The following is a 57384-nucleotide window of genomic DNA, read 5'->3' as shown; positions in this document are numbered from 1 at the left end:
TCTCTGGAAGTCTGCTTTTTACAGCAGTTCTGATCCTGATCCCGGTTTTGATTACCGGAGGGATCCATTTGGATGGTCTTCTGGATACAGCAGATGCACTCAGTTCTTATAAAACAAAAGAAGAAAAGCTTGAGATCTTGAAAGATTCGCATGCCGGAGCATTTGCGATTATCATAGGGATCTGCTGGTTTGTTCTGGATTTCGGGATTTATTCCGAGGCAGATGCCCATACAATAGGACTTCTGGCAATCGGTTTTGTCATTTCCAGGACATTGAGCGGACTTTCACTGGTATCTTTCCGTATGGCGAAAAATACAGGGCTTGCAGCGACGTTTTCAGACATGGCATTAAAGAGCAGAGTGCGGATCGTGATGATCTGTTATCTGATCGTATGTGCCGGACTTTTGCTGTATCTGGATCCACTGTACGGAACGGCAGAGCTGATCGGGGCATTGCTGGTATTTTTCTGGTACCGCCATTTATCTTATGAAAAATTTGGCGGGATCACCGGCGATCTGGCAGGATTCTTCCTTCAGAACTGCGAACTGTTTATGGCAGTCTGCGTGATCGGACTTCGTATTGTTTTACGTTAAGAGCTTGTCATACAAGGTCGACTGTGTATCTTGCGATAAGGATGTCAAAAGATAAAAATCATATGAGAAATGGAGATATCATATATGATATTGATCGTAGGAGGAACGTTTCAGGGGAAAAAGGCGTTTGCAGAGAAACTTCTGAACGAGAAAAGAGAAGATTTTACGGATGGCACAAGCTGTGCTTTTTCGGATATTTACCATGCAAAAGTGCTGTTTCATTTCCATGAGTATATCCGAAGAATGTTGGAGCAGGAAATGAGTGTGCAGGATCTGGCAGAACAGCTGTGGATGAAGAATCCGGATCTTGTCCTGATCAGCAACGAACTCGGATACGGCGTGGTTCCGATGGATGTGTTTGACCGGAACTACCGGGAGACAACCGGGCGTGTCTGCACGGAGATTGCTTCTTGGGCAGATGCAGTGTATCGTGTAGTCTGCGGTATCGGAACAAAAATCAAATGATGCAGCATCCTGGTGGATGGCAGAGGTGCACAGAAGAACCGGGCATTGCGATGCATGGTGTGCATCACTGTGAGCAGTGGACAGCAAACAAAAAAAGGGAACGATATAATATGGATATTTATCTGATACGACACGGAAAAACAAAAGGAAATCTGGAAGGGCGATATATCGGGACAACGGACGAACCGCTCTGCGAAGAAGGAAAGCAAAGTCTTATGCAGATGGCAGATGCGAAAAAGTATCCGGCAGTGGAGGCACTTTTTGTAAGTCCGATGCTGCGGTGCAGGGAAAGTGCGAAGATCCTGTTTCCAAAGCAGTCTATTTCTGTGGTTTCAGATCTGCGGGAATGCGATTTCGGCAGATATGAAAACAAAAATTTTCAGGAATTATCCGGTGATGCGGATTATCAAAGATGGCTTGACAGCAACGGGACACTGCCGTTTCCGGCGGGCGAAGAGCAGAGCCATTTCCGGAAACGCTGTGTGGAAGCTTTTAAAACGATTGTGGCGGAACTTTTGGAGCAAAAGAAATATTCTGCGGCGATCGTCGTCCATGGCGGAACAATTATGAGTATTCTGGAAGCACTGGCGGAAGAAAAAAAGGCATTTTATGACTGGCAGGTTGGAAATGCGATGGGATATCATCTGTATATATCAGATGAGACATGGAAAAAAAGACAGAGATTAACCGTTCTGGAAAAAATCACGTAACGGTTTGGAATATAAAACAGAACAACAGAGGGGAAAATATGATCGCGTATATCAAAGGGGAACTTGTGGAGACACTTCCGGGAAGTGTGATTTTGGATGTCCATGGAATCGGATATCGTATTTATATATCGGGAAGAGAGTCGGAGCAGCTGACGAAAATGAGCAGTCAGGTGAAGCTTCACACTTATTTTCACGTAAAAGAGGATGCGATGCAGCTCTATGGATTTCAGCACAAGGATGATCTGGAAGTTTTTTCACTGCTGCTTGGTGTCAGCGGGATCGGACCGAAGGCGGCACTTGGGATCCTGACTGCATTTTCAGCAGATGATTTGAGATTTGCCGTTTTGTCGGAAGATGCAAAAACCATCGCCAAAGCACCGGGGATCGGTGTGAAGACGGCGAAAAAAATGATCCTGGAACTGAAAGACAAGCTGGATCTGGAGGATGTATTTGAGAAGAAGCTTCTGCATGAACAGGAAGCAGAAGAGACGCTTCCGGATGCAAGAGGAGAAGCAGTGGAAGCCCTGACAGCTCTCGGCTACAGTCCGGCGGATGCTCTGCGTGCCGTGCAGAAGGTGGAGCCGGGAGATGATATGGACACCGAGGCAATACTGAAAGCAGCACTGAAAAGAATGATCTGATCTGAAATTGGAATGATGCCGGGGTTAAAAGTCTGAAATCGCAGGGCATCTTCTGACTTTAAGATCTTAGAATAAATAAAAAGAGGAAAAAAATGGCAAAGCGAATTATCACAACGGATATTCTGGAGGAAGATATATCTTCTGAAAAAAATCTGCGACCGCAGACATTAGAACAGTATATTGGACAGGAAAAAGCAAAAGAAAATTTAAAAGTTTATATCGAAGCGGCGAAGCAGAGAGGCGATACGCTGGATCATGTCCTTTTCTATGGACCTCCGGGACTTGGAAAGACGACGCTTGCCGGTATCATTGCCAATGAGATGGGGGTAAATATCAAGATCACCTCGGGACCGGCGATCGAAAAACCGGGGGAGATGGCGGCAATCCTTAATAATCTGCAGGAGGGCGATGTGCTTTTCGTAGATGAGATCCACCGTCTGAACCGTCAGGTGGAGGAGGTACTCTATCCGGCCATGGAAGACTATGCGATCGACATTGTGATCGGAAAAGGAGCTTCCGCCAGATCGATCCGCCTGGATCTGCCGAAATTTACACTGGTCGGGGCAACGACAAGGGCAGGCCTTCTGACGGCACCTTTGCGGGATCGTTTCGGAGTGGTACATCACCTGGAATTTTATACAGAAAAAGAGCTGCAGACGATCATCATGCGGTCGGCGGATGTACTGAATGTGGAGATCGATCCGCAGGGAGCCGCCGAGCTTGCCAAACGTTCCAGGGGAACGCCAAGGCTTGCAAACCGTCTTTTGAAACGTGTCCGCGATTTTGCACAGGTGCGTTACGATGGAAAGATCACAGGAGAAGTGGCATCCTTCGCCCTGGATCTTCTGGAGGTGGATTCCTGTGGACTTGATCAGACGGACCGCCGGATCCTCTATACGATGACAGAGAAATTTATGGGCCGTCCGGTCGGGCTGGATACCCTGGCAGCGGCAATCGGTGAGGATGCCGGAACGATCGAAGAAGTTTATGAGCCGTTTCTGATCAAAAACGGGTTTATCATGCGTACACCGAGGGGAAGAGTGGTCACAGATCTTACGTATCAGCACCTTGGAATTGAAAAAGAAGAAACGAAATGAAAAAGATTTGTAATATTCTCTTGTAAATAATTGCGATATGAGGTTATAATAGGGAAAGATCATGCGTCAAGTAATTACCGAAAGAGAGGAAGTACACAGGATGTCATCCAAAAACAAAACGGAAGTACTCATTGATGGGAAGATTTATACCCTGAGTGGATATGAGAGTGAAGAGTATCTGCAGCGGGTTGCCACATATATCAATAACAAACTGGCAGAATTAAAAAAACTGGATGGTTACGCAAGACTGTCCCAGGAGTTGAAAAGCATCCTGCTGGAGTTGAATGTTGCAGATGATTATTTTAAAGCCAAGAATCAGGTGGAGATGGTCGAAGAAGAGTTGGCACAGAAAGATCAGGAACTGTACGATTTGAAACATGAACTGATCTCCACTCAGATCAAGCTGGAAGATGCAGCAAAAGAGCTGGAAGCTTTAAAAGAACAGACAACAGAGTACCAGAAGCAGATTGTAAAACTGGAGACAGAGTTGGGCAAGTAATACAGACAGAGGTTGGAACGACACAAAGAGCCGGAGAAAAGGCAGTTCGGCATTGCGTCTGCCAACCTTTTTAAGTTTACATGAAAACAGGTGGCTTTTGCCATGAAAAGTACAGGAGGGATTTTGTGGAAACAGAAGTTCTGGCACCGGCAGGTTCGATCGAAGGATTAAAAGCTGCATTGTATGCAGGTGCAGATGCAGTCTATACAGGAGGCAGAATGTTTGGTGCGAGGGCGTATGCAAACAATCTGTCTGATGAGGAGTTGTCAGAATGCATCGATTACTGTCATCTGCACAATAAAAAATTATATCTGACAACCAATACGCTAATGAAACAGTCGGAGATTTATCAACTGGCAGACTGGCTGGTGCCGTTTTATGAGCAGGGTCTGGATGCCGTGATCGTGCAGGATTTCGGGGCATTTGCTTTTTTGAAAAGAGAATTTCCTAATCTGGATCTTCATGCCAGCACACAGATGTCGGTCCATTCCGTGCAAAGTGCAGCTTTATTGGAAAAACTGGGAGCATCCAGAGTTGTTCCGGCAAGAGAGATCAGCCTGGAGGAGATCGCAGCGATCCGGCAGAATACTTCTCTGGAAATCGAATGTTTTGTGCACGGGGCACTTTGTTACTGTTATTCCGGTCAGTGTCTGATGAGCAGTATGATCGGAGGACGCAGCGGGAACCGTGGACGCTGTGCACAGCCGTGCAGACTTCCTTATGTATATGAAGGAAAAGAGCAGTTCTGGCTAAGTCCGAAAGACATCTGTACTTTGCAGATTTTGCCGGAGATTTTGGAAGCGGGCGTGGATTCTTTGAAGATCGAAGGCAGGATGAAGCGAACGGAGTATGCGGCAGGTGTGGCAGCCATGTACCGCAAATATGTGGATCTTTATCGTAAAAAAGGAAAAGAAGGATATCATGTGGAGAAAAAAGATATCCAGGATTTGATGGATCTGTATAACCGGGGCGGTTTTTCCACAGGATATTATCAGAGATACCATGGTGTGTCGATGATGTCCATGAAGCGGCAGAATCACTACGGGACAGAAGGTGCCATGCTTATGGAACAGAGAAAAGGCGGACAGCTTACTTTTAAAGCACTGGAAAATCTGCAAAAAGGTGATATGCTGGAGTCCGCAACGGTAGCGGAAGATGTGAAAAAAGGCAGGATCTTTTCCATGAAAGTCCGCGATGCGGGCAGACTGCAGAAGGGAGGCATCTGGAATCGCACGTACAATGCAAAACTGATGGAAGGACTGAAAGAGAAGTATATCGGGAAGATCCTCTATGAAAAAATTAAGGGCAAGTTAATGATTTTTAAAGGGAAACCTGTTATACTGACGGTGACATATGACGGGCCGGAAGGCAGGATCACGGCCTCCCAGAGCGGATCGATTGTACAGGCGGCACAGAAACAGCCGATTGCGGAGGAACGTGTAAGAAAACAGATGATGCGTACCGGAAATTCGCCGTATCTGTTTGAACATCTTCAGGTTGTGATGGATGAGGACTGTTTTCTTCCGATGCAGAGTTTCAATGAACTTCGACGGGGGGCTCTGGAAGCATTACAGGAAAAACAGCTGCAGGCTTATCAGAGAAAATCTGACAAATCCGGGAAAACAGGAGAAAACAGCCCGGAGATGGAAAAAGTGGAAGCAGAAAAATCTGCCAATGACGGGAAGCAAGAAAAGAAAGCAAAGCTTTCTGTATCGATCGAACGGGCAGACCTGTTTGAAGAAATGCTGCAAATAGAAGGTGTCAAAAGGATTTATCTTGACAGCAAATGCTTTCTGGATTTCCGGATGTGTGAACAGATTCCGTCGATGGCACAGAGATGCCAGGGGCAGAAAAAGGAGCTCTGGTACATTTTTCCGTCTCTGTTCCGGACAAAAGATCAGGAACTGTGGGATCAGCAGATGAAGCAGTATATGACCTGTTTTGACGGAATGATGGTCAAAAATCCAGAGCAGATCGCATATCTGGAGCAGATCGGATATGACGGAACCTGGGCAGCAGATTACAATGTTTATGCTTATAATAAAGAAGCGAAAGCGTTTTTAAGAAATCTGGGCTGCAGTTTTTTTGTCTGCCCTGCAGAGCTTACGTTCAAAGAATTGAAAGAGCGTGACTGCGATGGCGATGAAATGCTGGTCTACGGAAGGATTCCGGTCATGACAAGCACACAGTGTCTGAAAAAAAGTGCCGGACACTGTCAGAAAACGCCGGATCTTTTTAAGGTACGTGATCGCAAGGGGAAAGAATTCCCGGTAAAAAACTGTTGCAGTTACTGTTATAATGTGATTTACAATTCTGTTCCGGTTTCGCTGCACGGATGGAGCGAAGAGGTGCGAAAATGCAGCCCGGCATCTGTACGGCTGGCGTTTACGACAGAAAGCAACAAAGAAGCGGCGGCAGTCGCGAAGCGATTTGTGAAAGAATATCTTTGGGGAGAAGAACTGGGAGAGCCGGGATATGAATTTACAAGAGGACACTACAAACGAGGAGTGGAGTAGGTGAAACGGTGGATAAACTGATCATAGAATTTTCAAAATATGTTCTGATCACTTTGATGGTGATCTATACGCTGCAAAGTATTCTGATCTTTGCTAAGCGGAGCGAGGAAGCGAGAGAATTCCTCTTTATCAGACAGAATGTGGTGATGTTCTGTCTCCATTTTGTGGCTTTTATGGTACTGTACCTTCAGATGAACCAGTCCCAGATTCTGTTTTTTTACGGGGAACAGGCATTGTATCTGGCAGCGACACTGATCTTTTTCAGGCATCTGTATCCGAAAGCTTCCAAACTTGCGATCAATAACATGTGTATGCTGATCACGATCGGTTTTATTATGGTTACAAGACTGTCTTATGATCAGTCGGTCAAACAGTTTCAGATCTGTGTGATCGGAACGGTGATCGCTCTGATCGTGCCGTGGCTGATCAGCAAGCTGAAATTTATCACGAAATTTGCTGTGGTTTATGCTATCCTTGGCATCGGACTTCTGGTAGCGGTTGCGGTCATGGCAACGGTGACAAATGGTGCAAAACTGTCACTGACGATTGCCGGCATTACCCTGCAGCCATCGGAGTTTGTCAAGATTATTTATGTATTCTGCATTGCCGGAATGTTATCAAAATCGACCGAATTTTCGCAGATTGTCAAAACTACCATTTTGGCGGCTGTCCATGTACTGATCCTTGTGATCTCCACAGACCTTGGAAGTGCACTGATCTATTTTATGACCTATCTGATCATGCTTTATGTGGCAACGCGTGACTGGAAATGGCTGGCTCTTGGATTCGGAGCGTTTGTGGTGGCAGCCGTGGCAGCGTATTTCCTGTTTGCCCATGTCCGTGTCCGCGTGGAGATCTGGAAAGATCCATTCAGTGTTTATGAAGGAAGCGGCTATCAGGTGGCACAGGCACTGTTTGCGATCGCGGCCGGCGGTTGGTTCGGTACCGGTCTGTATCAGGGATCACCGACCGAGATCCCTTATGTGGATCAGGACTTTATGTTTGCGGCGATCGCCGAAGAGATGGGAAGTATTTTCTGCATTTGCACGATTCTGATCTGTATGAGCTGCTTTATCATGTTTGTCAATATCGCAATGAAAATGACGAAGAATTTTTACCGTTATGTGGCACTTGGACTTGCCTGCACGTATGCGATCCAGGTATTTTTAACGATCGGCGGTTCCATGAAGATGATCCCGATGACCGGTGTCACGCTTCCGTTTGTCAGCTCCGGAGGAAGTTCCATGCTCAGTACACTGATCATGTTCTCTGTGATCCAGGGACTCTATATACTAAGAAAAGACGAGGATGATTCATTTGAAGATGAAGAATATTATGAAGAGCCGCAAAACTACCGATAGTACTAGGCGAAAAGGAAGAGATGCACAGGCTGATCCGGATGAGGATTATCTGGATCAGGATTATGATGACTATGATAACGAGGAAGAAGAACGCATCCGCCGTATCAAGAACAAGGGGCTGGTTCGTGTCAGTTATCTGATGGTGGCGTTGTTTCTCTCAATGGCAGGTTATCTGATCTATTTTAATGTGGTGCTGCGGGATGATATTAATAATAACCAGTACAATACAAAACAGTCTGCTTACCAGGAACAGATCATCCGAGGCAATATTTATTCTGCGGACGGCAACGTCCTGGCACAGACAGACATTGCAGAAGACGGGACAGAGAGCAGAAGCTATCCGTACAGCAATCTGTTTGCACATATTGTCGGTTATGCAACAAATGGTAAGTCCGGTATCGAGTCGGTCCATAATTATGATCTGCTGAGCAGTCATGCCTCCATCCTGGATCAGATCCGGGAAGAAAAGCTGGATACCAAAGTACAGGGGGACAGCCTTGTGCTGACACTGAACACACAGCTGCAGCAGGTATGTTATGATGCACTTGGTGACAACAAAGGTGCGATCGTGGTGCTGGAGCCCTCCACCGGAAAGGTACTGGCGATGGTTTCCAAACCGGATTTTGATCCGAATACGATCGAGCAGGACTGGGATGCACTGATCAATGACGACAGCAACAGTTCCCTTTTTAACCGTGCACTGCAGGGGCAGTATCCGCCGGGATCTACCTTTAAGATCCTCACAACGCTGGAATATATCCGGGAACATCCGGATGATTACCAGAATTTCAACTATACCTGTAACGGAAGCATTTCCAAAGAAGATGTGCGGATCACCTGCTACGAAGGAGAAGTCCATGGATATGAAAATCTGGAGCAGGCATTTGTCCACTCCTGCAACGGTGCCTTTGCACAGATCGGTATGGAAGTGAACAATGATTCGTACCGGAAACTCTGCGAGTCGTTCCTCTTTAACAAAGATCTGCCGATCGATCTTCCGTCCAGCCAGAGCCTTTTCCGTCTGTCATCCAATGCCTCCTACGGAGAAGAGATGATGACTGCGATTGGACAGGGAGAGACGGTCGTGTCACCGTTTGAGATGGCACTCGTGGCTGCAACCGTGGCAAACGGCGGCACTATGATGAATCCATACTACATCGATCACATCGAAACGTATGACGGAGACATTGTAAAGCAGTATGCACCGGTCAAATACAAAGAACTGATGTCAGAAGAAGAAGTCGATATCCTGTCCGGATTTATGAAGGAAGTAGTCACCGACGGAACGGCAAGAAAGATTTCCGGGGAAGAATATACGGCGGCAGGGAAGACCGGATCTGCAGAATACGGCAGCGAAGGAGGAGCAGAAGGAACTCACTCCTGGTTTGTAGGTTATCTGGATGCGGAAAATCCAAAACTGGCGATCAGTGTGATCATCGAAGACGGCGGTTCCGGAAGTTCTTCCGCAGTCCCGGCAGCCAAGATGGTATTTGACAAATGGTGGTACGAACTCCAGTATCAGCAGTAATGCAAAAGAGAATATTTTTATAGCTTGCGTTCAGCTGAAAAAAGGGGTATACTAAAAACAGTTTTAGACACAACGCATACAGGAGGAATTGCAATGATTGAGGCAACGAGCTGTGGCGGTGTGGTAATCTTTCGCGGGAAGATCCTGCTGTTGTACAAAAGCTATAAGAACAAGTATGAGGGCTGGGTCTTGCCGAAAGGAACTGTAGAAGCTGGCGAAGAGTATAAAGATACCGCTGCCAGGGAAGTGTTGGAGGAAACGGGTGTCGATGCTTCCATTATCAAGTATGTCGGAAAAAGTCAGTATACATTCAATGTCCCGGAGGACATCGTTTCCAAGGATGTACACTGGTATCTGATGATGGCGGACAGTTATTACAGCAAGCCACAGAGAGAAGAATATTTCGTGGATTCCGGATATTATAAGTACCATGAAGCATATCATCTGCTGAAGTTTTCAAATGAAAAAGCGATTTTGGAAAAAGCGTATAATGAATATCTGGAATTAAAGAGGCGGAATCTCTGGGGTAACAAAAAATATTTTTGACAAATTACTGCACCAGAAGGAGTGAAAGCTGGAGTCTCGGTTCGCCGCAGACTCCATTTTCATATCATGGACTTTGCAGACATTCTTATAGAAATGGGAGTCTTCTCCGACTAAGATAAAAATGCGTGTGGGTAGATCAAATAGGAGGTCTGGATATGCATACAAGAGAACATTTATTAGAACATCTGGATATTGAATATTCTTACAAACTGGCAAGACGCATGGAGCAGTTTCGCTCCAACGAGGTACTGGGATACCGCCCGGCAGGTTCGCAGGCAGAATTTAAGACCGGTGAGATGCTGAAAAAAGAAATGGAAAGCATCGGGCTTTCACAGGTTACAAAAGATGCCGTCACCGTGGATGGCTGGGAATTTAAAAAGGCAGTCCTTGCGGTGGAGACAAAAGGCAAACGCCGAGAATTTCAGCTTGGAGCATATCAGACAGACTTTAAGACTGATGGCTTTGAACCTTTTTCCCTGACTTATGTGGGAAAAGGAACGGAAAAGGATTATGAGGGCCGGGAAGTGCAGGGGAAACTGGTACTTGTCGATATCAACCAGAGAGATGAATGGTGGATCAATTACCCGGTTTATCAGGCACATTTAAAAGGGGCAAAAGCCCTGATCGCTGTCCAGGACGGCGGATATGGTGAGATTGACAACGAAGCCTTAAATGCACAGGATATTGCAGGACCTTCCGATGCGGCAGCTTTTTCAATCTCCAGAAAAGATGCAGAAGTGCTTAAAGAGCTGTTGAAAGAAAAAGAAGAGATCCAGGTCTTTTTTGACGCGGACAGCCAGGTGATGCCGTCGTGCACCACCTACAATATCTGCGGAAGGATTCCTGGAAAGCATCCGGAGCGTATGATCCTGCTCTCCGCACATTATGATTCTTATTTCAGCGGCTTTCAGGATGACAATACTGCGGTTGCCCTGATGTTCGGCATCGCAAAGTCTTTGCTGGAGAGTGGTTATCAGCCAAACAATACAATCGTATTCTGTGCAATGGCGGCAGAGGAATGGGGTGTGATCGATTCTGATTTTGACTGGTCAGCGGGTGCTTACGAGCAGATTTTTACAGCACATCCGGAGTGGGTCGGCAAAGTGATCGCAGATCTTAATTTTGAACTTCCTGCACTGGCACATGGAACAAGAGCCAGGATCCGCAGCTGTTATGAATATGTGCGTTATCTGGAAGAATTTCTTTCTAATCTGCCGCTTCTGACACAGGCCTATCCGGAGGAGACGAGGATTACGGCACCGATCGAGACCTGGTCGGATGACTTTTCCATGGCGATCGCCGGCATTCCGTCCATGGTCAATGATTTTACCGGTGGAAGTTTTATGGAGACGCACTACCATTCACAGTTTGATAACGATGATTATTACGATGAACAGGTATACCGCCTGCATCACGAACTGTTTCTGCTGCTGATCTGTGAACTGGATCAGACGGCGGTCGTTCCGTTGTGTTTTGCCCCGGTTATGAGCCGGGCAGGGAAGTTTCCCGGAGCGGAAGCTGCAAAAGGTGTACTTTCAAAGAAACTGGATGTTATGAAGCAATATCTGAAAGAAGCAGAAAAAAAAGCAGAGCAGGATTATCAGAAGGTACAGGAACAGAACCGTGCTTACCGCCGCCTTCTTAAGGAGGAACGCTTTGAAGAAGCAGAAGAGCTGTTTGAAAGCCTGCGTCCTCTGGAACAGAAACAGCTTGCAAACTTCAAAAAAGAACAGGATACGTTTGTACGCATCGACTGGTACGGAAACGTACTTTATCCACATGAGATCCTTCTGAAAAATATCAGGCTTTTAGAAGATGCGATAGAAGATCTTGAAAAAGCAGAAGTATCAAAGGCACTTGGACGGCTCTATCAGGTTGACAACAATGCTTATGCGTTTATGTTTGATGAAGATGTATACAATCATTTCACGGACTATGTTTTCCATCAGCCAAGGGAACGGCTGAAATGGGGCTATGGAAGGATTATGGAGCATGAAAAGCTTTATACTCTGGTGAGAAGCCTGCTGGAAAAAGAAAAAACTGCGGGATCTGATTTTGAAAGTGAGATTCTCCGACTGAAAAAAGTATGTGAAAAACAGTATACATTACTGGAAAAATATACTGACAAGATAACAGAAGTTCTGAAAGAAACGTATCTGAACTGAGCATACAGAAAGGGAGAAAATCAGAAATTTATGGACAGCGAAAATTTATACCGCGTGCAGAGAGAGGATCTGCCAAAACTGGAAAAACTTCTGAATCTGTGCTTTGCACATGATCCACTTTATGAGACACTGATACCAAATGCGGAAATCCGAAAGAAACTGATGCCGGAATTGTTTCATTGTGATATGGATGAATTTTATGAGACATGTGAGATTTTTTCAGACAGCGAAGAGCTGAACAGCGTTCTTGTGGTATCTGATGAAACAAAATCCTGCAATATTTTCCGCTTTCTTTATACAGAAGCAAAAGCAGTATTACATACGGATGGTTTTCTGATAAAAGAAGATCCGTCTCTGCACACATTTTACAATTTTATCAAGGGCGGAGACTATCTGAACTCGAACTGGACGGATCAGCTTCATCAGAATCGCAGGCTCCACGTGATCTATCTGGCAGTTAATCCGCAGATGCAGCATCATGGGATTGCGGCAGGACTTCTGGAGGAAACCATACGCTACGCAGATCAGCACCGGATGATGATCTCGCTGGAGACACACAATCAGAATAATGTGGAGTTTTATCAGAAATCTGGATTTAAGGTATATGGTGTGCTTGAAAAAAATTTCTCCCTGAAACAGTACTGCATGATAAGAGAAGTTCGTTAGTCGTTGCATTATGTTTCTGTGTCTGGTAAAATAGAACAAGAATTCGATGGCAGGAGAAAGGAAAAAATATGAAATGGTATCCATATCTCTATGTGGGGGAAGGTGCATCAAAAAAGAAAAACAAGATCATCCGGAAACTGAAGATCGGTGCGGGAATGATCGATGTGTGGGTGATCACCGAGGCAGCAAACGGCGAGGATCAGTTTGATATCCTTTCTTCTGCGTGGCTGAAACAAAGAGCAGTGAGAAAAAAGCTGCCGATGATCTACGGCATTGCCAAAGGCTATGAGGAAGCCGTGGATCTGGTGGTCCAGATGGCGGAAGAGACGTACAGAGAGACCGGAAACGGAGATATCCTCCGTTATCTGAAAAGCAGATGCAGTGAAAGACAGGGCAGGCTTATGTGAGGTCTGGCAGGTGATTCTGGCAGGCGTTGCAGAATCATAATCAGGAAAGAAATTAACGGGTGTTTGTATATGATACATATCATACTGGCTATACTGAAAATAGTGGGGATTCTTCTGGCCGTTCTTCTGGGACTGGTCCTGCTGATCCTTCTGACCGTTTTGTTTTTGCCTCTGCGGTATCGCATATGTGCAGAAAAACACGGGGAACTGAAAAAAAGTACTGCAAACGTCAGTGTGAGCTGGCTGTTTGGCATCCTGAAGGTAAAAGCAGGCTACCGGAATGGGCAGATATCCTTTGTACCGCAGATTTTCGGAAAAAAGATCGATTTCGCTAAAAAAAATACCGGGCAGACGGAGGATTTTTCAGAAGAGGCAGAAAACAATGAAACAAAGAACTGCGAGACAGAAAAAACAGAGGATGTTTCGGAAGAGAAAAAGCCAATGCCTGTGTTAGAAGAGAAAACGAAACCGAACCCAGAACCGTCTCCGAAAACCGAAACACAGGAAAATAAGGCTTCGAAATCAGAAACACAGGATGGTGAAATGTCAGAATTGCAGGCAGAAGATGCGGCTGAACCGGAAAAGCGACATCGTTTTTTCAATATAATCGAAAAGGTACGCATGCAGATCGAAAAGATCAGAAATCGTATCCTCACCGCAAAAGAGCAGGCGAAAAAAACGATCCGTTCTATTACAAAATCAAAAGAGACACTGAAGCGATATCTTGATTTTCTGCGTTCAGATCTTTCGCGGGAAGTTTATCAGATCTTGAAGAATCATCTCTTTTATCTTCTGAGACATATTCGCCCGCATAAGATCAAAGGCTATGTACATTATGGTTTCGGAGATCCGGCACTCACCGGAGAGTTTACGGGGATTCTCTATCTGATCCTTCCGGCGAAGTGCGAGGAACTGGATCTTAAGCCTGATTTTGAAGATCAGGTCTGCGAAGGAGAAGTTTTGGCTTTGGGACATATCCGCATCTGCCATCTTGCACTGACAGGAGCGAAGATATTTTTTGATAAAAAATTAAAAATATACTGGAAACGATTCAGACGATTAAGGAGGGCTTAATATGGCATCAGAAAACAACAACTTTCAGAGTACAGTAAATTCTCTTTTCAAAGGCATGGACAGTTTTATCACGACCAAAACCGTTGTGGGAGATGCGATCACAGTGGGTGACACGATCATCCTGCCACTTGTAGATGTCACGTTTGGTGTTGCTGCGACAGCAAAAAATGAAGACAAGAAACAGAACGGCGGCGGTGGCATGGGCGGAAAAATGAGTCCGAGTGCCGTGCTTGTGATCCAGAACGGGACGACTAAACTGGTCAATGTCAAAAATCAGGACGGTCTGACCAAGATCCTGGATATGGTTCCGGATTTTGTTAATAAATTTACCGATGGAAAATTTTTCTCATCAAAAGATGACGACGAGATCATTTCAGAGGCAAAAGAAGAAAAAGAATAAAGAAAAAGATAACAAAAGGTCATGGGGATCGGACAGTTCCGTAAAATCCATGACCTTTTGTGCTACGATGCCTTTGCAGATGCATATTCTGGTAATAAAGAGATTCGGAGAAATCCAATGAAAAGGATCATAGGCTATACCGTGTTCTGGATCGCATTTGGTATGACGATCGCATTTTTTATGCCGAATGTCTTTGTGTCGGTTCTCTTTATCTTCGGGCTGCTGCTTCTTGGCTATTTTATGTTCTGCTGCTGAGAAAAAGAGCGGCTATATTTCACCGAATTTTTCCAGGATATTTTCCCGGTAAGGATCGGCAATCGCAAGTTCTGTTCCGTTATCAAGCATAATTTTTCCGTTTTTGATCCGGAAAACATAGTCGCAGTTGACCAGCTCCAGAGGATGGATGCGGACAAAATCACAGGGCTCCAGCTCTTTTTCCAGGTCGTTTATGTTATAGCGGATCCGCTTGGCAGTGCCGTCGTTTTTCAAAAGCTCAATAAAACCATCTCGGATATCCCGGATGTAGAGGATCTGTCTGAGATTTAACTTGTGCAGGGCATCCGGTGTGCGGAGAATATAAAGAAACGAGTCTTCCCGTTTATGGTATTCCAGCATGAATGCTTTCAGTGTGGAACTCAAATCTTCATGAAAATGATCTTTGCGGACGAAACTGTAAGGATGTGCTTTGAAAGAATCAAAAACATATTCTTCTCTTGCAGATACAAAGATGATGACCGGATTCTTCTGATGCCTGCGGATCTGCAGAGCAAGTGTGATGCCATCGAGCTTTGGCATTTCAATATTTAAAATGTACAGGTCAAAAAACATTCCCTCCGATACACGGCACATGACATCTTCGCCGGAAGAAAAGGAAGCAACATCTGCCTGGACATTCATGTTCATAATCTGCTTGGTGATCTCACTGGTGATAAAAGTCAGGGAAGAAACATGATTATCACAAACAGCAATATGTAAAGTATCCATAAATAAAACCTCCTTCCACGTATACTATAAGCAGACGGATAAACAGAGAAAGATACAAGTTATCCCATCTGTCCGCTGACTTATGCTATGTTGGTAACAGTGTATCTCTTCTTCTGACAAATGTCTATAAAAAATAAGAAGTTTTTTCGGTTTTGAGGACAGGACTTGTCGTATTGTGGAATTTGAAAATAAGTATTTGTAAGTTTATAGAAAGTATGCTATAATTTAAAAAGTTCGATTAAGCCGTTTCAAATGCGGTATGGGAGGTTATTATGTCAATTATACAGGCGATCATATTGGGAATTGTACAGGGCATTACGGAGTTCTTGCCGGTCAGCAGTTCCGGACATCTGGCGATCATCCAGAATATATTTCATATCCAGACAGACGGGGGATTATTTTTTGATGTTATGCTGCATCTTGGTACCCTGGTGGCGATTTTCGTGGTTTACCGCAAGGACATTCTGCGTATGATCGTTGAGACGGTCAATATGTGTGGTGATATTATTTACAATCTGAAAAGTTATATTCAGAATCAGCGTTCCTACAGTGCGCTGCGTTACCGCAAGATTGTAAAAAACAACTATCGCAAGTTTGTGGTACTGGTGCTGGTATCTACCATACCGACAGGTATCATTGGTTATATCGGAAAGGGAATGGTGGAAAAAGCGAGTGCGACACTGATCGTTCCGGGGATTTGCCTGATCCTGACTTCCATTTTGCTGGTGGTATCCGAGAAAACACCGAACGGCAAAAAGATACCAAAGGATATCAGTTACAGAAGCGGATTTTTGATCGGTGCAGCACAGGGCTGTGCCACACTTCCGGGACTTTCCCGCTCCGGTACGACGATCGCGGCGTGCCTGATGAGCGGATATGACAGACGTTTTGCAGTTCGCTATTCTTTCATTATGTCGATCCCGGCGATTCTGGGAGCGGCTGTTCTTGAGATCAAGGATCTGGGAAGTGAAGCGATCACCGGGGGCATCGTACTCAACGGACTGATCGGAGCGATCGTTGCAGGATGCGTTGGTTATGTATGCATTAAAACGATGCTTACAGTCGTGCGTAAGAAAAAATTTATGGGATTTGCGATTTACTGTTTTGCAGTAGGAGTGATTGCGATTATTGCAAACTTCCTGGTATAACAGAATCGATTTTACAAAGGAATGTTTTATATGCAAAAAGACTGTTACGGTATGGATTCTGTAACAGTTTTTTGTTATGGAGACCGCGGATCAGCTGATAAAATCTACAAAGCGTGTTTTATCTTTGCTATAGCGACGAAAAATGTGATATGACGAGGAAAACAGATAAAGGGGAGCAACAATTTATGGCAGAAAGGAAAAAAACGGTGCAAAGTACAAGAAGAAGCAATTCTGCACCAAAGAAGGGAAACAACAGCAGGAAAACGACAGCAATGCCGAAGAAAGAGACTGCGGTACCGAAAAAGGGAAAGGTCGGCAGACCAAGAAAAACGGATTATCAGAAACCGGAAAGAATCGAAAATCCAGGAAATGAAGGATTCTCTGTCTGGGAGGAAATTCTGGTCTGGCTGGTGCTTGCTCTGTCCGTTCTGATCCTGATCGGAAATTTCGGTGTCGGCGGCTTTATCGGCAATACGGTAAGCCATATCAGTCTCGGAGCATTTGGGCTGATGGCGTATCTGTTCCCATTTGCCCTTTTTCTGGGAGTGGCTTTTGCAGTTGTAAACAAGGAAAAAAGCATTATGTGGGTCAAACTGGGCGGATGTTGTCTGATGTGGCTTGCCATGTCCATTTTCTGCGAACTGATCAACGGATACGATAAGAGCAGAAATCTGATGGACTATTATAAGTACAGCATCGAGGAACATACAGGCGGCGGGATTATCGGAGGCATTTTCTGCAAAGTGTTCTGTCCGTCCGTCGGCATTGCGGGAGCTTATGTGATCGTGATCCTTCTGGCTGTGATTGCCCTGGTTCTGATCACGCAGCGTTCTCTGTTTCGTGGTATGCAAAAAAGCAGCAAAAAAGTCTACTGTTCTGCAAAGGAAGATGCCAGACGAAGAATGGAGCAGGCAAGGATACACCGTGAAGAGCAGGCACTTTGCCGGGAACAGCAGCTGATGAATGAAAGGGAAGCTCTGGAGCGGAGAAAAGAGGCGTTTGAAGAAGAAAAGAAACGACGTCTTGATCATAAAGTGACCGGTGTGACTTATCAGACGGTAGGTGAAAATCTGGTTTCGGAGAAAAGTGAAATTCCAAGAGAGATCATCGAGGCACAGCCGATCATCGAAGAGGAACCGGGCAGGAGAGAGGAAATCTATGAAGAGGAGCCGGAAGAATCCTTTGATTTTCTGAATATGCTTTCCATTGAAGGACTGGATGAAGAAGACCATTCTGATACGGAACCGTCACCGCATCCAGTGCCAGATCATGCAGAAGAATCCGGCGGTTCGGCAGAAACGGAAAAAGAGAAAAACCGGAAAAATCCAAGATCTTCCGCAAAAGAGCAGAAAGTCCAGCTGGAAAGTGTCAGCGAGGAGATTGAAGCGGCAGAAAAGGTGCAGAAACCACAGTATGCCTTCCCGCCGATGGAGATCCTCGGTCTTCCAAGACGCGGAAAAAACGGAAACAGCAGTGAGGTGCTGAAAACGACGGCCCAGAAGCTGCAGAGTACACTGCACAGTTTTGGCGTGGAGGCTCATGTCACCAATGTCAGCTGCGGACCTTCTGTCACCCGGTACGAACTGACACCTGAGCAGGGAGTCAAAGTCAGCCGTATCGTCAATCTGGCAGATGATATCAAGCTGAACCTTGCGGCAGAAGATATCCGGATCGAGGCACCGATCCCGGGGAAAGCAGCGGTCGGCATTGAAGTCCCGAATAAGGAAAGCAGCGAAGTTTATTTAAGAGAACTTTTGGAGTCATCGGAGTTTCAGGAAGCCAAATCCAAGCTGTCAATTGCAGTTGGAAAGGACTTGGCAGGAAAGATTGTGGTGGCGGATATTGCAAAAATGCCGCATCTTCTGATTGCCGGTGCAACAGGATCCGGTAAGTCTGTATGCGTCAATACGATCATCATGAGTCTGATCTACAAAGCTTCGCCGGAAGATGTCAAGCTGATCATGATCGATCCAAAAGTCGTGGAACTGAGTGTTTACAATGGGATCCCGCATCTGTTTATCCCGGTTGTCACCGATCCGAAAAAGGCAGCCGGTGCTCTGAACTGGGCAGTAGCGGAGATGACGAAACGTTACCAGCAGTTTGCTACCCAGGGCGTGCGTGATCTGAAAGGCTATAATCAGAAGATCGAATCGATCCCGGAAGAACAGCGGACGGAAGAAATGAAGAAAATGCCACAGATCGTGATCATCGTGGACGAGCTTGCCGATCTGATGATGGTTGCTCCCGGAGAAGTGGAAGATGCAGTCTGCCGTCTGGCACAGCTTGCAAGAGCAGCCGGCATCCATCTGATCCTTGCAACACAGCGGCCTTCCGTCAATGTTATCACTGGTCTGATCAAGGCAAATATGCCGTCAAGGATTGCGTTCAAGGCTTCTTCCGGTGTGGATTCCAGGACGATCCTGGATATGAACGGGGCGGAAAAACTGCTTGGAAAAGGAGATATGTTGTTCTATCCGCAGAATTACCAGAAACCGGCAAGACTTCAGGGAGCGTTTGTCAAAGACAGTGAAGTGGAACAGGTCGTAGAATTTTTAACGCAGCAGAATAACCCAGAAACATACAATGCAGAAATGCAGGTGCAGTTATCGCAGGTGACACAGGCTGCCCAGGATCTGAAAAATAGCGGAAGCGATGTAGATGAATACTTTGCAGATGCCGGAAAGTTTATCATTGAAAAAGACAAAGCATCGATCGGTATGCTCCAGCGAATGTTCAAGATCGGGTTTAACCGGGCGGCACGCATCATGGATCAGCTTTCGGATGCCGGTGTTGTCGGTCCGGAAGAAGGAACCAAACCGAGGAAAGTGCTGATGAGCATGGAACAGTTCGAAAATTATCTTGAGCAGGGGCAATAAGTATTGAAATTTTTAAGGGATTGTTTTATACTTTAATGTAGTGTTTTGTAGAACCTTGCGACTGTATACAAAAAACACAGTCAGGTGTGCTTTTATAAAACAAAAATATGGAGGTATGATATGTACAAGATTTTAAAAGCAGGAAAACTTGCAGGCAATATCTACGAGATGGTTGTAGAGGCTCCGCGTGTTGCAAAGCATTGTCTGCCGGGACAGTTTATCATCGTAAAAATGGATGAAGTCGGCGAGCGTATTCCGCTGACTATTTGTGACTATGACAGAGAAGCCGGTACAGTTACTATTGTATTCCAGCCGATCGGAGCGTCCACAGAGAAATTTACCACACTGAAGGCAGGAGATACTTTCCGTGATTTCGTAGGTCCTCTGGGACAGCCGTCTGACCTGTGCACAGAGCCGCTCGAAGAAGTAAAAAAGAAAAAGATCCTTTTTGTAGCTGGTGGTGTAGGTACCGCACCAGTATATCCACAGGTGAAATGGCTGCATGAGCACGGCATTGATGCGGATGTTATTGTCGGTGCAAAGACAAAAGACCTGGTTATCCTGGAAAAGGAACTTTCCGAAGTGGCAGGCAATCTCTATGTTACAACCGATGACGGTTCTTACGGAAGAAGCGGAATGGTAACAAAAGTGATCGAAGACCTGGTAACAAAAGAAGGAAAAGTATATGATCACTGCGTAGCGATTGGTCCGATGATCATGATGAAATTCTGCTGCCTGACAACAAAGAAACTGAACATTCCGACTATTGTCAGCATGAACCCGATCATGGTGGACGGTACCGGCATGTGCGGAGCCTGTCGTGTTATGGTAGGAGATGAAGTGAAATTTGCCTGCGTAGACGGTCCGGAATTTGACGGTCATAAGATTGATTTTGATGTGGCAATGAAGAGACAGACTCTCTACAAGACAGAAGAGGGACGTGCACTTCTGAAACTGCGTGAAGGTGACACACATCATGGCGGATGTGGAAATTGCGGAGGTGACAAATAATGGCAGATGTATTAAAGAAAGTTCCTGTAAGAGAACAGGCACCAAAAGTAAGAGCAACCAACTTTGATGAGGTTTGCCTTGGATATAATGCAGACGAAGCAATGGAAGAAGCTTCCCGCTGCATCAACTGTAAAAATGCAAAATGTATGCAGGGATGTCCGGTATCCATCAATATCCCGGCATTTGTACATGAAGTAAAAGAAGGAAACTTTGAAAAAGCATATCAGATCATTTCTGAGTCCAGTGCACTTCCAGCAATCTGCGGCCGTGTATGTCCGCAGGAGAGCCAGTGTGAAGGAAAATGTATCCGCGGTATCAAAGGCGAAGCCATTTCCATCGGAAAACTGGAGCGTTTTGTAGCTGACTGGGCAAGGCAGAACGGCATCCGTCCGGCAGCTCCGGCAGAAAAGAACGGCAAGAAAGTAGCTGTTATCGGGTCCGGTCCATCCGGTCTGACCTGTGCAGGTGATCTGGCAAAATTAGGTTATGACGTAACCATCTTTGAAGCACTGCATGAGGCAGGCGGTGTACTGGTATATGGTATTCCAGAATTCCGTCTTCCGAAACTGGATGTTGTTGCAAAAGAAGTAGAAAACGTAAAAGCACTCGGTGTTAAGATCGAGACAAACGTGATCATCGGACGTTCTATCACCATTGATGAACTGATGGATGAAGAAGGTTTTGAAGCAGTCTTCATCGGTTCCGGTGCAGGTCTGCCGATGTTCATGGGAATCCCTGGAGAAACCGCCAAAGGTGTATTTTCTGCAAACGAGTACCTGACAAGAAACAACCTGATGAAAGCATTCCGTGAAGATTACGATACACCGATCGTACATGGCAAGAAAGTAGCTGTTGTCGGCGGCGGAAACGTAGCAATGGATGCTGCAAGAACCGCACTTCGTCTCGGTGCAGAAGTACATATCGTATACAGAAGAAGTGAAGCAGAACTTCCTGCACGAGCAGAAGAAGTACATCATGCAAAAGAAGAAGGTATCATCTTTGATCTGCTGACCAACCCAACGGAAATCCTGGTAGATGAGAACGATGCAGTAGCCGGCATGAAATGTATCCGTATGGAGCTTGGCGAGCCGGATGCTTCCGGAAGAAGAAGACCGGTAGAGATCCCGGGATCTGAATTTGTCCTGGATGTAGATACCGTTATCATGTCCCTTGGAACTTCACCGAACCCGTTGATTTCTTCAACGACCATCGGTCTGGATGTCAATAAGAGAAAATGCATTATTGCGGACGAAGAAACCGGAAAGACATCAAAAGATGGTGTATACGCAGGTGGAGATGCCGTTACCGGAGCAGCTACCGTTATCCTGGCTATGGGTGCAGGTAAAGCAGCAGCAAAAGGTATCCATGAATTCCTGAGCAATAAATAAGATGTTTGTGGTGTCTTTTTAGACAGAGCATTTGCAGATGTTTTAAGATAAGTATAGAAGAGAGGTGTCACCTGTAATAACGGGTGGCATCTTTTTTACAGATAAAAGTTTTGCCCATAAAATACACGGCAGTTTTGTTGTAATTTACCAATATTTATGCTATGATAAAAAACAGGTTTAAAATCCGCAAAAGGCGGTATTTCAATGCCAGAGTATGCAGAAAGAAAAGTTTCTGCATGAAACACGAGAATGAGGAGGAAACAAGACATGGGAATGACGATGACACAGAAAATTCTTGCAGCTCATGCAGGATTACCAAGTGTAGAAGCCGGTCAGCTGATCGAGGCAGATCTGGATCTGGTCCTGGGAAATGATATTACTTCCCCGGTTGCCATTCATGAGATGGACAAGTTTAAAAAACAGGAAGTATTTGACAAGGATAAGATCGCACTGGTAATGGATCATTTTATCCCGAATAAAGATATCAAATCAGCAGAACACTGCAAATGTGTACGTGAATTTGCCTGTAAAAATGAGATCACCAATTATTTTGACGTAGGAGAGATGGGAATCGAACACGCACTGCTTCCGGAAAAAGGACTGACCGTGGCAGGAGATGTGATCATTGGTGCAGATTCTCATACCTGTACATACGGAGCACTGGGAGCATTCTCCACCGGTGTTGGAAGTACCGACATGGCAGCCGGTATGGTAACCGGAAAAGCATGGTTTAAAGTACCGTCTGCAATTAAATTTAACCTGGTCGGCAAACCGGCAAAATGGGTAAGCGGCAAAGATGTGATCCTGCACATCATCGGACTGATCGGTGTGGACGGAGCTCTTTACAAATCCATGGAATTTGTTGGTGAAGGAATCAAATACCTGAGCATGGATGACCGTTTCACGATCGCAAACATGGCGATCGAAGCCGGTGGCAAGAACGGTATCTTCCCGGTAGATGACCTGACCGTTGCATATATGAAAGAACATTCCAAACGTCCATATAAAGTCTATGAAGCAGATGAAGATGCCGTATACGAACAGGAATATACCATTGACCTCAGCACTCTGAAATCAACCGTAGCATTCCCGCATCTTCCAGAAAACACCAGGAGCATCGATGAGATCACAGAAGATGTTGTGATCGATCAGTCTGTGATCGGTTCCTGTACAAACGGACGTATCGAAGATCTGCGTTGTGCAGCAGAGATCTTAAAAGGACGCAAAGTGAAAAAAGGTGTCCGCTGTATCGTGATCCCGGCAACACAGCAGATTTATCTGCAGGCTATGAGAGAAGGACTGCTGGAAATCTTCATCGAAGCAGGAGCAGTTGTCAGCACACCGACCTGCGGACCATGCCTTGGCGGCTACATGGGTATCCTGGCAGAGGGTGAGCGTTGTATCTCCACTACCAACCGTAACTTCGTGGGCCGTATGGGACATGTAAAATCAGAAGTATATCTGGCAAACCCTGCAGTTGCAGCAGCAAGTGCAGTGACCGGAAAGATTTCCGCACCGGCAGAGCTTGGATTATAGGAGGAAGATAAGATGAAAGCACATGGTAAAGTATTTAAATATGGAAACAATGTAGATACCGATGTTATCATTCCGGCAAGATATCTGAATTCTTCCGATCCGGCAGAACTGGCAACACACTGCATGGAAGATATTGATAAAGAGTTTGTAAACAAAGTTCATAAGGGAGATATCATTGTAGCTGAGAAAAATTTCGGCTGCGGATCTTCCAGAGAACATGCACCGATCGCCATCAAGGCAGCAGGTGTAAGCTGTGTCATCGCAGAGACTTTTGCACGTATTTTCTACCGCAATGCGATCAACATCGGACTGCCGATCATCGAGTGTCCGGAAGCATCCAAAGGCATCGAGGACGGCGATGATGTAGAAGTAGATTTTGACAGCGGCATGATCTACAATCGCACAAAAGGAACCGAGTTTAAAGGACAGGCGTTCCCGGAGTTTATGCAGAAGATCATCAAAGCAGAAGGCCTTATTTCCTATATTAATGGAAAGAACTAAAGCGTTGTAGGCAAAGTGCTCAATTGATTAAATAATAGTCTGAATCATAAAAAAGATTTCGTATCTGATTTTTATCAGATATGAAATCTTTTTTGAGTATAAGGAGTAATCGTAAAGCGGACATTCACAATCCGCTTCGCTACTTGCTCATGAACGCAGTCGCTTCGCGACCTGTCAGTGTGAGCTTTCAATTCCCACTGACATAAGCATCCCCCTCACTCACCGCTTAGTGCTCTGCACACTTGAAGCGGGGGAATGCTTCTCTGCGTTCAAATCAAATATATGCGAGACTGAAATACCATTTGGCTTAATGCTTCTGGTATTTTGAAAAGAAATCGTCACCTGAGAGCAGGTGGCGATTTTTTTTTGTCGGATCAATGGTCAGTCAGGCTGATCAAGATCGAGTGCAGATCTTGCATGCGTTTGACTTTAAACATTACCATAAGAAAATATTGACAAACTGATATTAAAATGATATCATTTTAATAAACCGAAAAGATGTTTTAAAACTAAATGATGCCTGCGAATTGCTCCGTTATAAAATAACTCCCGCAATTCTATAAACATTCGGAATCCGCAGATTTACTGCGTAAATAGCTGCTTCCTCGTGTTTAGCGGGTTTCAAGTTCGAATGTCTTATCTCGCAAGCAAGAACGACATTTTGACCTTTTAACCCTGGCATCACAAAAATAATTAAAGGAGGAAAGGATTATGGATATCAAGGAAAAAGTTTTGAACAACAGGAAAAATGGCATGGCAATGATGTTGCTGTTTATCATTTTTTATGCAGCAGCTGCAGGCATCATGCTTGTCAGTGCGATTACCGAGTTGATTCCGCTTATGCTACTGGCAATCATCTGGATTTCCATCGGCTGGATCCCGTTTCTGGGACTTAAAGTTCTGAAACCGCAGGAAGCTTTGGTGCTTACTCTGTTCGGTAAGTATGTCGGCACTTTGAAAGATGCAGGATTTTACTGGGTAAATCCATTCTGCAGCAGTGTGAACCCGGCAGCAAAGACCAAACTGAACCAGAGCGGGGATGTGGATGGCGGAAACAGTGCGAAATCCGTGCTGGTTGCGGCAACAGGTGCAAATGCTTCTGCAAATGCATCGGTTCCAAACAAAAAGATTTCCCTGAAGATCATGACACTCAACAACAACCGTCAGAAGATCAATGACTGCCTCGGTAATCCGGTGGAAATTGGGATCGCTGTGATGTGGCGTGTGACCGATACGGCAAAAGCTGTTTTCCATGTCGACAACTACAAGGAATATCTTTCCCTGCAGTGTGACAGTGCCCTGCGAAATATCGTGCGTATTTATCCTTACGATGTGGCACCGAATGTCGATACGACCGGTGACGGCATTGCCGATGAAGGCAGCCTGCGTGGTTCCAGCGAAATTGTTGCAGGACGCATCCGCGATGAGATCCAGAAGAAAGTAGCAGAAGCCGGTCTGGAGATCATAGAGGCACGTATCACCTATCTTGCCTATGCACCGGAGATCGCAGCCGTTATGCTTCAGAGACAGCAGGCATCAGCGATCATTGATGCGAGAAAGATGATCGTTGACGGAGCAGTCGGTATGGTTGAGATGGCACTGGAGCGTCTGAATGAGAATCAGGTAGTCGAATTAGATGAGGAGCGAAAAGCTGCCATGGTCTCCAATCTTCTTGTCGTGCTCTGTGGAAATCACGATGCACAGCCGGTTGTAAATTCAGGAAGTCTGTACTGATATGACAGAGGGCAGACCGAAGAAACAGATCCCGCTCAGGCTCTCGGCAAAACTGTATGATCAGATCGCAGCCTGGGCAGAAGATGATTTTCGCTCCGTAAACGGGCAGATTGAATATCTGCTCACAGAATGTGTAAGGCAACGTAAAAAAAACGGCAAGTATGTATCCGAAACAATGGATGAACCGCCGGAATTAGACATCTGAGATGTAAAAAGAAAAAGTGTCGGAAGAATGAAAGGTTCTTCCGGCACTTTTGTGTCGCTTTGTATTTAAAAATGTTTTTGTAATCTTAACGTTTTTCAATCGGAACATAATCTTTAATCTCAGAAATGCCTTTGTATGCAGGACGGATAATTTTTCCGTTATTGGCAAGCTCTTCGAGGCGGTGGGCACTCCAGCCAACCACACGGGCGATCGCAAAGATCGGTGTGAAGAGCTGCGTAGGCAGATCCAGCATACTGTATACAAATCCGCTGTAGAAGTCCACGTTGGCACTGACACCTTTGTAGATCTTGCGTTCTTCGGCAATGATCTGTGGTGCAAGGCGTTCCACCATAGAATAAAGCTGGAACTCTTCTTCTCTGCCTTTTTCTTTGGAAAGTTTCTCTACGAAACCCTTGAAAATATTGGCACGCGGATCAGAAAGAGAGTAAACAGCATGTCCCATACCATAGATCAGACCGGCGTGATCGAAAGCGTCTTTGTTCAGCAGGGCACGCAGATAATCACCAACTTCTTTTTCGTTGTTACAGTCTTTGACGGTTTTCTTCATATCTTCAAACATACGGACAACTTTGATGTTGGCACCGCCGTGTTTCGGACCTTTTAAAGAGCCAAGGGAAGATGCTATAGTAGAGTAGGTGTCTGTACCAGAAGAAGATACCACATGAGTGGTGAACGTAGAGTTGTTACCACCGCCGTGTTCCATATGCAGCACCAGTGCAATGTCAAGGATGTGGGCCTCGAGATTGGTGTATTTACTGTCCGGACGGAGAATATGGAGCAGATTTTCCGCAGTGGAAAGTGATGGATCAGGCATATGGATATAAAGACTCTTTCCATCGTGATAATGGCTGTATGCCTGATAGCCATATACGGAAAGCATCGGAAACAGTGCAATCAGCTGCAAGCACTGACGCAGTACATTCGGAAGTGAGATGTCGTCTGCACGGTCATCGTAAGTATAGAGTGTCAGAACACTGCGGGCAAGCGTATTCATCATGTCTTGGCTCGGTGCTTTTAAAATAATATCTCTGACAAAGCTGGTAGGAAGAGAACGATATGCTGCCAACATATTGGAAAATTCTTTCAGGTCCTCTTTTGATGGGAGCTTTCCGAACAGAAGCAGGTAAGTAACTTCTTCAAAGCCAAAACGCTGATCTCTGATAAAACCGTTTACAAGATCTTCGATATTATATCCGCGGTAGTAAAGCTTTCCTTCGCATGGAACCTGTTTTCCGTCTACCATATCATAAGCATGGACATTGCCGATATCAGTAAGACCTGCCAGCACACCCTTACCATTGATATCACGCAGTCCGCGTTTTACATCATATTTGGTGTAAAGGGCAGGGTCAATCTTGCTGGTACTTTCTGCAAGTTTTGTCAGAGACAATATTTCAGGTGTAATTTCTGAATAAATATTCATTGGCAGTTCCTCCGTTTCATTATTTCTTTTATATGATGTTGGGGTCAAAAGATGCCATACGAATTGTTCCGTACTTCGTACTCCCACAATTCTTTCTACGCTCCGCTTCGGTCGGTGCTAAACATGTGCCACTGGCACATAGCACCCCAATATTCGCATATCGTAAAGCTTACGCTTCACTTTTATGCTCATATCGGGGCGGGTCATTAAGCCATAAAACCACTCTTGTGCAAGCACATCGTGGTTTCAGGCTTTTGACCCTGGCATCTCTATATAGTATTCGAAATGATGCCAATGAATCGCTTTGTTACCGGAAAAGTAATTCTTTTCGTCTTGGCATCACCAAAATATACTTACTATTTTACCATAAAACAGTGAATTTTGCTAATAAAAAAACAATAAACAATGGCTATGGGATGTATAAAAAAAGTATAGCAGGAAAATAAAAAAAATATGGCAAAAAAACAAAAAAAGCAGTTGACAAATCCAGAAACCTGTTGTATCATATGAAACGTGCCTGAGAGACAGGCAGAAATAAAAAATGCGCGAGTGGCTCAGTTGGTGGAGCGCGACCTTGCCAAGGTCGAGGCCGCGGGTTCGAGTCCCGTCTCGCGCTTAATACTTTGGGGTGGGTCGATTGGATATATAGTGTATTCAATCGACCTTTTTTTGCCTTGAGACGGAAATAGCTGTCTGGGGCAGGCAAAAATGTTTTACGGGGGAAATCAAAAAAGTTTGCCAGATGGCACAGGAGGTAATAAAAGTGAAACTATTGTATCAGTTTGGGATTATCATGTTTGTAACCTTTCTCGGAGAATTTCTGCACTGTCTGATTCCGTTGCCGATCCCGGCAAGTATCTACGGTTTGCTTCTGATGCTGGCGGGTCTGATGACAAAAGTGATCAAACTGGAGCAGGTCAAGATCGCAGCGGACTTTCTGATCGAGATCATGCCGCCGATGTTTATCCCGGCCGCCGTTGGTCTGATCGTGACCTGGAGTGATTTAAAGGCAATTCTGGTACCGGTTCTTGTGATCACTTGTATCACGACCGTCTTTGTTATGGTTGTGACCGGAAGAACGGCACAGGCAGTAATGCATCTGAAAGAAAACATGGCAGCACAGAAGATGGAGAAGCAGGATTAATAAGGTGATCTCAGGAGGTTAAAGACATGAAAGAGATATTGTGTAACTCGGCATATTTTGGCGTGACGGTCAGTCTGATCGGATATGGAGCTGGCATTATGCTGAAGAAAAAGTTCAAGTATGCATTTTTAAATCCGCTGCTGATCTCAATCATTTTTGTGATCGGCGTGGTGATGTTGTGCGGGGTGGATTATGAAAGTTATGAAAATTCTGCCCAATATTTAAGTTATCTTCTGACTCCGGCGACGGTATGTCTGGCGGTGCCGCTTTATCAGCAGATGACACTTTTAAAGAAAAATCTGGCAGCCGTTGCCTGCGGCATCCTCGCAGGTGTGCTGGCAAGTCTTGGAAGCGTCCTGCTTCTGGCATTTTTGTTCGGACTTGAGCATGATGTCTATGTTACGCTGCTTCCAAAGTCTATCACAACAGCAATCGGAATGGGCGTTTCCGAAGAACTGGGCGGTTTGGTGACCATCACGGTGGCTGTGATCATTGTTACCGGCGTGATCGGAAATGTGATCGGAGAGGCAGTCTGCAAGCTGTTTCGTATTTATGAGCCGATCGCAAAAGGACTGGCACTTGGCACATCCTCCCATGCGATCGGGACGGCCAAAGCACTGGAAATGGGCGAAGTGGAAGGTGCGATGAGCAGCCTGGCGATCGCGGTAGCCGGTCTTCTGACTGTGATCGGAGCCTCTGTATTTGCTGGATTTTACTGAAAATATGATGCCAGGGTCAAAGGTCTAAATCCACATGAGCTTGCTCATAGTTGGGGACTTTTGACACCCACATCAAAATATAAAATCTCTATTGAGAAATTTTGTTGAAAATGGTAGAATAAAAAAAAACATAAATGCGGAGGATTAACATGAAAAAACTGAAAGTAAAAAAAGGAAGTACCTGTATGGCTTGTCTTGCATGCGTAGAAGCATGTTCTGAGGCTTTTTATAAGGAGTTTCATCCGGACAAGTCCTGTATCCAGATCGTAGAGAAGAAGAGTGTACGCCCGATGGCCTGTCCACAGTGTGGCAAATGTGCAGAAGCCTGTCCGGAAGGTGCGATCACTCAGAATGCAAAAGGCGTTTACATGATCAACAAAAAGAAATGTACCGGTTGCGGAGCCTGTGCAAAAGCCTGTCCGTTTGGACTGATCGTCAAGACAGAGGGCAATCCGGCATCCAAATGTATCGCATGCGGTATCTGTGCAAAAGCCTGTCCGATGGATGTACTGGAAGTAGTAGAAGAGTAAAGAGCACTCAAAAATAATACATAAAAATAAAAAAAGTCATTGCTGAACATGTGAAATGTCTGCGATGGCTTTTTTTATTGTGCCGCTGTCTCTAATTCAAAAATGCCTCTGACATTCTTCTGTATACATCTGATGTATCATAAAAAACAGACCTTGTCGATTGTGACCGACAAGATCTGTTTTTGACTGATAGATATTTTGTTATCTTTAGATTAAACAATACCCTGAGCGTTCATAGCATCTACAACTTTTTCGAAGCCTGCGATGTTTGCACCGGCTACATAGTTGCCTTTCATGCCGTAACGTTCAGCAGCATCAACCATGTTGTGGCAGATATTAACCATGATACCCTGCAGTTTTGCGTCTACTTCTTCAAATGTCCAGCTCAGACGTTCGCTGTTCTGGGTCATTTCCAGAGCAGATGTAGCAACACCGCCGGCGTTTGCAGCTTTACCAGGAGCAAAGATCACGCCGTTTTTCTGCAGATATTCTGTTGCATCCATAGTAGTAGGCATATTAGCACCTTCGCATACAGCCAGGCATCCGTTTGCTGCCAGCTGTTTTGCATCGTCGATCAGCAGTTCATTCTGAGTTGCACATGGAAGAGCAACATCACATTTTACGCTCCATACGCCGCGTCCTTCATGGTATTCAGCGTTTGGTCTGTAGTTTTTGTATTCGGTCAGTCTTGCACGTTTTACTTCTTTGATCTCTTTAAGTGCTGCTACATCGATTCCGTCCGGATCGTATACCCAGCCGGTAGAATCACTTGCAGTAACCACTTTTGCACCCAGCTGCTGAGCTTTTTCGATCGCATAGATAGCAACGTTGCCGGCACCGGATACACAAACAGTCTTGCCAGCCAGTTCGATACCGTTCAGTTTCAGCAGTTCCTGTGTCAGGTAGAGCAGACCATAACCGGTAGCTTCTGTTCTTGCAAGGGATCCACCGTAGCTTAAGCCTTTACCTGTCAGAACACCTTCATACAGGCCACGGATTCTCTTGTACTGACCGAACATATAGCCGATCTCTCTTGCACCTGTTCCGATATCACCTGCCGGTACATCTGTATCAGCACCGATGTATTTGCACAGCTCTGTCATAAAGCTCTGGCAGAATGCCATAACTTCGCGGTCTGATTTGCCCTTAGGATCGAAGTCAGAACCACCTTTGCCGCCACCGATCGGCAGACCAGTCAGAGAGTTTTTGAAAACCTGTTCAAAACCAAGGAATTTGATGATACCAATGTTTACAGACGGATGCAGACGGATACCGCCCTTGTAAGGTCCGATCGCACTGTTGAACTGTACACGGTAACCGGTATTTACCTGAACCTGACCTTTATCGTCAACCCATGGTACACGGAATTTGAACTGTCTTTCCGGATTTACCATTCTTTCCAGAAGAGCATCCTTTCTGTATTTTTCTTCATTTGCCTCGATAACGACTCTCAGAGACTCCAGAACCTCTTTTACTGCCTGATGAAATTCAGGTTCAGATGGATTCTGCTCTACAACTTTGGCAATAACCTCATCTACGTATGACATGATTGTGTCCTCCTTATCTTCATACATTGATTTCTGTAACCATTCAGAGCTATGCAAAAAACAGTTACGTTTTTTTCATTGCAGATTATAGCAAATCAGCGTGGCAAAGTAAAGAAAAAAATAGTGCTTTTTAGCAAAAAAAATACGGAATTTTTGTAAAAATGTTGGAAGTACGTAGTTTTTGCTGGAAAAGCATCAAAAGGGAAAAGCAAAATTTCCATATAAAGCGCAAGAAAACGAAAAGAATGACCATTTACAAAAAGAAGCAGATTCGCTATACTGAGAGGAAAAGACTGGATGAAAACCGGCCTGAATACAAAGGAGGATCTGCCAATGGAAAAGCAAGCGGGACTTACCGGGCAGGAGGTGGAGGAGCGTATCCGAAGCGGTCAAGTAAACAGGATGGAAAATCATATGGTGAAAACCAATAAGGAGATCGTAAAAGCACATTTGCTTACTTATTTCAATTTTCTGAACCTTTTTCTGGCCATTCTGGTTCTGATCACCGGACAGTTCAAGAACATGACTTTTATGGGAGTCGTGATCGTCAATGCGGTAATCGGGATCGTGCAGGAACTGAAAGTTAAAAAAGTAGTAGACAAGCTGACGGTTCTGACGGCTTCAAAAGCTCATGTGGTAAGAGAAGGTGAAAAATATGAGATAGATATAGAAGAAGTGGTGAAAGATGACATTCTGATTGTGACAAACGGCGATCAGATCTGTGCAGACTGTACGGTTCTTGAATGTGACGGTTTGGAGGTTAATGAATCTATGCTGACCGGAGAATCAAAACCTGTAAAGAAAAAAGCAGGAGATGAGCTGATGTCCGGCAGTTTTGTAGTTGCGGGCGGCGGTGTCGGCCGTGTGGTTCATGTCGGTGATGAGAATTATGCCGCAGAGCTGACAAGGAAAGCCAAGACGAAAAAACGTGCCACTTCGGAAATGCAGAATACGATCAAGCGGATCATAGCGGTGATCAGTATTCTGATCATTCCGATCGGCATTCTGCTGTTCCGTTCTCAGATCAGTGCTCAGGGGATGACCAGGAACGAAGCTATCGTGGCAACCGTTGCCGGAATCATCGGTATGATTCCGGAGGGACTGGTGCTGCTGACCAGCATCTCGTTTATCCTGGGCGTCGGAAGACTTGCAAAAAAGCGGGCACTCGTGCAGGAGATGGAAGCAATCGAAGCACTGGCACGCATCAACGTGCTCTGCCTTGACAAAACCGGAACGATCACGACCGGGGAACTGGAAGTTACAGAGGTGCTTGGCCTTGGAGAGGTGAAAAAAGAAGAAGTAAGCGAGATCATGAATGAGCTTACGTTTGCTTTTGAAGACAGCAACAACACGCAGGAAGCATTAAAACGTTATTTTCACCGTATGGACCGTTTTACGGTCGTTCAGAAAATTCCGTTTTCTTCCGAACGAAAGTACCGTGCGATCGAGTTCGAAGAAAAGGGCTGTTATGTCCTTGGTGCACCGGAGTTTTTATTGCAGGATGACGAAGAAGGGGCGGAAATCCTTCGAAAAGTCAATCAGTATTCAGAGGAGGGCTATCGTGTCCTGTTGCTTGGAAAATGCGGTTCTGTTCAGGCGGAAGATGGAAGTGTCAGTGAGGTGTCACCGATGGGACTGATCGTGATCCTGGACTGCATCCGGAAAGAAGCACCGGACGTCTTTCAGTACTTCCGTGGGCAGAAGGTAGAGATCAAGGTGATCTCCGGTGACAATCCGGTGACGGTATCGAAGATTGCCGGAAAAGCAGGACTTCTGGGGGCAGAAAAATACGTGGATGCCTCCGCACTCGGAGATGATCCGCAAAGTTACCGGGAAGCCGTGCAGAAATATAATGTCTTTGGACGCGTGAAGCCGGAACAGAAGCAGAAGCTTGTCCATGCTTATCAGTCGGAAAAGAAAGTGGTCGGTATGGTTGGTGATGGTGTCAACGACGTGCTTGCACTGAAGGATGCAGAGTGCGGTATTGCGATGGCAGCCGGAAGTGATGCGGCAAAACAGTCGGCACATATTGTCCTGCTGGATTCGGATTTTGCCTGCCTTCGGAATATTGTAAGCGAAGGAAGGACGATCATTGCCAACATCGAGCGGGTCAGCGCACTGTATCTGACCAAGACACTGTATTCCATCCTGCTGTGTGTCATTTTTATTCTTCTCGGACGGGCGTATCCGTTTATCCCGGTGCAGCTGTCTCTGATCAGTGCAGCCTGCATCGGTTTCCCGAGTTTTGTGCTGACACTGGAGCATACCGAAGAGGTGACAAGTACTGGATTTTTGCGTCATGTGATGCAGACGGCACTTCCGGCGGCGATTACTATGGTTGTCACCCTGCTTGTGGTTCAGGTTTTGTCACCGTTCTGGAAAGAAACAGAAGTGTTTACCTATACCTTTGATCTCCTGGTCGGAGGAGCAGTCGGGATCATGGTCGTATTTCGTGTGTGCAGGCCGTTGAACTGGCTGAGAGGCATTCTCTGTGTCTGCGTGATCGCAGTTTTTTCGGTGGGTGTGCTACTGTTCCCGGGATTTCTTGGAATCCACAGCATCTTCTGCTGGCAGATGGTACTGGCGATCCCGCTTGTGTGCATGGCCATTCTTCTGTATCATGAACTGATACGTCTGATCCTGTGCTGTTACCGGATCCGAGATCGCATATACGAAAAACTGGAGATTTTATTTCCGAAGAGAAAAAAGAAAAGAAGCCGGTAAGGAAAGGAATTATAAATGAAAAAGAAAATAGCAGTGATAGGCGGAGGGGCGGCAGGCATGTTTGCAGCACTGAATGCGGCAGAACGCGGGTGCGAAGTCCATCTGTTTGAAAAAAATGAAAAACTGGGCAAAAAGATCTATATTACAGGAAAAGGCAGATGTAATCTGACCAATGCCTGTGATACGGAAGAACTGTTTCAGGCAGTTGTCAGCAATCCGAAATTCCTGTACAGTGCTTTCTATGGCTACACGAATCATGATGTGATCGATTTTTTTGAAAAAGCCGGTACAAAGACCAAAATTGAACGTGGGGACCGTGTTTTTCCGGTATCAGATCATTCTGCGGATGTTATTGATGCACTTCGCAGGAAAATGCGGGAATATAAAGTGCAGGTGCATTTAAATACCGAAGTTTCCAAGGTGGAAGCCAAAGATGGAAAAGTAACCGGTGTTTTGTCAGATGGAGAAAAGAAACTTTTTCCGGCAGATGCCGTACTTGTGGCAACCGGAGGGATTTCTTATAAAACGACAGGTTCTACCGGAGACGGTTACCGTTTCGCAGAAGAACTCGGACATAAAGTGACGGAATTATATCCATCGCTGGTTCCGTTTAATACAAAAGAAGCGTGGGCGAAAAGCCTTCAGGGTCTTTCACTGAAAAATGTGGATGTCAAAGTGATGGACGGTAAAAAGAAACTCTATGATGGTTTTGGCGAGATGATGTTCACCCACTTTGGCGTGACTGGTCCTCTGATCTTAAGTGCCAGCAGTTACACTGCGAAAACGGCACGAAAAAAAGAACTTTCTATGTTTATCGACCTGAAGCCGGCATTGTCAAAAGAACAACTGGATCACCGAATCCTGCGTGATTTTGAGGAAGCAAAAAACAGACAGTTTAAAAACGCACTGGGCGGACTTTTCCCGGCAAAACTGACTCCGGTCATGATCGAGTTGTCCGGCATCAATCCGGAGAAAAAGGTAAATGAGGTATCAAGAGAAGAACGCCTCGGATTTGTGGAGCTGATCAAAAATTTGCCATTGACCGTAACAGGGCTTCGCGATTATAATGAAGCTATTATCACAAAAGGTGGTGTCAGTGTAAAAGAAGTCAATCCGTCCACGATGGAGTCCAAACTGGTGCAGGGACTGTATTTTGCAGGTGAGGTACTGGATCTGGATGCTGTGACCGGAGGATTCAATCTGCAGATCGCCTGGTCCACTGCCTATGCGGCAGCACTGGCGATGAGCGAAGCATAGATACCATGCAGGAGGAAAATATGAGTTTTAATATTGCAATTGACGGACCGGCAGGAGCCGGAAAAAGCACGATCGCAAAACGTGTGTCAAAAGAGCTTGGATTTATTTATGTCGATACCGGGGCAATGTATCGTGCGATCGCAGTTTATATGATGCAGAATCAGATCGATATCCACGACGATGCGGCAGTGCAGAAAGCCTGCAGCAAGATTTCCATATCGATCGCCTACAGTGATGACGGCGAACAGCAGGTGATCTTAAACGGGGAGAACGTGACCGGACTGATCCGCACAGAAGAAGTGAGCAAGATGGCATCTGTGACTTCCGCAAACCCGGCCGTGCGAGCCACACTGCTTGACCTACAAAGAGATCTGGCGGCAAAAGAAGATGTCCTGATGGACGGAAGAGACATCGGCACCAATATCCTGCCACATGCACAGCTGAAAATTTATCTGACTGCAAGCGTGGAAACGCGTGCAAAGAGACGTTTCCTGGAACAGCAGGAAAAGGGAGATACGCACACACTGGAAGAGATCGAAGAGGAGATCCGGGACCGTGATCAGCGTGACATGTCAAGAGAGATCGCACCACTTCGCCAGGCAGAGGATGCCATTCTGGTAGATTCTTCGGATCTGTCGATCGATGAGGTGGTTGAGCGTATTAAAGAATGTTACAGGGAAGTGAAGCAATGAAAGTGATAAAAGCACAGACTGCGGGTTTTTGTTTTGGCGTAAAACGTGCCGTTGACCAGGTCTATGATCTGGCAGCAAAAGAAAAAGAGCCGGTTTACACTTACGGGCCGATCATCCACAACGAAGAGGTAGTGCGGGATCTGGAAGAAAAAGGCGTACAGGTGCTGAATGGAAAAGAAGATCTGCTTTCGGTAAAAAAGGGTACCGTTGTGATCCGTTCCCATGGCGTTGCGGAAGAAGTTTATGATCTGATCTGCGAAAACGGACTGAATCTTGCCGATGCGACCTGTCCATTTGTAAAGAAAATACATCGCATTGTCAGGCGGGAAGGCGAAAACGGAAGAGAGATCGTGATCATCGGAAATGCCAATCATCCGGAGGTAGAAGGCATCCGAGGATGGTGTGTTTCTAAAGTGACGGTGATCGGAACAGAAGAAGAAGCAGAAGAATTTGAACCAAATTCAGACACAGGAGTCTGTGTTGTGTCTCAGACGACATTTAATTACAAGAAATTTAATAAATTAGTTGAAATTCTTTCAAAAAAGCGTTATGATATACTTGTTTTAAATACGATTTGCAATGCGACCGAAGAGCGTCAGCAGGAGGCGAGAAAAATTGCCGCCGATGTGGATGCCATGATCGTAATTGGAGGCAGACACAGTTCCAATACGCAGAAACTATTTGAAATATGTAAAGAAGAATGCAAGAATACTTACTATATACAGACACTTGAAGATTTGGATGTACATTCGATGCAGTCCATGAGTTGCGTAGGTATTACAGCAGGGGCATCAACCCCAAATAATATTATTGAGGAGGTTCACAAGGAATGTCAGAAATGAGCTTTGAACAAATGCTGGAGGAATCATTAAAAACAATTCATAATGGAGAGGTAGTCGAAGGTACGGTCATCGATGTCAAAGAAGACGAGATCATCTTAAATATTGGATACAAAGCTGACGGTATCATCACAAAAAGTGAATATACCAACGATTCAAGCGTAAATCTCCAGGATGTTGTTCATGTTAACGACAAAATGGAAGCAAAAGTCCTGAAAGTAAACGATGGTGAAGGACAGGTTCTGCTGACTTACAAACGTCTGGCAGCAGAAAAAGGAAACAAGAGACTGGAAGAAGCTTTTGAAAATCACGAAGTACTGAAAGCACCAGTTGCACAGGTACTCGATGGTGGTCTGAGCGTTGTGATCGACGAAGCAAGAGTATTTATCCCGGCAAGCCTGGTATCTGATACTTACGAAAGAAATCTTGGCAAATATGCAGGTCAGGAAATCGAGTTTGTGATCAGCGAGTTCAATCCACGCAGAAGAAGAATCATCGGCGACCGTAAACAGCTGTTGGTTGCAAAGAAAGCAGAAATGCAGAAAGAACTCTTTGCAAGAATCCACGTTGGTGATGTAGTAGAAGGCGTTATCAAAAACGTTACAGACTTCGGTGCATTCATCGACCTGGGCGGAGCAGACGGTCTGCTGCACATCTCAGAGATGTCCTGGGGACGTGTTGAAAATCCAAAGAAAGTATTCAAAGTTGGCGAAAAACTTTCTGTTCTGATCAAAGACATCAGCGGCGATAAGATTGCACTGAGCCTGAAATTCCCGGATCAGAACCCATGGCTGACAGCTGGCGAGAAATACGCAGCAGGCAACGTGGTAGAAGGTAAAGTTGCAAGAATGACTGATTTTGGTGCATTTGTTGAACTGGAGCCGGGTGTAGACGCACTGCTTCATGTATCACAGATTTCCCAGGAGCATGTTGATAAACCATCTGACGTACTGAGCGTAGGACAGGTTATCACAGCAAAAGTAGTAGATTTCAACGGCGAAGACAAAAAAATCAGCCTGAGCATGAAAGCACTGCAGAAAGAAGAAGCTGCTGCCGACACAACAGAGGCAGAAGAAGAGTAATATTGCACATCTCAAAAAGGGAGTGCTGAGTGTCCTGTAAGGTTCAGACAAAAGAGAACCTGCAGGGCAGGAAAGCCTGATTTCAAATGGAAATCAGGCTTTTTATGTATAAACATAATAAAGAGGGCGAATTCATAAACTGTTGCGTACATTCAAACCAGAAAGAATCCGAATGATAGCTTTCCTGGAAAACAGGTTTGAACAGTGCTTTTTCCTGAGGAAGAAAAAGTCCCCGGTGACGCTGGTAACAGGTTGTGGCTTTTGCAGGGATGCGTTCACGTGGATCGAGATAAGAGGCAACGTGCTTATGAATGGCACAGTCCTGCAAAGGAATATAATAATAATTTTTATAGTCAGATATGAAATACTTTAATTCGCCCTCGAAAGCATAGATCATTAGTTTGGCAGTGTCTTCCTGGAGCGTAAGATAGCACGAGGAAAGCCGGTTGGAGATCTGCTTTGGAACAGGATATTTCAGATCCAGCTCTGCAATCAGAAGCGGCTGTCCGTTCACAGAATCTTCCCAGAAAAGATTCCGGAGCGTATAATCCTGGTCTTTCAAAAACAGCGGATAGGCAAGAAGCGGCAGCAGTTTTGTCATACCTTTCAGATCGTCCAGATTATGCAGAAGCAGAAGCGAAAGAGCATCCGCATTTTTTAATTGGCAGTAGCTCTGATAGATTTTGATCAGTTCACCGCCGTTGTAGCGGTCTTCCCGCTCAATGCCAAGAAAAGATTCCAGACTTTTCTGGTTGATGTGCGTCAGTTTCAGATATTTTTTGTATGGCCGGGTCAGGCGGTAAAGGTCAATGCTCTGCATGGATGATAAGGTATCTGACAATGTATATTTTTCTGCTTTGAAAAGAAGATAAGGGATATCAAAACCGTCACCGTTGAAATGAACGACAGCACGAAATGACCGGCAGAACGCAAGAAATGCGTTTAAAATTTCACATTCTTCCGATGGGGTTTCGGCAAACCACTGAAGGAAAGTCCAGTGCTCATCCAGAAAGCAGACCGCACCGATCAGATACAGAGAAGTGTTTCGCGGGGAAAATCCGGTTGTTTCAATGTCAAAGAAGAGAAATTCTTCTCTGGAAAAAGGAAAAGAGTCCAGATAGCGAAGATCTGGTTCAAAGTCGGAAAAAGATTGTTGTTTATATAGCATGAAAAAATTCCTTTCTTAAACTTATGTGTTCAAGAATGCCTCCGGCATTTTTGAAGTTGATTTTGAATTCTGGCATCATTATAAAAGTGTTTCAATAAAAATGCAATACAGAGATATTTAGCGATTAAAAAGACAGAAAATTCAATGTAAAATAAAAGAAAAACAGAAATCAAAAATAAAAGGAGAAAATTATGTGGGATATTCAAATTCTTGGAGTAGATTTGTATCATGTTCTTTTCTGGCTGATCTTATACAGCTTTATGGGATGGATATGGGAAAGCTGCTATGTATCGATAAAGGAAAAGAAGCTGGTAAACCGTGGATTTGTAACAGGTCCGGTGTGTACGATCTATGGAGTGGGAGCCATGAGCGTTTATCTGGTTCTGAGGCCATTGCAGGATCATGGTTTATGGCTGTTTCTTGGCGGCATCGTTCTGGCAACCATCCTGGAGTATGTTACTTCGTGGGTAATGGAAAAGCTCTTCCACACAAGCTGGTGGGATTACAGCGAACGGCCGTTCAACCTGCATGGCAGGATCTGTCTGGGATGCTCGATCGCATGGGGGTTTTTCACACTGCTGATGTTTGAGATCCTTCAGCCGTTTGCACAGTGGGTGATCGATCTGTTTGATGTAGCGACCGGACATGCGTTTATTATCTTGTGCGGGATTCTGTACTGCGTGGACTTTATCGTATCGACACTTGCAGCACTGCAGCTCGGCGAAAAACTGGAAGGCCTGCAGACTGCCATGGAAGAGTTTACCGAATATCTTCAGACGACCAAAGTCTACAGTTCGACGGAAGAGGCAAGAGAACTGTTTGGAAACTATAAAAAGCATCTGCCGACGAAAAAAGAATTTCAGGAAAAGCTGGGAGAGTATCAAAGGCACATTGCAGGCAAGATTGAAGAAAAGGGTCTTTCTGAATATGCAGAAGGCATTCGCTCTCGTTCAAAGGGATTTCGGGAACAGTATCAGGAGAGAGTCTCCAGGATCACCGGCGTAAACAAACGTTTTATGAAAGCTTATCCTACGATTCATAAAGTATCCAGAAAGAAAAAGGGGAATCAGAAAGAAACAAAATAAGCAAACAGAGAAAAAGAAAGCAGCAGTTATTGTTTTTTGATGGCTGTAAATATAAAAAAAGGAGGAGAAGTGTATGCTGCGTTTTACATTTCGGGGTGGCATTCATCCAGATGACGGAAAGGCGATGTCCAAAGATAAGCCGATTCGGGAGGTTTTGCCCAAAGGAGAGCTCGTCTATCCGCTTTCTCAGCATATCGGAGCACCAGCCAAAGCCATTGTAGTAAAAGGCGATCATGTACTGGCAGGGCAGAAAATCGCAGAAGCAGGGGGGTTTGTATCTGCAAACATTTTTGCATCCGTATCAGGAACGGTCAAAGCGATCGAAGCAAGGCTGGGGGTAGCCGGAGGCATGCAGGAATCCATTGTCATTGAAAACGATGGCCTGTATGAAGAGGTAGAGTTTTCACCAGAGCGGAAACTGGCGGATATTTCCGGAAAAGAGATCATTGAGATCATCAAGGAGGCGGGTATTGTCGGTATGGGCGGAGCCGGATTCCCGACACACGTCAAATACATGCCGAAAGATCCATCTGCGATCGATTACATCATTGTCAACTGTGCGGAGTGTGAGCCTTATCTGACATCAGATTACCGCAGGATGATGGAGGAACCGGAAAAAATCGTGGGCGGTCTTCAGGCGGCAATGAAGATTTTTGACGGAAGGGCAAAAGGCGTACTGGCAGTTGAAGACAATAAAAAAGATGCGGCAGCAAAACTGCGGGAAGCAGCAAAGGGGATACCGGATATTGAAGTTGTAGAATTAAAAACCAAGTATCCGCAGGGAGCAGAGCGACAGCTTATTTTTGCAGTCACAGGAAGAAAGATCAATTCTTCCATGCTTCCGGCAGATGCAGGATGTGTAGTCAACAACTGTGACACGATCCATGCAATCTATGAGGCGGTACATTTTGGCAGACCGGTCATGAAAAAAGTGATGACGATCACCGGAAATGCGATCAAAGAACCGCAGAACCTGCGTGTCCGCACCGGTACGAACTTCCGGGAACTGATCGAAGAGGCGGGAGGTTTTACTTCCGAACCGGAGAAAATCATCGCCGGAGGTCCGATGATGGGAATCCCACTGATTTCTCTGGATGTTCCGGTTGTCAAGACATCTTCTGCGATCCTGTGCATGACAAAAGACGAGGTCGCAGCCTGCGAAGAGACAGCGTGTATCAACTGCGGACGTTGTGTATCCGTCTGTCCGGGCCGGATCATTCCGGCAAGACTGGCGGATTATGCAAAAAGACATGATAAAGAAGCGTTTGAAAAAGCAAATGGAATGGAGTGCTGTGAATGTGGATGCTGCAGCTATAGCTGTCCGGCAAAACGACCGCTGACACAATACATCAAATCCATGCGTAAGATCGTGCTTGCGGATCGGAAAAAAGCTGCACAGAGGGGGAATGGAAAATGACTGAAATGTGGAACATATCATCAAATCCGCACATCCGGGATAAGAGAAAAAGCAGCGACCTGATGAGCCTTGTGCTGATCGCACTGCTTCCGGCAACCATATTTGGTGTCATAAATTTTGGAATCGATGCGTTAAAAGTAATCGTGCTGTCTGTGACAGGCAGCGTGCTCACAGAGTATGTTTACGAAAAACTGATGCATAAAAAAGTGACAGTCGATGATCGCAGTGCAGAAGTGACAGGGCTTCTGCTGGCACTGAACCTTCCGGCGTCTGCACCATGGTATCTTCCGGTACTCGGTTCTGTTTTTGCCATTCTGTTTGTAAAACAGCTTTTTGGAGGACTGGGACAGAACTTTATGAATCCGGCTCTCGCAGCAAGATGTTTTCTCCTGATTTCATTTGCTGGAAAAATGACGGACTTTACATACGATGCAGTATCCGGGGCAACGCCGCTTGCAGCCATGAAAGCCGGCGAGAGCGTGAATGTTTTAAACCTGTTTCTCGGAAAAACAGCCGGAACGATCGGTGAGACTTCCACACTGGCGATCCTGATCGGTGCGGTGATCCTTCTGGTATTTAAAGTGATCGATCTGAGGATACCATTGTCCTGCCTGCTTTCTTTCTCTGTTTTTGCCATTTTATTTGGTGGACATGGATTTGATCTGCATTTTCTGGCAGCACAGCTGTGTGCGGGCGGACTGATGCTTGGTACATTTTTTATGGCAACGGATTATGTAACCTCACCGATCACCAAAAACGGTCAGATCGTGTATGGATGCATCATCGGTATTCTAACCGGGGTTTTTCGTTTCCTCGGAAGTGCATCGGAGGGCGTATCTTATGCGATCATCCTTTCAAACCTTCTGGTGCCTTTGATTGAAAAAGTAACACCTCCGACAGCATTTGGGAAAGGAGGAAAAAAGCATGAATAAGATTATAAAAGAAGCACTGGTACTGATGGCGATCACACTGGTTTCCGGTTTACTGCTCGGAGCTGTCTACAGCATTACAAAACAGCCGATCGCACAGGCAGAGGAAAAAGCACAGAAAGAAGCTTATCTTGCTGTATTTCCGGATGCACAGGATCTGACGGAGCCGGATAACAAAGAAGAACTGCTCACAGAGGCAGCCGATGTCCTGGATCAGGCCGGATTTGGCACAGCTGACACTCTGGAAGATTTTTATCTGGCAGAAAAGGACGGAGCAGTGACAGGTGTGGTTATGAACATTACTTCGCATGAAGGATACGGCGGTGACATCAATTTCTCCATGGGTGTCAGTATGGACAAAACGGTGACAGGCGTGGAGATGCTTTCCTTAAGTGAGACAGCCGGACTTGGCATGCGTGCAAAAGACGAAGAATTCAAAGGACAGTTCGCAGGAAAAATCGTAGATCAGTTCGTGGTTACAAAAAACGGTGCTTCCGCGGAAAACGAGATTGATGCGATCAGCGGAGCAACCTTTACTTCCAAAGCGGTGACAAACGGTGTCAATGCGGGACTTCGCTTTTATGAAAGCCTTAAGGAAGGAGGTATCTTACAATGAGCAAAGCAGGAGAACGTTTATATAACGGTATCATCAAAGAAAACCCGACCTTTGTGTTGATGCTTGGTATGTGTCCGACGCTGGCAGTAACCACCTCAGCGATGAACGGACTTGGCATGGGACTTACGACAACGGTGATCCTTGCCATGTCAAACCTGATGATCTCAGCACTTCGTAAAGTCATTCCGAACGGCGTGCGTATGCCGGCCTTTATCGTGGTTGTGGCATCTTTCGTAACGATCGTACAGTTTTTGCTTCAGGCGTATGTACCGTCTCTGTATCAGAGTCTTGGTATTTATATCCCTCTGATCGTAGTAAACTGTATCATCCTTGGAAGAGCGGAAGCCTATGCTTCTTTCAATCCGGTCATCCCGTCTTTCTTTGACGGCGTCGGTATGGGACTTGGATTTACCATCGGTCTTGCCAGTATCGGTATCGTGCGTGAGCTGATCGGAGCCGGAACCATTTTCGGTGTGCAGGTGATGCCTTCTTTCTATCAGCCGATCACGATCTTTATCCTTGCACCGGGAGCTTTTCTGGTCCTGTCCCTTCTGACAGCAGCCCAGAACCGCGTGAAACGTAAAATGCAGGAAAAAGGTAAAGAGACAAAGATCGGCAGCGGCTGCACAGGAGAATGTGCCTCCTGTGCAAGTTCCTGTAAAGGAGGGGAGACGTTATGAGAGAATTACTTATGATCGCAGTTGGCACTGCGTTTATCAACAATGTTGTTTTGAGCCAGTTTTTGGGACTGTGTGCATTCCTTGGTGTATCCAAGAAAATGGATACCGCAGCAGGCATGGGCGGAGCCGTTATCTTTGTTATCACGATCTCATCCTTTGTCACGGCTCTGATCTATAAATTTCTGCTCCTTCCGCTGAATGTGACTTACCTTCAGACAATCGTGTTTATTCTGGTCATTGCTGCACTGGTACAGTTTGTGGAAATGTTTCTGAAAAAGAGCAGCCCGTCTCTGTACAATGCACTTGGCGTTTATCTGCCGCTGATCACGACAAACTGTGCCGTACTTGGTGTGGCACTGATCAATGTACAGAAAAGCTACGGCATCGTAGAGAGCGTGGTAAATGGCCTGGCAACGGCGGTCGGATTTACGATCGCGATCGTGCTGATGGCCGGTATCCGTGAAAAAACAGAATACAATGATGTACCGGAATCTTTTAAAGGATCACCGATCGTTCTTCTTACAGCCTGTCTGATGGCGATCGCATTCTTTGGATTTTCCAGTCTGAAATAGGAAGGAGGAGTGGCGGATGAGCATGGAGATCATACTTGCGGCTGTGATCGTAGGAGGTACCGGACTGCTTCTGGGACTTTTCCTTGGATTGGCAGGGAAAAAATTTGCAGTAGAAATTGATGAAAAAGAACAGCAGGTAAGAGAACAGCTTCCGGGAAATAACTGCGGCGGCTGCGGATATGCAGGATGTGATGCGATGGCAAAGGCGATTGCAAACGGAGAGGCTCCGGTAAATGGCTGCCCGGTAGGGGGAGATGCCGTGGCAGCAAAGATTGCCAGGATCATGGGGCAGGAAGCAGGCGAGAGCATCCGCAGAGTTGCCTTTGTAAAATGTGGCGGAACCTGTGACAAAGCAAAAGAATCCTGTCATTATTATGGAGTTCACGACTGTGAGATGATGGATTTTATTCCGGGAGGCGGACCGAAAACCTGTCATTATGGATGTATCGGAGACGGAACCTGCGAAAAGGTCTGTTCATTTGATGCGATTCATGTTATAAATGGAGTAGCAGTGGTAGACAAGGAGAAATGCAGAGCGTGTGGAGCATGCGTGGAGCATTGTCCGCGTCATCTGATCGAGCTTGTGCCATATGAAAGCCGTTATCTGGTACGCTGTGCTTCAAAAGATAAAGGAAAGCTGGTTATGCAGGCATGTGAGGCAGGGTGCATCGGATGTAAGAAATGCCAGAGAGAATGTCCTTCCGGTGCCGTTACAGTGGAGAACAATATTGCACATATCGATACTTCAAAATGTACCAACTGCGGAACCTGTGCATCGCTCTGTCCGAGAAAGGTGTTTACCGGACCGGTTGCCAGGAAAGAGTCCTGAAGACATAAGAAGTAAAGAAAGGGGAAATCAGGAATGAAGAAAAAGGGGTTTGCTGTGCTCGCAGTGCTGATGCTGAGTATGTTGCTTTCCGTAACCGCTTTTGCAAAAGGAAAGTGGAAGGTTGAGGAAGGTAACCGTTACTATTATAATGAGGATGGTACAAAGCAGAAAGGCTGGCTCACACTCAAAAAAGGAACTTATTATTTTCTGCCAAAGACAGGGATCATGGCAACCGGTGTGCGGCAGATCGCAGGAAAGACCTATGTATTTTCAAAAAAAGGGATTCTGCTGAAGGCATATGAAAGAGCCGGATTCAGGACAACCGCATCCGGAAAACTCTGCTATTCTTACGGTGACGGTACCGGCCGCCTGAAACGTCAGTGGTTTACCATCAATGGAAAGACGTACTACTTTAATAAAAAAGGGCATGCCCTGACGGGATGGCAGAAGATTGACGGAAAGATTTATTATTTCAATAAAAGATATGTTTTGCAGAAAGAAAAATGGGTGAAATACAACGGTAAAAAGATGTATCTTGGATCCGACGGAACGTTTGTGAAAGATACTTGGATCGATGACAAGTATCTTGGGCCGGACGGCGTTTATATCAAAGGCTATCGTGATGACAGACGGACAAACAAAAGTAAAACCGGATGGGTTGGATACGGTCAGCAGTGGAGATATTACCGGAAGAACAAACTGGTGACCGGATGGATCACCATTGGTGAGAAGAGGTATTTCTTTGGCTCGGACGGCTATATGCGTGCCGGATGGCTGAAAGATCAGGGGCATACGTATTATATGGATACCAGAAGTGCCACTTATGGACAGATGATGACCGGCTGGTGCAAGATCAAAAACAAGTATTATTATTTCTTCCGCACACCGGCAGAGCATAATGGAACCGTCTATCCGCAGGGTAGTATGGCGAGAAAGATTTCCATCCGTTTCTCTTTGGCAGACGGAACGCAGAAAATCTATATCTTTGGCAAAAACGGTGCCTGCACGAATTATTAAAAATCCAGAATCTCTGTCTGTGATTTCAGGCTGAGAAAAACCTCCCGGAGCGTTTCCTTTCCGGGAGGTTTTTTTTGCGGCATTAAGGAAAATGCAGCAAAAAAACGGTCAGTGGAAGATTTTTTGCATATTCTGAATAGAAAGAGGAACAGGAGGGCTGTTATGGCAACGATCGTGATAGATGCCGGACATGGAGGAGCAGACCCGGGAGCTGTTTTTGAAGGAAGACAGGAAAAAGACGATACACTGCGGCTGGCACTGGCAGTGGGAAAGATTCTGGAGGAAAACGGACAGAATGTGATCTATACCAGAACAACCGATGTTTATCAGACACCATTTCAGAAAGCAACGATCGGAAACGAAGCGAGAGCCGATTTTTTTGTTTCCATACATCGCAATTCCAGTCCGGTTGTCGGGCAGTATTCCGGTGTGGAAACACTGGTCTATGAGCGAAGCGGCATCAAAGAAGAGATGGCAGAAAACATCAACCGGGAACTGGAGGAAACCGGTTTTGAAAATCTCGGTGTCAAAGAAAGACCGGGACTTGTCGTCCTTCGCAGGACTAAAATGCCGGCAGTACTGGTGGAAGCAGGGTTTATCAACAACGGAGAAGACAACCGGATCTTTGATGAAAATTTTGAGGAAGTCGCACAGGCGATCGCCGACGGTATTTTGCAAACCATCTATGCACAGGAAGTCGAATCTTATGAATACAAAAAAGAAGCAGAAACACCTTATCGCATCCAGCTTGGTTTTTTTAATCTGGAAGAAAATGCCAGGGCACTGCAGGCACAGCTGCTCTTTTTGGGATACGATGCTGTGATCGAACCTGGAGAGGATGGGACTTACCGGGTTTACAGTGGATCTTTTGAAAAACTGGATAATGCGGCAAAAATGGAGCAAACACTGCGAAAAGCAGGATTTTCCACCTATATCGTACAGTAAAGGAATAAGAAAAAAACAAGAAACGTAAATCTTTACACTTTTTGTTTCCTGAGGTATACTAAGGAGCAGAGAATGGGCTTGGAAGAAAGGTACCATTTTATGGTGTGCATAGGAGGGCGGTATGTCTGTCTGCCCTCTGCACATATAGCAGAGTTTTCCTAGATGTAAAACGGAGAAAGTAACTGTAAACATAGTATGATGCCAGGATTGTGGGAGTGCGATGCACGGAACAATCCGTAGGCATCAGAGTTGGGGGCTTTTGACCCCAACATCATATATACATAGGGTAAATAATAATATTACCGGAGAGTGGAGTATGGATAAAAAGAAAAAATGGTTAAAAATCACACTTGGAATTATGGCACTGGTTATCGTGGGGGTGTATATCGGTGGGATTGCCGCCTTTCATGGAAAATTCTTGAAGAACACGGACATTAATGGCATGGATGTTTCAGATATGACAGTGGAAGAGGCAGAGAAACTGATCAGAGAGCAGGTAGAAGATTATCAGATCACGTTAAAAGAACGCGGAAATAACAGTGAGACGATCACGGCAGAAGAGATCGGTTATCATTATGTTTCCAATGGGGAAATCGAAAATTTCCAAAAATCCCAGCCATACGCCCTGTGGTTTGTAAGTTATTTCCGACCGGCATCTTATGCGTTTGAGACGGCAGTGCAGTATGATGAAACATTGCTGAAAGAAAAAGCGGACAGCCTTAAATGTTTTGATAAAGCAACAGCTAAAGCACCGGAAGATGCGAAAATGGTCTTTCAGGAAAGCGAAAACAAGTATGTGATCAAAAAAGAGAAGCAGGGTGCAAAGCTCAAACAGAAAAAATTCTGGAAACTGCTTACAGAGACAATTTCAGAAAGAGACGGTCTGCTGGATCTGGAGAAAGAATCCTGTTATCAGACACCAAAAGTGACAAGTGATGACAAAGACTTAAACCAGCTGGTAGAGAATCTCAATCATTATGTGGATATCGAGATTACATACTGTTTTGGAAACCAGAAGGAGGTTCTGGACGGCAGTGTGGTAAAAGACTGGCTGACCTATGATAAAAAAGGGAAAGTGCTGGTAAAAGACGGTGCGATCAGCGACTATATCGCATCTCTGGCAGACAAGTATGATACCTATGACAAGCCACGGAAGTTCAAGACAAGTGACGGAACGTATGTGACTGTGGAGGGCGGTTCATATGGATGGAAAATCGACCAGACAGCGGAGGCAGAAGAGCTGACAAAGCTGATGGAAGAAGAGCCGCACATGGAACGTACACCGATTTTTGCCCAGGAAGCAGATAGCTGGGAAAATGGTGACATGGGTGACACGTATGTGGAAGTTGATCTGACAAAACAACATCTGTGGATGTACAAAGAAGGGAAATTGATCGTAGAATCGGATTTCGTATCCGGAACAATGACACCGGCTCGTGTGACACCGCCCGGCATTTTCCGGTTATACTATAAAAAATCACCGGCTGTTCTTCGAAGCACAAAACCGGGCGACAGTTACGAGACACCGGTTTCTTTCTGGATGCCGTTTAACGGCGGGATCGGATTCCACGATGCCACCTGGAGAGGAAGCTTCGGCGGTCAGATCTTCTGGAACAGCGGTTCTCATGGCTGCATTAATCTTCCGTACAGTGCCGCACAGACGATTTACCAGAATATCGAAAAAGACTATCTGGTTATTTGCTTCTATCGGAACGGTGAGTATAAATATTAGATGTGAGATGATTCATATGTCATGCGATGCATGACGTGCACCTCGCAGCAAGAATGGCAGAGGCATTCTTAAATGAAAAAAGAAAGAGGAAATGTATGCTCGAACAGATTGTAGAGCCACTGCTTGGGTGGTTCGGGGAACATGCACGGATTCTCCCGTGGAGAGAACAGCCGCAGCCATATCGCGTCTGGGTTTCTGAAATTATGCTGCAGCAGACACGTGTAGAGGCGGTAAAACCCTTTTTTGAACGTTTTACGCAGGCTCTGCCGGACGTTCGATCCCTTGCGGAATGTCCGGAAGATAAGCTTTTGAAGTTATGGGAGGGGCTTGGCTATTATAACCGCGTCCGAAATATGCAGAAAGCAGCACAGAATATGGTGGAATTTTATGACGGCGAAATGCCGGCAGACTATGAAAAACTGCTGGGTCTTCCCGGGATCGGTCCTTATACGGCAGGAGCAGTAGCTTCCATTGCCTTTGAGCTCCCGGTTCCGGCTGTTGACGGAAATGTCCTGCGGGTGATCACAAGGATCACGCAGAATGACGGAGATATTTTGAAGCAGTCTGTCAAACGTCAGGTCGAGGAGGAGCTTCTGGCAGTAATGCCAAAAGGAAGATCCGGAGCCTTTAATCAGGCACTGATGGAACTTGGGGCGACTGTATGTGTGCCAAACGGGGCACCGAAGTGTGAGGAATGTCCGCTGTCAGGCGTATGCCTTGCACATCAGAACGGCAAAGAGATGGACTATCCGAAAAAAGCACAGAAAAAGCCGCGTAAAATCGAGAAAAAGACCGTTCTGGTGATAAGGGACGGCAGCAGGGCAGCAATCCGCAAACGTCCGGCAAAAGGACTTCTGGCAGGTTTATATGAGCTTCCTAATCTCTCTGGATGGTTAAGTCAGGATGAAGTTCTGGACTGGCTGAAACAGGAAGGGCTGTCACCGATCCGTATCCGGAGATTATCGGATGCGAAACATATTTTCAGTCATATTGAATGGCATATGACAGGATATGTGGTCCTGGTGGAAGAACTGGAAAACGATTCCGGAAAAGATATGCTTTTTATTGAGCCGAAAAGAACAGAAGAAGAATACCCGATCCCGGCAGCTTTTTCAGCTTACACAGCCTATCTTCAGATCAGACTCGGACAGGAAAAATATGACGAAAAATAAAACAGAAACGTGTATGGAGGAAAAAACGTGAAAATATTATCAATAGCAATTCCCTGTTATAATTCTGCAGCCTATATGAGAAGATGTATTGATTCTCTGCTTTCTGGCGGAGAAGATGTGGAGATTTTAATTGTGGATGACGGTTCCACAAAAGACAATACCGCAGAGATCGCAGATGAGTATGAAAAAAATTATCCGGGGATCGTAAAGGCGATCCATCAAGAGAACGGCGGACATGGAGAGGCAGTCAATGCCGGACTGCGTAATGCAACCGGAGTATACTATAAAGTGGTGGACAGCGATGATTGGGTAGATGTGGATGTTTATCTCGATATTATCAAAACTTTGAAAGAACTGGTGGCAGGTCCGCAGACTGTTGATATGTTCATCAGCAATTTTGTCTACGACAAGGCAGGTGCGAAGCACAAAAAAGTGATGCGGTACAAGGCATTTCCTGAAAATGAAGTATTCCAGTGGGATCATGCAAAAAAACTGCACATCGGACGTTACATTCTGATGCATTCCGTGATCTACCGTACCATGCTGCTGCGGGAATGCAACCTGGAGCTTCCAAAACATACCTTTTACGTGGACAATCTGTTTGTGTTCCAGCCGCTTCCGTATGTAAAAAATCTTTATTATAAAAATGTGAATTTCTATCATTATTTTATCGGCAGGGATGATCAGTCCGTCAACGAAAAAGTCATGATCTCCCGCATCGATCAGCAGATCCGTGTCAATAAAATCATGATCGACACCATGGCTGACAATAAAATCGCAGACAAGCGGATCCGCCAGTATATGACAAGTTATCTGGATATCATTACAACGGTTACTTCCGTTATGCTGATCCGTTCCGGCACAGAAGAAAATCTGGAAAAGAAAAAAGAACTGTGGCAGTATTTAAAAGCAAAAGACGGCGGTCTGTATTTCCGCCTGCGTCACGGTCTGTTTGGACGTACGATGAATTTGCCGGGCAGAGGAGGAAGAAAACTTTCGGTTGCAGCCTATAAGATCTCACAGAAATTTTATGGATTCAACTGATACAAAAGCGACAGAGATAGGACGTTGTAATTCTGTGAGATTTATGGTAGAATTTTCACAGTTGAAAAAATGGATATTTTAGGAGGACAACATGGGAGAGGAAACGGTTTCCAAAAATTTTATTGAACAGATTATAGAAAAAGATCTGGCAGAGGGCAAATACGATACGATCTGTACTCGTTTTCCGCCGGAACCAAATGGCTATCTGCATATCGGACATGCCAAAGCCATTCTGTTAAATTATGGACTTGCACAGAAATATCACGGCAAGTTTAACATGCGTTTTGATGACACCAACCCGACCAAGGAGCGAGTTGAGTTTGTAGAGTCCATCAAGGCGGATATCAAATGGCTGGGTGCTGACTGGGAAGACAGACTGTTTTTCGCATCTAATTACTTTGACCAGATGTATGAAGCAGCAGTGAAGCTGATCAAAAAAGGCAAAGCCTATGTCTGTGACCTGACACCGGAGCAGATTCGCGAGTACAGAGGGACACTGACAGAACCTGGAAAAGAAAGCCCGTACCGTAACCGCAGCATCGAAGAAAATCTGGAGCTGTTTGAAGCAATGAAGGATGGCAAATATGCAGACGGAGAAAAGGTACTGCGTGCAAAGATTGATATGGCATCTCCGAATATCAATATGCGTGATCCGATCATTTACCGTGTGGCACATATGACACACCATAATACCGGAGATAAATGGTGCATCTATCCGATGTATGATTTTGCACATCCGATCGAAGATGCAATCGAAGGCGTGACACATTCTATCTGTACCCTGGAGTTTGAGGATCACCGTCCGCTCTATGACTGGGTCGTACGTGAACTGGAGTATCCGCATCCACCAAAACAGATCGAGTTTGCAAAACTGTATCTGACCAACGTTGTTACCGGTAAACGTTACATCAAAAAACTGGTAGAAGAAGGTATCGTGGACGGCTGGGATGATCCGCGTCTGGTATCGATCGCAGCCCTTCGAAGAAGAGGATTCACACCAGAATCCATCAAGATGTTCGTTGACCTGTGCGGTGTCAGTAAAGCTCAGAGCTCCGTTGACTATGCAATGCTGGAGTACTGCATCCGCGAAGACCTCAAACTGAAACGTCCGCGTATGATGGCAGTCCTTGATCCGGTCAAACTGATCATTGACAATTATCCGGAAGATCAGATCGAGTACCTGGAAGCAGACAACAATCTGGAGAACGAGTCTCTTGGAAAACGTCAGGTTCCGTTCGGACGTGAACTTTACATTGACCGTGAAGATTTCATGGAGAATCCGCCGAAGAAATATTTCCGTCTCTTCCCTGGAAACGAAGTGCGTCTGATGAATGCATATTTCGTGAAATGCACAGGTTTTGAAAAAGATGAAAACGGAAATGTGACAGAAATCCACTGTACTTACGATCCGGAGACAAAATGCGGAACCGGATTTACCGGACGTAAAGTCAAAGGAACCATCCACTGGGTAGCAGCAAAGACTGCCAAAAAAGTGACCGTACGTCTCTATGAGAACATTATCGATGAATCCAAAGGCGTATATAACGAGGACGGCAGCCTGAATCTGAATCCAAATTCACTGACTGTAAAAGAATGCTTCGTAGAGCCTGCACTTGCAGAAGCAAAACCATATGAAAGCTTCCAGTTTGTACGTCAGGGTTATTTCTGTGCAGATGTCAGAGATTCCAAAGAAGGGGCACCGGTATTTAACCGTATCGTGGCACTGAAAAGTTCCTTCAGACTGCCGAAACAGCAGTAAGGAAAAAGAATATAGAAATAATGATAATGTGTAAAAAGGAATATCCGATCAATGAAAAATCGGATATTCCTTTTTTGCATATCAGATGTGGGATGACGCATACCTCTGTAGATAAGAACAATAAATTTTCAAAAAAATCTCTTAAAAAAAGGCAGAAACAAAAAGTGTGCAAACTGCAAAAGGGATGGAATTGCAATTTGCACACTCTTGAATTTTAACAGAAGCAAATCAGAACTTAATCTTCCTCTGCTTTTTCTTCGGCAGCATCAGCAACCATTTTTTCTGCCTCTTCCGGAACAGTTTCTTCTTCGTCAGCGTCTTCCGGCTTGCTTTCTGCTTCTGCATGTTCAGGGACAGCCTCAGCTGTCTCTTTCGGTTCTTCTGCCTCAGCTTTGACGGTCTCTTCTTCTGCTTCTTTTTCGAAAATGGCTTCGGCCGTATCAGCGGCATTTTCCGCTGCTTCCTCCGGTACGGAAGAGGATGGAATGGTAACATACTCGCGGGCATCGGCAGCATCTTCACCATCAAAATCCTCAAGGTCATCATCTAAGAAATCATCCTCGAAATCTTCAAAATCATCCTCCCAATTCTCTTTCTCTTTTTTATGTTTTTTGAAATATGCAAGTCCGGCACCTGCGGCAGCTCCCAAAAGTGCAGCACCTACCAGCCATTTGCTGTATTTTTTTGACATAAACGAACTCCTTTCTCCTGTTTTAAACTCCTGACTGATGTCTGCGAATTGCTCTGTTATAAGGTAATTTTCGCAATTCTGAGCTATGCTTCAGTCAGTACCAAGTGCCCTAGATCCCAATGTCTTAGCTTGCAGGTAAGAACGATATTTTGAAATTTTGACACTGGCATATATAATATTTTATATATGGTATTGTAATACTTTTCTATAAAAAAGAAAAGGGGTTTATTTAAAAATTATCTGAACAAGAAACATGTAAAACAGTGTCCCTCCTCCAACGGAGAGAAGCGTGTTTTTCTTCCAGCAGTGTACCAGAACGATGGCAATGCCGGCGATCAGCTCTGGCAGTCCGAACGGTGCCTGCAGCAGGGAAACATTCTTGAAGCAGTAAACCACCAGCATACCGATGATAGCGTAAGGAAGTACTTTTCCGAGGTACATGATGTAAGCAGGTGTCTTGGATTTTCCGGAAAACAAAAGGAACGGAAGTCCGCGTACAAAAAAAGTCAGTAAGGACATGATCGCGATCATGGCGATTGCCTGAGAATCCGGGATACTACGCATGTGAATCATCTCCTTTCTGATCTTCTCTTTCCATATGCTCCTCCAGCGGCTTACGAAGCAGTGTCAGGATCGTAAGAATGGAGAGCATGGCAGGAATGATAAAACGGTCTGGCCCGAAAAGAAGCAGACAGATCACAGAGCAGATCACACCGGTGATTGCCGGGATATGATTTTTGCTGTTCAGCCACTGATCAGTAAAGATTACAATAAACAGTGCTGTCATGACAAAATCCACACCTTTTGTATTGAAGTTGACCAGGGAACCAAAGAGTGCACCGAACGTGCAGCCGATGATCCAGTAAACGTGATCCAGCATGGAGATAAACAAATAGAACCATCCCTTGTCCACACCGTCCGGAACCGGGGTTGTAGCAATCAGAGAATAGGTCTCATCGGTCAGCTCATGGATCAGCAGAAGCTTTTTCTTTCCGGTGTCTTTGTATTTGTCGATGATGGAAAGACCGTAGAAGAGATGCCGTACCTGGATCATCAGTGTCATGATCGCGGTGGAGATCAGGCTGGCACCGCTTGCGAGCAGGTCGATCGCCACATACTGCATCGAGCCGGCATAAATAAAGATGGACATAAAGAAAGCCCAGATAAAAGAATATCCGTTGCTTTCAAGCAGTATGCCAAAGCCCATACCAAGAAAAAGATAGCCTGCCATAACCGGAAGTGTGTGAGGAAAGGCAGACCTGAATGCTTTGCTTTTCATGTTCATTTCCTCCTTGAAATGTATCAGCAATTAGTATAGCATGGTGGGTGAAATATGTCAAAATACAGGAGAAAAAAGCATGAAATTTTATGATGCATTAACAGATTTTATTTTCACAGAACAGAAACCGGAAAAAGCAGATGCGATCTTTGTTCCGGGCGGATTGTATGGTGAGATCGCACAGCATGCGGCAGAGCTTTATCAGCAGGGCTTTGCATCACTTATCGTGCCTTCTGGAAAGTACAGCATTGTGGAAGGAAAATTTACTGAGGTACAGTCACCGGAGAAATATAAAGGCAGATATTTTGAGACAGAAAGTGATTTTCTGACGCAGATCCTTGTGGATGAAGGAGTAAAAAAAAGCGATATTCTGCAGGAAAAAGAAGCATCTTATACTTATCAGAATGCATTATTTACCAAGAATCTTCTCGAGAAAAAAGGGCTGCATTTAAAAAAAGTGATCCTGTCCTGTCAGGCATATCACGCCAGAAGATGTCTGATGTATTATCAGTTTGTTTTCCCGGAAATCGAATTTATCGTCTCACCGGTCATTACCAGGGGTGTTTCAAAAGAAAATTGGTATCAGAGCGAGTACGGTATCTGTTTGGTACTCAAAGAGGTGGAACACTGCGGCAGCCAGTTCGCAGATATGATGTGCGACCGTGCCTCTGTCCGATAAATGTCGGTAGAGATGACAAAGATTGCATGAAAAGTGTTACAGAAATTTGACGGAAAACCAGTTTCGTGTTATGCTGTAGCGGCAGAAAACCGTTCACAAAAGAGGAGTGATCTTATGATAAAAGCAGCTATTTTTGATCTTGACGGTACGATCGGAGATACCGTGGAATCCATCGCTTACAGTGCCAATCGTGCCCTCAGGGATATCGGATACCAGGCATTTCCGGTGGAAAATTATAAATATTATGCAGGTGATGGCGTAGATGAACTGGTCCGCCGTACTCTGCGGGATTCCGGTGATACGAACTGCAGTCAGTTTGAGCAGATGAAAAGCATCTATAAAGCATATTTTGCAAAAGACTGCATGTACCATGTAAAGCCGTTTCCGGGTATTTGTGAGATGCTTTCAGAACTGAAAAAAAGAGGGATTCGGATCGCCGTGCTTTCCAATAAACCGTATGCTCAGGCCATCGATGTGGTGGAGAGTCTGTTTGGAAAAGATTATTTTGATTACATCCAGGGACAGACCGAAACGATCCGACGCAAACCCGCACCGGACGGAGCGTTTGCCATTGCAGAAAAGTTTGCAGTAGAGACCGGAGAATGTCTTTATGTCGGAGATACAAACACGGACATGCAGACCGGCAATGCGGCACATATGCATCCAGTAGGGGTTCTGTGGGGATTCCGCGACCGAAAAGAATTAGAAAAAAATCACAGTGAATATGTGATTGAAAAACCACAGGAACTGATTGAGATCCTGGAAAAGATAAACGGAGGAGACAACAAGTGATAAAACTGGTAGCAACCGATATTGACGGCACACTGATACGGGAGAGCAGTTCTGTGCTGCCGGAAGAAATTTTTGATCTGATCCGGGAACTTCGAAAACGTGATATCTATTTTGCGGCAGCAAGCGGAAGACAGTACATGGGACTGAAACGACTGTTTGCTCCGGTGGCAGATCAGATGCTTTTTATCAGTGAAAATGGTTCCAACGTTGTATGGAAGGACGAAGAACTTTATGCTTCCGTGATCGATCCGAACCTGATAAAAGAGATGCAGGAATATGCAAAACATTTCCCGAATATGCATCTGACCTTATCGACAACAAAAGCGATGCATTCTACCGGAAGTGATGACCTGTCCTATCGGAAAATGATGGTGGATGGCTATCAGAATGACATGGTTTTTGATGATGACGAAGACGGCACCAAACTGAAAGTGATTAAAATGTCTCTGTACTGTGAAAGCGGGATTCGGCCTTATGCAAAAGAAATCGAAGATTACTGGCAGGGCAGATTAAACACCGTAGTGGCAGGTGCACCGTGGATTGATTTTATGAAGCCAGGAACCGATAAAGGTGCAGCACTTCAGTTCGTACAGCAGTATTTTCAGGTAAAAAAAGAAGAGACGCTGGCATTCGGGGATAATCACAACGATCTTGGAATGATCCTGGCAGCAGGAGAGGGATGTGCAGTTTCTACCGCAAGAACCGCAGTCAAAGAGGCAGCAAAACATATCGTTGAAAGCTACGAAGAAAAAGGGGTTATAAAGGCACTTCAGGAGCTGCTAAAGAAGCAGAAATAAATAATGAGATGTTGAGATCAAAAGATATTTGGATCTTAATCAATACTTGTAATTGGCAAGTGGGCCGGAGAGAAAAAAGGAGGAATTTATAAGTAACTAAATATATTGCTTAATATGGTTAAATGTGTTTAAATATACCTATGGAGGTATTA

The 57384-nt window shown here is 45.3% G+C and carries 55 protein-coding genes and 1 tRNA gene (1 of these 56 only partly in view); 49 read left to right on the top strand and 7 right to left on the bottom strand.

Going from position 1 to position 57384, the window contains the following annotated elements; genetic code table 11:
* The 16 genes from LKD42_RS06385 to LKD42_RS06310 all read left to right on the top strand — a co-directional run.
* A protein-coding gene (locus tag LKD42_RS06385; RefSeq protein WP_173865783.1) for an adenosylcobinamide-GDP ribazoletransferase crosses the window boundary here: on the top strand, nucleotides 1-593 show its 3' portion. Its footprint begins 175 nt before the window's first position; only the last 593 of its 768 coding nucleotides appear in the window; the start codon falls outside the window, past its left edge; its stop codon occupies nucleotides 591-593.
* 84 nt (nucleotides 594-677) lie between these two features.
* A complete protein-coding gene (locus LKD42_RS06380) occupies nucleotides 678-1058 on the top strand; it encodes a bifunctional adenosylcobinamide kinase/adenosylcobinamide-phosphate guanylyltransferase (RefSeq protein ID WP_147631708.1) in 381 nt (126 codons plus the stop codon).
* A complete protein-coding gene (locus LKD42_RS06375) occupies nucleotides 1055-1768 on the top strand; it encodes a histidine phosphatase family protein (RefSeq protein ID WP_248835157.1) in 714 nt (237 codons plus the stop codon). Before LKD42_RS06380 ends, LKD42_RS06375 begins: the two co-directional genes overlap by 4 nt.
* Before the next feature lie 38 nt (nucleotides 1769-1806).
* Nucleotides 1807-2409 carry a Holliday junction branch migration protein RuvA gene (gene ruvA, locus LKD42_RS06370; RefSeq protein ID WP_248835156.1) on the top strand — a complete coding sequence of 201 codons (603 nt, stop codon included), beginning with the start codon at nucleotides 1807-1809 and terminating at the stop codon, nucleotides 2407-2409.
* A gap of 92 nt (nucleotides 2410-2501) precedes the next feature.
* A complete protein-coding gene (gene ruvB / locus LKD42_RS06365; RefSeq protein ID WP_248835155.1) occupies nucleotides 2502-3506 on the top strand; it encodes a Holliday junction branch migration DNA helicase RuvB in 1005 nt (334 codons plus the stop codon).
* Nucleotides 3507-3606: 100 nt separating this feature from the next.
* Nucleotides 3607-4005, top strand: a complete 399-nt coding sequence (gene zapA, locus LKD42_RS06360; RefSeq protein WP_248835154.1) for a cell division protein ZapA — start codon at nucleotides 3607-3609, stop codon at nucleotides 4003-4005.
* Between the two features lie 125 nt (nucleotides 4006-4130).
* Nucleotides 4131-6521 (top strand): U32 family peptidase, encoded by a 2391-nt coding sequence (locus LKD42_RS06355; protein ID WP_248835153.1) that lies wholly within the window; start codon nucleotides 4131-4133, stop codon nucleotides 6519-6521.
* A gap of 8 nt (nucleotides 6522-6529) precedes the next feature.
* Complete coding sequence (locus LKD42_RS06350; RefSeq protein ID WP_022119206.1) at nucleotides 6530-7882, top strand: FtsW/RodA/SpoVE family cell cycle protein; 1353 nt, start codon at nucleotides 6530-6532, stop codon at nucleotides 7880-7882.
* Nucleotides 7845-9410, top strand: coding sequence for a peptidoglycan D,D-transpeptidase FtsI family protein (locus tag LKD42_RS06345; RefSeq protein ID WP_248835152.1), 1566 nt, complete (start codon nucleotides 7845-7847; stop codon nucleotides 9408-9410). Before LKD42_RS06350 ends, LKD42_RS06345 begins: the two co-directional genes overlap by 38 nt.
* 93 nt (nucleotides 9411-9503) lie before the next feature.
* The gene (locus LKD42_RS06340; protein ID WP_022119204.1) at nucleotides 9504-9956 is read left to right on the top strand and encodes an NUDIX hydrolase; all 453 of its coding nucleotides are present in this window, start codon (nucleotides 9504-9506) and stop codon (nucleotides 9954-9956) included.
* A gap of 155 nt (nucleotides 9957-10111) precedes the next feature.
* Complete coding sequence (locus LKD42_RS06335) at nucleotides 10112-12121, top strand: M28 family peptidase (RefSeq protein ID WP_248835151.1); 2010 nt, start codon at nucleotides 10112-10114, stop codon at nucleotides 12119-12121.
* 30 nt (nucleotides 12122-12151) lie between these two features.
* The gene (locus LKD42_RS06330) at nucleotides 12152-12787 is read left to right on the top strand and encodes a GNAT family N-acetyltransferase (RefSeq protein WP_248835150.1); all 636 of its coding nucleotides are present in this window, start codon (nucleotides 12152-12154) and stop codon (nucleotides 12785-12787) included.
* A 68-nt stretch (nucleotides 12788-12855) separates the two neighbouring features.
* Nucleotides 12856-13194, top strand: a complete 339-nt coding sequence (locus LKD42_RS06325; protein ID WP_022119201.1) for a hypothetical protein — start codon at nucleotides 12856-12858, stop codon at nucleotides 13192-13194.
* A gap of 69 nt (nucleotides 13195-13263) precedes the next feature.
* Complete coding sequence (locus LKD42_RS06320; RefSeq protein ID WP_248835149.1) at nucleotides 13264-14268, top strand: DUF2953 domain-containing protein; 1005 nt, start codon at nucleotides 13264-13266, stop codon at nucleotides 14266-14268.
* Between the two features lies 1 nt (nucleotide 14269).
* Nucleotides 14270-14668 carry a GerW family sporulation protein gene (locus tag LKD42_RS06315; RefSeq protein ID WP_022119199.1) on the top strand — a complete coding sequence of 133 codons (399 nt, stop codon included), beginning with the start codon at nucleotides 14270-14272 and terminating at the stop codon, nucleotides 14666-14668.
* A 21-nt stretch (nucleotides 14669-14689) separates the two neighbouring features.
* Nucleotides 14690-14923, top strand: a complete 234-nt coding sequence (locus LKD42_RS06310) for a hypothetical protein (protein WP_022119198.1) — start codon at nucleotides 14690-14692, stop codon at nucleotides 14921-14923.
* A gap of 12 nt (nucleotides 14924-14935) precedes the next feature.
* On the opposite strand, the gene LKD42_RS06305 is transcribed toward LKD42_RS06310, so the two are convergent.
* Nucleotides 14936-15652 carry a LytR/AlgR family response regulator transcription factor gene (locus tag LKD42_RS06305; RefSeq protein WP_022119197.1) on the bottom strand — a complete coding sequence of 239 codons (717 nt, stop codon included), beginning with the start codon at nucleotides 15650-15652 and terminating at the stop codon, nucleotides 14936-14938.
* A 272-nt stretch (nucleotides 15653-15924) separates the two neighbouring features.
* On the opposite strand from LKD42_RS06305, the gene LKD42_RS06300 reads away from it, so the two are divergent.
* The 8 genes from LKD42_RS06300 (at nucleotide 15925) to LKD42_RS06265 (ending at nucleotide 26051) form a co-directional block, all read left to right on the top strand.
* The gene (locus LKD42_RS06300; RefSeq protein ID WP_022119196.1) at nucleotides 15925-16800 is read left to right on the top strand and encodes an undecaprenyl-diphosphate phosphatase; all 876 of its coding nucleotides are present in this window, start codon (nucleotides 15925-15927) and stop codon (nucleotides 16798-16800) included.
* 185 nt (nucleotides 16801-16985) lie between these two features.
* Nucleotides 16986-19676, top strand: a complete 2691-nt coding sequence (locus LKD42_RS06295; protein WP_248835148.1) for an FtsK/SpoIIIE family DNA translocase — start codon at nucleotides 16986-16988, stop codon at nucleotides 19674-19676.
* 120 nt (nucleotides 19677-19796) lie between these two features.
* Entirely contained in the window at nucleotides 19797-20687 is an 891-nt protein-coding gene (locus tag LKD42_RS06290; protein WP_022119193.1) for a sulfide/dihydroorotate dehydrogenase-like FAD/NAD-binding protein, read from the top strand.
* On the top strand, nucleotides 20687-22075 hold the full coding sequence (gltA, locus tag LKD42_RS06285) for an NADPH-dependent glutamate synthase (RefSeq protein ID WP_248835147.1): 1389 nt from the start codon (nucleotides 20687-20689) through the stop codon (nucleotides 22073-22075). The genes LKD42_RS06290 and gltA overlap by 1 nt, the downstream gene beginning before the upstream one ends.
* A 267-nt stretch (nucleotides 22076-22342) precedes the next feature.
* The gene (gene leuC, locus LKD42_RS06280) at nucleotides 22343-23611 is read left to right on the top strand and encodes a 3-isopropylmalate dehydratase large subunit (protein WP_248835146.1); all 1269 of its coding nucleotides are present in this window, start codon (nucleotides 22343-22345) and stop codon (nucleotides 23609-23611) included.
* Between the two features lie 12 nt (nucleotides 23612-23623).
* A complete protein-coding gene (gene leuD / locus LKD42_RS06275; protein ID WP_147631717.1) occupies nucleotides 23624-24112 on the top strand; it encodes a 3-isopropylmalate dehydratase small subunit in 489 nt (162 codons plus the stop codon).
* 717 nt (nucleotides 24113-24829) lie between these two features.
* A complete protein-coding gene (locus LKD42_RS06270) occupies nucleotides 24830-25846 on the top strand; it encodes an SPFH domain-containing protein (RefSeq protein ID WP_173865812.1) in 1017 nt (338 codons plus the stop codon).
* A 1-nt stretch (nucleotide 25847) separates the two neighbouring features.
* Nucleotides 25848-26051, top strand: coding sequence for a type II toxin-antitoxin system antitoxin (locus LKD42_RS06265; RefSeq protein ID WP_147631334.1), 204 nt, complete (start codon nucleotides 25848-25850; stop codon nucleotides 26049-26051).
* Nucleotides 26052-26136: 85 nt separating this feature from the next.
* Here the strand turns inward: LKD42_RS06265 and LKD42_RS06260 are convergent, their stop codons facing one another.
* Complete coding sequence (locus LKD42_RS06260; protein WP_248835145.1) at nucleotides 26137-27495, bottom strand: citrate/2-methylcitrate synthase; 1359 nt, start codon at nucleotides 27493-27495, stop codon at nucleotides 26137-26139.
* Nucleotides 27496-28038: 543 nt separating this feature from the next.
* Between LKD42_RS06260 and LKD42_RS06255 the strand changes: the two genes are divergently transcribed.
* From LKD42_RS06255 to LKD42_RS06240, 4 genes are all read left to right on the top strand, one after another.
* A tRNA-Gly gene (locus LKD42_RS06255) sits at nucleotides 28039-28111 on the top strand.
* Between the two features lie 147 nt (nucleotides 28112-28258).
* On the top strand, nucleotides 28259-28639 hold the full coding sequence (locus tag LKD42_RS06250) for a CidA/LrgA family protein (protein WP_022118709.1): 381 nt from the start codon (nucleotides 28259-28261) through the stop codon (nucleotides 28637-28639).
* A gap of 26 nt (nucleotides 28640-28665) precedes the next feature.
* Nucleotides 28666-29358: an LrgB family protein gene (locus LKD42_RS06245; RefSeq protein WP_173865796.1), complete on the top strand. Its 693-nt coding sequence runs from the start codon at nucleotides 28666-28668 to the stop codon at nucleotides 29356-29358.
* Between the two features lie 149 nt (nucleotides 29359-29507).
* Nucleotides 29508-29888, top strand: coding sequence for a 4Fe-4S binding protein (locus LKD42_RS06240; RefSeq protein WP_022118707.1), 381 nt, complete (start codon nucleotides 29508-29510; stop codon nucleotides 29886-29888).
* Between the two features lie 212 nt (nucleotides 29889-30100).
* Here LKD42_RS06240 and gdhA read toward each other — a convergent pair whose 3' ends face one another.
* Nucleotides 30101-31435 carry an NADP-specific glutamate dehydrogenase gene (gene gdhA / locus LKD42_RS06235; RefSeq protein WP_022118706.1) on the bottom strand — a complete coding sequence of 445 codons (1335 nt, stop codon included), beginning with the start codon at nucleotides 31433-31435 and terminating at the stop codon, nucleotides 30101-30103.
* A 333-nt stretch (nucleotides 31436-31768) separates the two neighbouring features.
* Here gdhA and LKD42_RS06230 point away from each other — a divergent pair, with 333 nt between their 5' ends.
* Genes LKD42_RS06230 through rpsA form a run of 5 tightly spaced genes read left to right on the top strand, consistent with a single transcriptional unit; the run spans nucleotide 31769 to nucleotide 38029 of the window.
* Entirely contained in the window at nucleotides 31769-34159 is a 2391-nt protein-coding gene (locus LKD42_RS06230; RefSeq protein WP_248835144.1) for an HAD-IC family P-type ATPase, read from the top strand.
* A 15-nt stretch (nucleotides 34160-34174) separates the two neighbouring features.
* Nucleotides 34175-35416: a BaiN/RdsA family NAD(P)/FAD-dependent oxidoreductase gene (locus tag LKD42_RS06225; protein ID WP_248835143.1), complete on the top strand. Its 1242-nt coding sequence runs from the start codon at nucleotides 34175-34177 to the stop codon at nucleotides 35414-35416.
* A 20-nt stretch (nucleotides 35417-35436) separates the two neighbouring features.
* Nucleotides 35437-36108 (top strand): (d)CMP kinase, encoded by a 672-nt coding sequence (cmk, locus tag LKD42_RS06220; protein WP_022118703.1) that lies wholly within the window; start codon nucleotides 35437-35439, stop codon nucleotides 36106-36108.
* On the top strand, nucleotides 36105-36950 hold the full coding sequence (gene ispH / locus LKD42_RS06215; protein ID WP_248835142.1) for a 4-hydroxy-3-methylbut-2-enyl diphosphate reductase: 846 nt from the start codon (nucleotides 36105-36107) through the stop codon (nucleotides 36948-36950). The genes cmk and ispH overlap by 4 nt, the downstream gene beginning before the upstream one ends.
* Entirely contained in the window at nucleotides 36938-38029 is a 1092-nt protein-coding gene (gene rpsA / locus LKD42_RS06210; protein ID WP_022118701.1) for a 30S ribosomal protein S1, read from the top strand. The genes ispH and rpsA overlap by 13 nt, the downstream gene beginning before the upstream one ends.
* A gap of 82 nt (nucleotides 38030-38111) precedes the next feature.
* Here rpsA and LKD42_RS06205 read toward each other — a convergent pair whose 3' ends face one another.
* On the bottom strand, nucleotides 38112-39197 hold the full coding sequence (locus tag LKD42_RS06205) for a ribonuclease H-like domain-containing protein (protein WP_248835141.1): 1086 nt from the start codon (nucleotides 39195-39197) through the stop codon (nucleotides 38112-38114).
* Nucleotides 39198-39388: 191 nt separating this feature from the next.
* Here LKD42_RS06205 and LKD42_RS06200 point away from each other — a divergent pair, with 191 nt between their 5' ends.
* From LKD42_RS06200 to LKD42_RS06140, 13 genes are all read left to right on the top strand, one after another.
* Nucleotides 39389-40282 (top strand): putative ABC transporter permease, encoded by an 894-nt coding sequence (locus tag LKD42_RS06200; protein WP_215660950.1) that lies wholly within the window; start codon nucleotides 39389-39391, stop codon nucleotides 40280-40282.
* A gap of 73 nt (nucleotides 40283-40355) precedes the next feature.
* Nucleotides 40356-41699, top strand: coding sequence for an electron transport complex subunit RsxC (rsxC, locus tag LKD42_RS06195; protein ID WP_248835140.1), 1344 nt, complete (start codon nucleotides 40356-40358; stop codon nucleotides 41697-41699).
* Nucleotides 41696-42631 carry an RnfABCDGE type electron transport complex subunit D gene (locus LKD42_RS06190; protein ID WP_147631340.1) on the top strand — a complete coding sequence of 312 codons (936 nt, stop codon included), beginning with the start codon at nucleotides 41696-41698 and terminating at the stop codon, nucleotides 42629-42631. Before rsxC ends, LKD42_RS06190 begins: the two co-directional genes overlap by 4 nt.
* A complete protein-coding gene (locus LKD42_RS06185; protein ID WP_147631341.1) occupies nucleotides 42624-43244 on the top strand; it encodes an RnfABCDGE type electron transport complex subunit G in 621 nt (206 codons plus the stop codon). The genes LKD42_RS06190 and LKD42_RS06185 overlap by 8 nt, the downstream gene beginning before the upstream one ends.
* On the top strand, nucleotides 43241-43924 hold the full coding sequence (gene rsxE / locus LKD42_RS06180; RefSeq protein ID WP_022118695.1) for an electron transport complex subunit RsxE: 684 nt from the start codon (nucleotides 43241-43243) through the stop codon (nucleotides 43922-43924). Before LKD42_RS06185 ends, rsxE begins: the two co-directional genes overlap by 4 nt.
* Nucleotides 43921-44496 (top strand): electron transport complex subunit RsxA, encoded by a 576-nt coding sequence (gene rsxA / locus LKD42_RS06175; RefSeq protein WP_022118694.1) that lies wholly within the window; start codon nucleotides 43921-43923, stop codon nucleotides 44494-44496. Before rsxE ends, rsxA begins: the two co-directional genes overlap by 4 nt.
* A gap of 16 nt (nucleotides 44497-44512) precedes the next feature.
* The gene (locus LKD42_RS06170; protein ID WP_022118693.1) at nucleotides 44513-45325 is read left to right on the top strand and encodes an RnfABCDGE type electron transport complex subunit B; all 813 of its coding nucleotides are present in this window, start codon (nucleotides 44513-44515) and stop codon (nucleotides 45323-45325) included.
* Nucleotides 45326-45358: 33 nt separating this feature from the next.
* Nucleotides 45359-46342, top strand: a complete 984-nt coding sequence (locus LKD42_RS06165) for an N-acetylmuramoyl-L-alanine amidase family protein (protein ID WP_248835139.1) — start codon at nucleotides 45359-45361, stop codon at nucleotides 46340-46342.
* A gap of 162 nt (nucleotides 46343-46504) precedes the next feature.
* Nucleotides 46505-47287, top strand: a complete 783-nt coding sequence (locus LKD42_RS06160) for an N-acetylmuramoyl-L-alanine amidase (protein ID WP_248835138.1) — start codon at nucleotides 46505-46507, stop codon at nucleotides 47285-47287.
* 316 nt (nucleotides 47288-47603) lie between these two features.
* Nucleotides 47604-49019 carry a L,D-transpeptidase family protein gene (locus LKD42_RS06155; protein ID WP_248835137.1) on the top strand — a complete coding sequence of 472 codons (1416 nt, stop codon included), beginning with the start codon at nucleotides 47604-47606 and terminating at the stop codon, nucleotides 49017-49019.
* 95 nt (nucleotides 49020-49114) lie between these two features.
* Nucleotides 49115-50191: an A/G-specific adenine glycosylase gene (mutY, locus tag LKD42_RS06150; RefSeq protein ID WP_248835136.1), complete on the top strand. Its 1077-nt coding sequence runs from the start codon at nucleotides 49115-49117 to the stop codon at nucleotides 50189-50191.
* Between the two features lie 27 nt (nucleotides 50192-50218).
* A complete protein-coding gene (locus LKD42_RS06145; protein WP_022118688.1) occupies nucleotides 50219-51235 on the top strand; it encodes a glycosyltransferase family 2 protein in 1017 nt (338 codons plus the stop codon).
* Between the two features lie 91 nt (nucleotides 51236-51326).
* The gene (locus LKD42_RS06140) at nucleotides 51327-52994 is read left to right on the top strand and encodes a glutamine--tRNA ligase/YqeY domain fusion protein (RefSeq protein ID WP_173865800.1); all 1668 of its coding nucleotides are present in this window, start codon (nucleotides 51327-51329) and stop codon (nucleotides 52992-52994) included.
* 235 nt (nucleotides 52995-53229) lie between these two features.
* Here LKD42_RS06140 and LKD42_RS06135 read toward each other — a convergent pair whose 3' ends face one another.
* From LKD42_RS06135 to LKD42_RS06125, 3 genes are all read right to left on the bottom strand, one after another.
* Complete coding sequence (locus tag LKD42_RS06135; protein ID WP_248835135.1) at nucleotides 53230-53685, bottom strand: hypothetical protein; 456 nt, start codon at nucleotides 53683-53685, stop codon at nucleotides 53230-53232.
* 225 nt (nucleotides 53686-53910) lie between these two features.
* A complete protein-coding gene (locus LKD42_RS06130; RefSeq protein WP_248835134.1) occupies nucleotides 53911-54249 on the bottom strand; it encodes a branched-chain amino acid transporter permease in 339 nt (112 codons plus the stop codon).
* Complete coding sequence (locus LKD42_RS06125) at nucleotides 54242-54964, bottom strand: AzlC family ABC transporter permease (protein WP_331464824.1); 723 nt, start codon at nucleotides 54962-54964, stop codon at nucleotides 54242-54244. The genes LKD42_RS06130 and LKD42_RS06125 overlap by 8 nt, the downstream gene beginning before the upstream one ends.
* 79 nt (nucleotides 54965-55043) lie before the next feature.
* Here LKD42_RS06125 and LKD42_RS06120 point away from each other — a divergent pair, with 79 nt between their 5' ends.
* The 3 genes from LKD42_RS06120 to LKD42_RS06110 all read left to right on the top strand — a co-directional run bounded on the left by LKD42_RS06120 (nucleotide 55044) and on the right by LKD42_RS06110 (nucleotide 57232).
* Complete coding sequence (locus LKD42_RS06120; protein WP_248835132.1) at nucleotides 55044-55643, top strand: YdcF family protein; 600 nt, start codon at nucleotides 55044-55046, stop codon at nucleotides 55641-55643.
* Nucleotides 55644-55757: 114 nt separating this feature from the next.
* Entirely contained in the window at nucleotides 55758-56435 is a 678-nt protein-coding gene (locus LKD42_RS06115; protein WP_248835131.1) for an HAD family hydrolase, read from the top strand.
* Nucleotides 56432-57232, top strand: coding sequence for an HAD family hydrolase (locus LKD42_RS06110; RefSeq protein WP_248835130.1), 801 nt, complete (start codon nucleotides 56432-56434; stop codon nucleotides 57230-57232). Before LKD42_RS06115 ends, LKD42_RS06110 begins: the two co-directional genes overlap by 4 nt.
* Nucleotides 57233-57384: the final 152 nt, after the last annotated feature.

Source organism: Hominisplanchenecus faecis (assembly GCF_020687205.1).
GTDB classification, from domain to species: domain Bacteria; phylum Bacillota; class Clostridia; order Lachnospirales; family Lachnospiraceae; genus Hominisplanchenecus; species Hominisplanchenecus faecis.
Note: the sequence above shows the minus strand (reverse complement) of the source record. Positions and strands in the feature narration are given on the sequence as shown.

What these genes read in the sequence shown, in the direction of transcription:
- leuD (WP_147631717.1), top strand. Translation starts at nt 23,624, where the DNA reads ATGAAAGCACATGGTAAAGTATTTAAATATGGAAACAATGTAGATACC.
- LKD42_RS06290 (WP_022119193.1), top strand. Translation starts at nt 19,797, where the DNA reads ATGTACAAGATTTTAAAAGCAGGAAAACTTGCAGGCAATATCTACGAG.
- LKD42_RS06205 (WP_248835141.1), bottom strand. Translation starts at nt 39,197, where the DNA reads ATGCTATATAAACAACAATCTTTTTCCGACTTTGAACCAGATCTTCGC.
- LKD42_RS06185 (WP_147631341.1), top strand. Translation starts at nt 42,624, where the DNA reads ATGAATAAGATTATAAAAGAAGCACTGGTACTGATGGCGATCACACTG.
- LKD42_RS06230 (WP_248835144.1), top strand. Translation starts at nt 31,769, where the DNA reads ATGGAAAAGCAAGCGGGACTTACCGGGCAGGAGGTGGAGGAGCGTATC.
- LKD42_RS06165 (WP_248835139.1), top strand. Translation starts at nt 45,359, where the DNA reads ATGAAGAAAAAGGGGTTTGCTGTGCTCGCAGTGCTGATGCTGAGTATG.
- gdhA (WP_022118706.1), bottom strand. Translation starts at nt 31,435, where the DNA reads ATGTCATACGTAGATGAGGTTATTGCCAAAGTTGTAGAGCAGAATCCA.
- LKD42_RS06130 (WP_248835134.1), bottom strand. Translation starts at nt 54,249, where the DNA reads ATGCGTAGTATCCCGGATTCTCAGGCAATCGCCATGATCGCGATCATG.
- LKD42_RS06260 (WP_248835145.1), bottom strand. Translation starts at nt 27,495, where the DNA reads ATGAATATTTATTCAGAAATTACACCTGAAATATTGTCTCTGACAAAA.
- rpsA (WP_022118701.1), top strand. Translation starts at nt 36,938, where the DNA reads ATGTCAGAAATGAGCTTTGAACAAATGCTGGAGGAATCATTAAAAACA.
- LKD42_RS06380 (WP_147631708.1), top strand. Translation starts at nt 678, where the DNA reads ATGATATTGATCGTAGGAGGAACGTTTCAGGGGAAAAAGGCGTTTGCA.
- LKD42_RS06140 (WP_173865800.1), top strand. Translation starts at nt 51,327, where the DNA reads ATGGGAGAGGAAACGGTTTCCAAAAATTTTATTGAACAGATTATAGAA.
- LKD42_RS06160 (WP_248835138.1), top strand. Translation starts at nt 46,505, where the DNA reads ATGGCAACGATCGTGATAGATGCCGGACATGGAGGAGCAGACCCGGGA.
- LKD42_RS06300 (WP_022119196.1), top strand. Translation starts at nt 15,925, where the DNA reads ATGTCAATTATACAGGCGATCATATTGGGAATTGTACAGGGCATTACG.
- ruvB (WP_248835155.1), top strand. Translation starts at nt 2,502, where the DNA reads ATGGCAAAGCGAATTATCACAACGGATATTCTGGAGGAAGATATATCT.
- mutY (WP_248835136.1), top strand. Translation starts at nt 49,115, where the DNA reads ATGCTCGAACAGATTGTAGAGCCACTGCTTGGGTGGTTCGGGGAACAT.
- LKD42_RS06310 (WP_022119198.1), top strand. Translation starts at nt 14,690, where the DNA reads ATGGGGATCGGACAGTTCCGTAAAATCCATGACCTTTTGTGCTACGAT.
- LKD42_RS06120 (WP_248835132.1), top strand. Translation starts at nt 55,044, where the DNA reads ATGAAATTTTATGATGCATTAACAGATTTTATTTTCACAGAACAGAAA.
- LKD42_RS06375 (WP_248835157.1), top strand. Translation starts at nt 1,055, where the DNA reads ATGATGCAGCATCCTGGTGGATGGCAGAGGTGCACAGAAGAACCGGGC.
- LKD42_RS06245 (WP_173865796.1), top strand. Translation starts at nt 28,666, where the DNA reads ATGAAAGAGATATTGTGTAACTCGGCATATTTTGGCGTGACGGTCAGT.
- rsxC (WP_248835140.1), top strand. Translation starts at nt 40,356, where the DNA reads ATGCTGCGTTTTACATTTCGGGGTGGCATTCATCCAGATGACGGAAAG.
- LKD42_RS06200 (WP_215660950.1), top strand. Translation starts at nt 39,389, where the DNA reads ATGTGGGATATTCAAATTCTTGGAGTAGATTTGTATCATGTTCTTTTC.
- LKD42_RS06135 (WP_248835135.1), bottom strand. Translation starts at nt 53,685, where the DNA reads ATGTCAAAAAAATACAGCAAATGGCTGGTAGGTGCTGCACTTTTGGGA.
- LKD42_RS06335 (WP_248835151.1), top strand. Translation starts at nt 10,112, where the DNA reads ATGCATACAAGAGAACATTTATTAGAACATCTGGATATTGAATATTCT.
- LKD42_RS06320 (WP_248835149.1), top strand. Translation starts at nt 13,264, where the DNA reads ATGATACATATCATACTGGCTATACTGAAAATAGTGGGGATTCTTCTG.
- ruvA (WP_248835156.1), top strand. Translation starts at nt 1,807, where the DNA reads ATGATCGCGTATATCAAAGGGGAACTTGTGGAGACACTTCCGGGAAGT.
- leuC (WP_248835146.1), top strand. Translation starts at nt 22,343, where the DNA reads ATGGGAATGACGATGACACAGAAAATTCTTGCAGCTCATGCAGGATTA.
- LKD42_RS06190 (WP_147631340.1), top strand. Translation starts at nt 41,696, where the DNA reads ATGACTGAAATGTGGAACATATCATCAAATCCGCACATCCGGGATAAG.
- LKD42_RS06315 (WP_022119199.1), top strand. Translation starts at nt 14,270, where the DNA reads ATGGCATCAGAAAACAACAACTTTCAGAGTACAGTAAATTCTCTTTTC.
- LKD42_RS06240 (WP_022118707.1), top strand. Translation starts at nt 29,508, where the DNA reads ATGAAAAAACTGAAAGTAAAAAAAGGAAGTACCTGTATGGCTTGTCTT.
- LKD42_RS06170 (WP_022118693.1), top strand. Translation starts at nt 44,513, where the DNA reads ATGAGCATGGAGATCATACTTGCGGCTGTGATCGTAGGAGGTACCGGA.
- rsxE (WP_022118695.1), top strand. Translation starts at nt 43,241, where the DNA reads ATGAGCAAAGCAGGAGAACGTTTATATAACGGTATCATCAAAGAAAAC.
- LKD42_RS06115 (WP_248835131.1), top strand. Translation starts at nt 55,758, where the DNA reads ATGATAAAAGCAGCTATTTTTGATCTTGACGGTACGATCGGAGATACC.
- LKD42_RS06265 (WP_147631334.1), top strand. Translation starts at nt 25,848, where the DNA reads ATGACAGAGGGCAGACCGAAGAAACAGATCCCGCTCAGGCTCTCGGCA.
- ispH (WP_248835142.1), top strand. Translation starts at nt 36,105, where the DNA reads ATGAAAGTGATAAAAGCACAGACTGCGGGTTTTTGTTTTGGCGTAAAA.
- LKD42_RS06345 (WP_248835152.1), top strand. Translation starts at nt 7,845, where the DNA reads ATGAAGAATATTATGAAGAGCCGCAAAACTACCGATAGTACTAGGCGA.
- LKD42_RS06225 (WP_248835143.1), top strand. Translation starts at nt 34,175, where the DNA reads ATGAAAAAGAAAATAGCAGTGATAGGCGGAGGGGCGGCAGGCATGTTT.
- rsxA (WP_022118694.1), top strand. Translation starts at nt 43,921, where the DNA reads ATGAGAGAATTACTTATGATCGCAGTTGGCACTGCGTTTATCAACAAT.
- LKD42_RS06155 (WP_248835137.1), top strand. Translation starts at nt 47,604, where the DNA reads ATGGATAAAAAGAAAAAATGGTTAAAAATCACACTTGGAATTATGGCA.
- LKD42_RS06305 (WP_022119197.1), bottom strand. Translation starts at nt 15,652, where the DNA reads ATGGATACTTTACATATTGCTGTTTGTGATAATCATGTTTCTTCCCTG.
- LKD42_RS06325 (WP_022119201.1), top strand. Translation starts at nt 12,856, where the DNA reads ATGAAATGGTATCCATATCTCTATGTGGGGGAAGGTGCATCAAAAAAG.
- LKD42_RS06330 (WP_248835150.1), top strand. Translation starts at nt 12,152, where the DNA reads ATGGACAGCGAAAATTTATACCGCGTGCAGAGAGAGGATCTGCCAAAA.
- cmk (WP_022118703.1), top strand. Translation starts at nt 35,437, where the DNA reads ATGAGTTTTAATATTGCAATTGACGGACCGGCAGGAGCCGGAAAAAGC.
- LKD42_RS06295 (WP_248835148.1), top strand. Translation starts at nt 16,986, where the DNA reads ATGGCAGAAAGGAAAAAAACGGTGCAAAGTACAAGAAGAAGCAATTCT.
- zapA (WP_248835154.1), top strand. Translation starts at nt 3,607, where the DNA reads ATGTCATCCAAAAACAAAACGGAAGTACTCATTGATGGGAAGATTTAT.
- LKD42_RS06340 (WP_022119204.1), top strand. Translation starts at nt 9,504, where the DNA reads ATGATTGAGGCAACGAGCTGTGGCGGTGTGGTAATCTTTCGCGGGAAG.
- gltA (WP_248835147.1), top strand. Translation starts at nt 20,687, where the DNA reads ATGGCAGATGTATTAAAGAAAGTTCCTGTAAGAGAACAGGCACCAAAA.
- LKD42_RS06125 (WP_331464824.1), bottom strand. Translation starts at nt 54,964, where the DNA reads ATGAAAAGCAAAGCATTCAGGTCTGCCTTTCCTCACACACTTCCGGTT.